Consider the following 56484-nt stretch of genomic DNA (forward strand, 5'->3'; position numbering starts at 1 on the left):
TCGACGCGGTGCCCGGCATCATCAACGGCCTCAAGGCCCGCGGCTTCCACTTCGTGACCGTGGATCAGCTCTTCGCCCCGAACACGCTGCCCTCCGGCAAGGTCACGTACCACAACCGCGCCGCCTACCGGCCGTGAGCCGCGGCCCCCGTCCGGAACGGCCTGCCGTGGTCGTCGAAGCGCAGGGTGCCCCGCGACGACGTGGGACCGACTGCTTCCGGCCTTGAATCGTCCCCGCCCCCGCCGGGGTCCTCCCGGCGGCGGTTCAGGAGGCGGTTCAGGCGGGCTGCCAGAGCTCGATCCGGCGCCCCTCGGGGTCGGTCACCCAGCCGAACCGCCCGACCCCCTCCATGTCCTGCGTCTCCTCGGCCACGTCCGCCCCCTTGGCGCGCAACTGCGCGAGCATCGCGTCCAGGTCGCGGACCCGGAAGTTGAGCATGGTCTGCTGGGCCCGGTCCCCGAAGTAGTCGGTCCCGGCCTCGAACGCCGCGAACACCGTCGGCCCGGCCTGCTGGCTCCACACACCGTTGTCATCGGCGTCCAGCCCCAGGCAGTCGCGGTACCAGGCGCTCAGACCCAGCGGATCCGCGGCCCGTACGAAATACCCACCGATTCCCAGCACACGTTCCATGGCGCCATCCTGCCAGCGCCGTGGCCCCGGGGGGTTCAGGGCGCGCAGCCCCTGACCGCCCAGGCCCGGGCGGTCAGGGGGATGGATCCGTCCGTGGTGCGGGGGAGGGTCGCGACGAGTGCGGCGCGCAGTTCTTCCCGGTGGTCGGGGGGGAAGGGCGGCGACGTAACCCGGGGCGGGGCCCTGGTCCGAGAGGAACGGGTCCCACAGGTCCGGGACGTCGGTGAACACGGTGGGGACCGTGACCGGGAGGACGGAGACGCCGGTGAGGCCGGCGTCCGCCCACACCGCTCGCAGGGGGTCCGGCCGGCAGACGGGGAATCTGCGTCCCTCGTCCAGCGGGGCGGCGGAGGGGTCCAGCGCGACGGCCGTGTCCCAGAAGAGGCGGAGGAGGTCCATGCCCTCGGCGTAGTCCCACACATAGGCCGCGACCGGGCCGCCCGGCCGGACGGCGCGGGCCATCTCGGCCACGGCCCCGGCCGGGTCGGGCAGGAAGTTCAGGGCCAGACCGCTGACGGCCGCGTCACCGCACGCGTCGCGTACGGGCAGGGCCATCGCGTCGCCCACCAGGAAGGCCGCCGGGGACGGGACTCCGGCCGCGGCGGTGTTCACGAACGCCGCCGACCGGTCGACGCCGAGCACCAGGCGGGGCCGGCACAGAGCGCTCACCACCGCCGACAGCACACCGGTGCCGCATCCCACATCGAGCCACCGCAGTCCGTCCGGGCGGTCGAGCCACGCCACGAACTCCTTCGCGACGGCCCGGCTCCAGCGCCCCATGTACCGCTCGTACGCGGCTCCGTACGACCACACCGATTTCCCTACGGAAGATACTTTCGCGAACTTCTATTGTAGACCCCGGGTCGTACCGCTTTCGGGGCACGCGGATACCCGAACAACCGGCATCTCACTCTCCGACGTCCTCGTTAGACGGTTGTGACACACACTGAAATGCCTACAGTCGGAAACCGCCGCTCGATCATCATGTTTCCTGTGACATCCGATGAAGGGGATGTATTTCTCGATGATTGTTCGGACCTGCTCGCCGATTTTCTGAGAAGTATGAGTCACATCGAGAGCGAGTATCTGCGGGCGATGGCCGGACTGTAGGACCTGTGTGATGGATGGCTTTTACAACGAAGAGATGTCCTACGACCCGTCGTTCACCACGCTCGAGATGCAGTGGGATCCGGCCGAGGAGCTGGCCCAGCTGCTGTCCGGGGGGTCCGCGGCCGGGGCGATCCCCGATCCGAGGCCCCCGCTCAGGCCGCCCGGCCGGGCGGGGCACCGGAAGATGCGGCGGCACCTCCAGGCCGAGACCGCGCGGCTGCCGGAGAACCGGCGCAACGCGCATGTCACGATCCTGATCGCGATGATCTCGGTCTGCGCGGTCTGCATGCTGGGCTGGTCGTTCACCTATTCCTATGCCCAGCTCCGCGGCACCGCGTCCTCCGTGCTTCCGGAAAGGCTGGCGCAATGGTGGCCGCTCACAGTGTACGGGCCGTGGTTGGTGGCCGCCCTGTCCGTACTCCGGGCCACGGTCCAGGGGCGGAGCGCACGGGGTTCCTGGTGCGTTCTGCTGGGCGCCTCGGCCATGGCGGTCAGTCTCTGCATCAGCCATGCCTCGCATTCCCTGCTCTCGCTGGTCATCTACGGAATTCCGCCGATCACCGCGCTGGTGTGTTTCTGGGAGATCGTCGGCCAGGTCTCACCCAAGACGGCCAAACCCCGCCACGCCGCCGACGAACGCCCGCGCTGGGCGGCGGGCGGGGCGAACATCGCCTGACGGCATGGATGCAAAGGCTGCTACATTCGCCCTCGTGTCGAGTGAGTCGGCCGGCGGGCGGTCCGCCCCGGCCCGGCAGACGGGGCCGCTCTACGCGGCCGGGTTCACCACCGCCTTCGGTGCGCACGGCATCGCCGCCAGCCTCGGCGGCCACACCGACGACGCGGTCACCTCCCTGCTGGTGCTCGGCGGGCTGCTCGCCCTCTACGACGGTGCCGAGGTCGTCCTCAAGCCGCTGTTCGGCAGTCTCGCCGACCGGGTCGGCGCCCGCCCCGTGCTGCTCGGCGGGCTCGTGGCCTTCGCCGGCGCGTCCGCGCTGTACGTCGTCGCCGACAGCCCCGGCTGGCTGTGGGCCGCCCGCCTCGGCCAGGGAGCCGCGGCCTCCGCCTTCTCGCCGTCCGCCTCCGCCCTGGTCTCCCGGCTGAACCCGGCGGCGAAACAGGGGCGGGCCTTCGGCAGCTACGGCTTCTGCAAGTCCCTCGGCTACACCCTCGGTCCGCTGCTCGGCGGCGTCCTGGTATGGGCCGGCGGGCTGCGCCTGCTGTTCGCCGTCCTCGCGGTGCTGGGCGCGGCGGTCGCCGTCTGGGCCGGGCTCGCCGTTCCCGTCGTGCCGCCGCTGCCCAGGGCCCGGCAGACCGTCCTCGACCTGGCCCGCCGGCTGGCCGACCCCGTCTTCCTCGCCCCGACGGCCGCGCTCGCCGCGGCCACCGCGGCGCTCTCGGTCGGCGTCGGGTTCCTGCCGGTCTCGGGCCGCGCCGCCGGACTCGGCACCGTGGCCACCGGGGCGGCGGTGTCGGTGCTCGCCGGCTGCGCGGCCGTGGTCCAGCCGCGTGCCGGACGTGCTCTGGACGAAGGCCGCCTCACCACCCGGACCGGCCTCGCCGCGGGGCTGTCGCTCACCGCCGCGGGTCTGGCCTGCGCGATGCTGCCGGGGCTGACCGGCATCCTCCTCGCAGCCGTGCTGATCGGCGCCGGCACCGGACTGATCACCCCGCTCGGCTTCGCCGCCCTGGCCGCCGGCACGCCGACGGAGCGACTGGGGCAGACCATGGGTGCGGCCGAACTGGGCCGTGAACTGGGCGACGCGGGCGGTCCCTTGCTCGTCGCCGCCGTCGCCTCGCTCACCACGCTCACCTATGGCTTCGGGGCGCTCGCCGTGCTGACCGGGGCCGCCGCGACGGCCGCGGTCGTCCATCGCCGCCCGCCACCGTCCCCGTCCCGACCGAAGACCGAGGGGTGACACGGAGGGACCGGCCGGCCCCCGGTCCCTACCGGTCCGTCGGGAAGAAGCCGTTCGAGTACATCATGTCGCAGGGGCCGGTGGCGGCCTCCAATTGGCGTAAGGAAATGTTCAGCGCGTGCAGAAGGGCGAGCGTCTGGCGGAAATTCCCCGGCCAGCGGTTCGCGGCCTCGGCCTTCCGGTACACGGCGGCATCCATGTGGATGGTCCGCGTCAGCCGCGGCACGCTGAATTGCCGGACCAGCCGGTGTTCGGCCAGTGTGCGCGGTTCCCCAATGCCCATCAGTTCACTGGTCCGGCACCACAACACGTTCGCCAGGGCGAACAGTTGACTTTCGGTCGGGACATGCGCACCGCTCTCCCAGGCGATGACCAGTTCGGCATCGACGGGGGCGTCGAACACTTTCATCTCCCGCGCCACGTCTTGCGGTGACATACCCAGACGCAGGCGGGCAGAGAGGGAGTTGGCTGCGCGAAACGACGGTCTGTCCATGCCTCGGTGCTTCCGTGAGGTGCGGGCCTGCGCCGAGACTAGGGCCCAACTCCCAAGTAACCAGCGTGACTTGGGGAAGCTCTGCGCGCTCGGCCCCTCGTGGGCTGCCCTTTCGAGCACCCTCCCGGCCCGGCGGCCAGGCGCTCCGCGGGACCGGTGAAAAAGTCCTTCCGGCACACCCAACCGCCGCGGGGAATTCCCCCTCTACAGAGGCGAAGGCGCGCACTGACCTCGCGCGCCGATTCGTATCCGAGGGGAATCCGAGACTTCATGAAGAACAAGCTGACCGCCGTGGCCCTTGCGGCGATCGTCGTCGCCGGTACCGCAGCCGCCGCCATTCCGGCCTCGGCCGCCGCCGCAAAGGCCGCGCCGACCCGCTGCCACACCGCCGACCTGAAGGCCGGTTTCGCGCTGGGGGACGACGCGAAGCCGGAAATGGGGCAGACCAAGAAGCAGACGCAGGCGTACATCTGGTTCACCAACAAGAGCAAGCGCACCTGCACCCTGTCCGGCTTCGCCGGGGTCGACATGGTCGGCGCCCAGAAGACCGACGGCACCTGGTCCCTGGCCCGCTCCTCCAAGGCGTCCGAGAAGATGGTCCTGGAGCAGGGCGACACGGTGGACTTCAGCATCGCGCTGCTCCCGGTGGCCGCCTCCACCCCGAAGGCGCAGAAGTTCGTCCCGGCGAAGTTCCTGGTCACCCCGCCGAACGAGACGGCGCACTTCACCCTGACCTGGCCCTTCGGCGGCCAGATCCTCAAGCAGGACGCCGCCACCCACCCGGGCACCTACGTCAACCCGATCGGCCGGTAACCGCCCGGACGACCCCGGCGTCGTGTGTCTCCCCGATCTCCCCGATCTTCCTGACCTGCCCGATCTGCCATGTCCGTGACATGACTAGGATGGGCCGACTTCGGGGGCTGAGGGGGAAAACGATGAGGGTACGACGGAGATCGCTGGCGTTCGCCGGGGTGGCCGCGCTGGCTCCGCTGCTCGTCTCCGCGGCTTCCGCGCAGGCGGCGGCGGGCTCGCTGACGGTCACCACGCTGGGGCGGCACGGCGGGAAGGTCTCGACGACCGTCACCGTCGTCGCCGTACCGTCCGGGCAGACGTACAGCGTCAAGTCCGGCAAGCGGATCAGCCTGCCGGCGGGGCGCTACATCGCGATGACCGACATCTACGAGAGCGCCGCGGACGGTACGGGCACCGACACCCTCGGCGCGAAGGTCGTCAAGGTGTCGGGCGGCACGTCGGTGACGCTCGACGCGCGCAAGGGCAAGGCCGTGAAGGTGTCGCTCGACACGCCCGCCGACGTGACCGGCCCCGCGCGGATCAGCGCGCAGGTGTGCTCCGCCGCCGGCGACATGCCCTCCGCCTACAGCGTGAGCGGCTGGAACGACGCGGGGTCCCTCTACGCGATCCCGAACTCCTCCAAGCTGCTGCAGTTCGGGTACCTGGCGCAGTGGTCCGGCAACGACAGCTACGCCGTCGTGAAGAACACCACGGGCATCCCGGCGGCGCCCGGTGGGTCGTACAAGCGGTCGGGCCTGGCGACGATGCGCTTCTCGGTGCGCGGCGGTACGCAGATGGCCCGCCAGGTCGGCACCGCGCTCCAGGCCCGGCCGAAGACCGACGACTGCACGACCGACCTGTGGGCCGGGGTCCACGACGACACCGCGCCGTACACCGCCACCGCCCATGTGACCCCCGGGACCTGGCAGCCGCGCGACGACATCTACGCGAGCAACGGCGACAACGTCGGCGGGGGTTTCCCGAAGGCCAGGACGCTGAAGGCGGGACAGACCGCCACCCAGTACTACGGCCGGGCCGTGTGGGGTCCGATCCACCATCTGCCGAAGGTGTGGCAGAAGTCCGTCTACTTCGCTCCGGACGCCCTGATCGGCGACCCCGACGTCGGCGACACCGGGAGCGACCCGACGAAGGAGACGGTGGTCCTCTCCAAGGGGGGCACCACCGTCAAGAAGAAGACGCTGACCAACTGGGCCAACTCGGACTCCACGTTCTCCGCCCGCATCCGCTCGGCCGGCTGGTACCGCCTGACCGTCGACGCCCGCCGTTACCGTCCGGGCATCACCTTCCCCGCCGGGATGCTGTCGTCGCGCGTCACCCTCGACTGGCGCTTCAAGGCCGACCCCGCCAAGGCGGCGGTCGCGTCCGTCTTCCTGACCCGCTTCCTGCCCACCGGGCTGAACAGCGACAACCAGGCCGCGCCGAACAGCACCACGACGGTCGCCGTGAGCGCCCTGCGCAGCTCCCAGGACCCCGACACGAAGTTCACCAAGGTGACCGCCAAGTCCGTCCGGGTCTGGTCCTCCGCCGACGGCGGCAAGACCTGGAAGGCGGCGACGGTCACGCACTCCGGCTCCACCTGGCGGGCGTCCGTCCACAACCCGGCCTCCGGCGCGGTCGCCCTGCGCTCCGAGGTGACCGACTCCGCCGGGGGCCGCTCGGTGGAGACGGTGTACCGGGCGTACGCCATCGGCTGAGCCGCGTGGATCCGGCATGCAGGACGCCGGTGCGGCCCGGCTTCAGCAGCGACGGTCACCCGGCCGTTCAGTAGCCGTAGCGGTCCTTGAGGTGGCGCCAGAAGTCACGCAGCATCCACTTGTCGAAGGGGGTGATCTCGGTGGCGCTGCCTGCGTTCATGATGAAGCTGGAGACACCGGTCGGCGTCCAGTCGTAGAAGTCGTCCAGACCGAAGGTGTGGCCGACCTCGTGCAGGTAGATGTGGATGTCCTCCTGGTCGAGGGCGTTCACGAAGTACTCCTGGCCGACGCGCTGGCCCCAGTCGCCGCCTGCGCCACCCTGCATGCCCTTGGTGAGCCAGAGGGACTCGTCGTAGTGCTCGGTCTCCTTGCCGGGGCACTGGGAGTAGTCGGCGTCCTGGTGGAAGAAGCGGCCGCAGTCGGGTGCGCACTGCGGGGCGCCCTCGCTGTCGAGTACGCCGGTGTACACCTTCACCGCATCATCCGACCACTGGAGCGTGGAGCGGTTCCTGACGGCCCAGCCGACGACGTTGATCTTCACGTCGGTGTAGGGGAAGGCGTTGTAGCCTTCGCCGTTCTCCAGCAGGGCGTGGATCCATTTGTTGTACTGCGTCTGGAGCGCGGCGTGGATCCTGTCACGGGTGGTGGCGGTCACCGGGTTGTCGGAGTCCCAGCGCACGCAGTAGTTGATCGTGCCCTTGTTGGCGACGACCTGGTCCCAGCCGTAGTTCCTGAAGCCGTACAGGTCGGAGTACGTCGACTCCACGTGGTTCCAGACCTCGTCGAGTGGCTTCACCAGGCCGGAGGGCGGGTTCCACTCGTCGGCGGCGGCCTTGGGGGTGGCGGAGACGGTGGGGGTGGCGGCGGCGGAGGGCGAGGCAGTGGTGGCGGTCGGTGTGGGGGACGCCGACTCGCTGAACGTGGGCGTCACGTCGGCGGACGCCGTGGGTGTGGCCGTCGAGCCGACGACGTCGCACGTCCTGCCGTTCAGCTTGAACGACTTGGGCGCGGGGTTGGAGCCCGAGAAGGACGCCAGGAAGCCGGTGGAGATCACACCGCCCGCCGCCAGTCCGCGGTTCGAGGCGGTGCTGGTGACGGTCACCTTCTTCCCCGACTGCTTCCACTTGCCTTCCCAGCCGCGCGAGACCTTCTGCCCCGCGGCGAAGCCGAAGGTCAGCTTCCAACTGCTGAGTGCCGTACTCCTGTTGTTGGTGACGGCGACCACGCCCTGAAAACCGTCACCCCACTGGGAGACGACCTTGTAGGACACGCTGCACGGGGCGGCGGACGCGCCGTTGGCCAGGATGGGCACCGCCGCCACACCCCCTGCCACCAGGACACCGGCGACGGCGGCGGGAACAGGTCTCAGGAAGCGTCTGCGCAGACGGTGACCGGCGAGGGGGCGTGAACTCATGCGGGACTCCAGGGGTGCTGTGCGTGCTGGAACTTCCCCTTGGTCGCCGCCTGCCGCCGCAAGGTTGCCGTCAGCGGTCCGAAAAAACGCGGTGGTCGGCTCGCTGCCACGGTCAGCGGCAGCGAGCCGGCACTCACCTCACCACGAGGGCGTCAGCCGACGGTCCACTTCTGGCTCGCCGCACCCGTGCCCGTGAGCTGGACGACCGCCGCTCCGGTCGTCGTCGCATTGCTCAGCACACCGATGTTCAGCCCGCTGTTGACGTTCACCAGCATGTAGACGCTGCCGGTGTAACTGCCGACCAGGTCGAAGAAGAACTGCTGGTTGGTGCCGCCGTTGCAGGTCCACTGGATGAGCTGGCGGTTCTCGGCGGTCGACTTGCTGGGGACGTCCAGGCACAGCCCGCTGTTGACGTTCTTCAGCGTGTAGATGTTGTCCGAGACCTTGGTGAGGGTCCACCGCTGGTCCGCCCCGCCCGTGCCGGTCGCCTGGATGACGGTGGCGTTGGTGGCGGTGGAGGCGCCGGTGACGTCGAGCAGCATGGAGCTGCCCGAGTTCGTCAGGGTGTGGGCCGCCGCACTCGGCACGCCGCTGTTCGGCGTCCAGGTGCCCGCCTGGACATCCAGTGACCAGGCCGGGTACTGGCCGAGGTTCACCGTCGTGCCCCTGATGGTCAGCGGCAGCCAGATGAGCTGGGACGCGCCGAGGTCGGAGGCGTTCCAGCGGTCACCGGCGTAGATGTACGTCGTACCGGAGGTGCCGGCCACCGTGATGATGTTGGCGGTCTGGCTGCCGTACGTCTTGGTGCCCGGGGCCGCGAAGTTCCTCATCGCCGACCATGTGCCGCCGACCGAGGTGGCGGTGGAGTAGACGTTGTCGTTCAGGCTCCAGCCGGTCAGGTGCGAGGCCAGCAGGTAGTAGATCCCGTTGGCCTTGATCATCGCGGGTGACTCGAAGCTGTTGGCGCCGCCGCCGCTGCCCAGGATGGCGACCGTGCTCAGCGGGGTGAGGTAGTCGCTGGAGAGCAGGTCGATGCGCAGGCCGTTGTTGCGGTCCTCCGACATCAGGTAGGCGGTGCCGTCGGTGTCCTGGAACAGGCCGATGTCACGGCTCAGTTGGCCCAGCGGGCGGGAGCTCCCCCGATAGTCGTAGGCGCCGCAGGGCGTGCTGCTGGTCGCGACACCGACCTTGGCCTCGGAGTAGGTGAGGCTGTCGATGTGCACGTACATCACGTACTTCTGGGTGGTCGCGTTGTAGATCACCTTCGGCCGCTCGACCACCCGGGACGGGCCGAGGTCACCGCTGCTCTGGAGGGACAGCGCGTCGCCCCGGTACGTCCAGTTCGCCAGGTCGGTCGAGCTGTAGCAGGAGATGGCCTGGAAGGACGTGTTGGACGAGGTGGTGCCCGTCTTGTTCTCGCCGAAGCCGTACCAGGTGTCACCGACCTTGATGATGCCCATGCCATGGAGCTGCAGGGTGTTGCCGCTGGTGTCGGTCCGTGCCGCGCCGGTCGTGAAGGTCACGGTGGTGGCGGCCTGGGCTGCCGAGGCGGGCATCAGGAGCGCGGCGACACCTGCCAACAGGGTCAGCAGCAGGGCGGCGGCGGTGCGCCATGGGCTGTGGCCGTGGCGGTGATTCTGGTCGGCGGACGTTCCTTGGGGCATGCTTCTTCACCTCTTCTTCGAGGTCCCGGGCCCGCGTCTGTCCGGAGGCGGGCACAGCGGTGCCGCTTGTGCTTCGGAGACGGGGAGGGCCTGGTACGGAGGAACCTGGTACGGCGGGGCCGTGTGGGGCGGCGCCGGGTCCGTGACCGGCTGACGGGAGGACGTACATATCCGCTGTATGGCGGGTTAATGACAACTGTCGAGACAAGCCCTGTCAAGACATCGGCGTTGGTTTCTGTTTCTTTTTGACTGATCCCGTCGGATGGATGGGTCGAAGAACCACGTCGTCGGTGATCGGCGACGCCCCTTCGTGCCCTCGATGGAGGAATGCTCCTCCTATCCGCCTATTTGTCTCACTCTGGCTCCTTCCTTGCGACGAAACGTTTCCTCACACCTGTTGACCAGTCGGAAGGTCGGCGCGTAGAACAGCCCCTGCGAGTCGACGACGGTTCGGTACTGGTGGATTTTGTTCGAGAAGTGGCGTCTCGCGCAGCAGGCCGTTGTAGCGCCCAGGAGAGGTGTGCACGCCATGGAAACTTCCGCATCCGGGAACCTGCCCGACCGTCCGCCCACGACCGAGCGGCCCGGGGGGCTGTCCCGACGAGGGCTCCTCAAGGGGGCGGCGGTCACCGCAGGGGGTGTGGTCATCGGCCTCGGTTACGTGTCCGTGGCGGAGGCGGCGGACTCGTCGATCACGGCGACCTCGCCGGACGGCACGAACAGGATCACGCTGTCCCTGGTCGGCGGGGTGCTCCAGTGGTCGGTGAAGCGCGGCGGCACGACCGTCCTCAACCCCTCGGCACTGGGCCTGGTGCTGAGCGACGGCACCGAACTGGGCACGCGCACCGTGTCGGTGACCAACTACCAGCACTGGACCAAGGACAGTACCTGGACCCCGGTCTTCGGTCGCAACGCGACGATCCGGGACCACTACCAGGAGATGCGCTGGAACCTGCGGGACGGCACCAGCGGTGTCGGCTTCTCCGTCCAACTGCGTGCCTACGACACGGGTGTCGCGCTGCGCTGTGTCCTGCTCGACAAGGGCAGCTCCACCATCTCCGACGAGCTGACGACCTGGGCCTTCCCCGACAACACGACGGTCTACAGCGCCCGGGACGAGGGCGCCTACACCCCGGTCGCGCCGGACGCCATCCCGTACAGCGGCACCTCCAGCACCGACAACGGCAACCTCAGCGACCTGCCGCTGCTGGTCACCCTGGACAGCGGCCTGTGTGCCACCGTCTGCGAATCCTCCCGGGTGGACTACCCGCGGTCGATGGTCAGCTCCGTCACCGGCGCCGGCAACACGCTCAAGACGTACCTGATGAAGAAGTCCGCCCGTTCCGCGGGCACCACACAGAACACCACGACCGTCACCACGCCGTTCGCCACGCCGTGGCGTGTCCTGGTGCTCGGTGACGAGGCCGGCGACCTGATCGACAACGCCGAGCTCGTGCTCAACCTCGCCCCGGCCTGCGCCCTGCCGGACACCTCCTGGATCAAGCCGGGCAAGGTGTTCCGCTGCGAGCTGACGACCGCTGCCGGGACCCAGGGCGTGGACTTCGCCGCCGCCCGCAACCTGGACTACATCGAGTACGACGCCGGTTGGTACGGCCCGGAGTTCACCACCACCGACGCGACCGCCGCGATATCCGCCATCGACCTGCCCGCAGTGATCGACTACGCCACCTCCAAGGGCATAGGGGTCTTCCTCTACGTCAACCGGATCGCCGCGACGGACCCGGACACCCTGTTCGCCCTGTACAAGAGCTGGGGCGTGGCCGGTATCAAGCTCGGTTTCATCAACGACGGCACCCAGGCCATGACCAACCAGATCATCGCCTGGGCCAAGGCCGCCGCCACGTACGAGCTGCTGATCGACATGCACGACGACGTCCGGTCGTGGGGCTACGAGCGCACCTACCCCAACTGGATCAGCCTGGAGGGCGTCCGGGGCAACGAACAGTTCCCGACCGCCACCAACAACGTTCTCCTGCCCTTCGCCCGCAACGTCGGCGGCCCCATGGACTACACCATCTGCTACGGCCAGTCCCGCGACCAGACCACCAACACCCACCAGATGGCGATGGCCGCCGTCTACTACCAGCCGCTGAACTTCCTCTACTGGTACTCCAAGCCCTCCGCGTACGCCACCGCCGCCAACTGGCCGGGCCTCGCCTGGTTCGATGCCATCCCCACCACCTGGGACGAGAGCACCACGGTCGTGGCCTCCCTCGGCGAGTACGTCGCCGTGGCCCGCCGCAGCGGCAGCACCTGGTTCCTCGGCGTGATGAACAACGAGGAGGCGCGCACCGTGCCGGTCCCGCTGGGCTTCCTCGACAGCGGCACGTCCTACACGGCCACGATCTACGCCGACGGCACGGCCGGCAGCGCTCCGCACGGGACCCCCACGGTCGTCAGCACCCGGACGGTCACCTCCGCCGGCACTCTCGACGTGGCCATGACCAGCGCGGGCGGGCAGGCGATGATCCTCACACCGGCGAGCTGACTCGAAGGAACTGGTCCACTCGGCCAGGTCGGCGCGATTCAGCGGGCGCCGCGTGTCGGAGGTGCCGCGGCCCGGCTCGACCAGCCGCAGCAACAACTGGCGGGCGGCGCGCACCTGCTACGCGGCCGGGGCGAGCACCCGGCCCGTCCGCCGTCATCGGCCGGAGCAGCAGCCCGGTACCGGACAGCGCGTCGGTCAGGGTGAAGATCTCCTCGAACGGGTCGACCACCACCCAGCTCTCCGGCTCGGCCTCGGCGGGTGCCGGCAGGTGTCCGTACGTCTGCGCGGGCCGTGCGCCCGGGGTGAGCACCCGCAGCACCGCGGGGTGGCTCCGGAGGGCGATCTCCTCGCGCGCCGCTTCGGCGGCCTCCGCCTCCGCGGCCTGCGACACCAAGCCGTCCGGCATCGGCTTCAACGCCTGGAGCTGACGCCCCGCACCGCCGCCCCCGGCGGGGACACCCCCCATCCCGCCGGTGGCTGGTGGTGCAGGGACCCCTTACGCCCAGCAGCCGTTGACCGTGGCGGCGAGGCCGTCGAGGGCGTCCTTGATGTCGGACGGGCCCGCCGTGGAGTCGTTCTCGATGAAGGAGAAGACCTTCCAGCGGCCGTCCTGTGCCTTGGTCAGACCGCTGAGGGCGATGGCGCCGGTGAGGGTGCCGGTCTTGGCCTTGACCTTGCCGACGGCGCAGCTGGAGTCGGCGGTGTCGAAGCGCCCCCACTCCGGGCCCAGCGTGGCACCGGCCTCACCGGAGACGGGCAGCCCGTCGATGACGTACTTCAGCGTCTGGGCGTGCCGGGGGTCGGCGGCCAGGTCGAGGATGTCGGCGATGGTCCGCGCCGGGATCCGGGTCGCGCGCGACAGGCCGCTGCCGTCGTACACCGCGAAGTTGTCGAGTGAGATGCCGTACCGGGTGAGAACGTCGCGGACGACGGCGGTGCCGTCCTCGAAGGTGGCGGAGCGGCCGGCGCCGATCGCGGTGAGGCGTAGCAGGGACTCGGCGATGTCGTTGTCGCTGACCTTGAGCATCTGCTTGACGATCGTGGACAGCTTGTCGGAGGTGTGCGTGGCGACGGGTACGTCCCCCTTGCCGACGACCCCGCGCGTGACCTCGCCCTCGACGGTGACACCGTGCTCGGCAAGAAGCCCGGCGAAGACGCCGCCGGCGTCGAGGGAGGTGTCCTCGACGTTGTGGGAGTCGACGACCAGGGCGCGTACGGGGGCGATGGAGTCGGGGTAGTAGCCGGTGTTCCAGCCGGTGGCGAGGGTCGGCTCGGGGAAGAGGCTGTCGTCGATGCGGACCTTCACCGAGGTGAGCCCGGCATTCCCGAGTCCGGCGACGGCGGTCTTGGCGAGCGCGTCGAGGTCGTCGGTCGTCAGGGTGCGGTCGCCGCCGCCGACGAGGGTGAGCGTGCCGTCGCCGTACACGACCCGGGTGGTGAGCCGGTGGCTCGGGCCGAGCACCGTCAACGCGGCGGTGGAGGTGGCGAGTTTCGTGTTGGAGGCGGGCATCAGCGCGGTGTCCGCGTGGTGGCCCCAGACCACCTTGTCGGACTTGGCGTCGATGACGACACCGCTGAGGTTGCTGCCGAGCCGGGTGTCCTGGCTGCGGGTGTTCAGGTTGTCCGCGATCTTCTGCTCGGCGGCGTCGAGTGCGGTGGCACCGGCCTTGGCGGTGGCCTTGTCGGCGGCGAAGGCGGACGGACCGGCCAGGACCGCCCCGGCGACGGGGGCGGTCACCGCGAGCACGGCCGCCCGGCGCAGCACCGGGTTCGGCGTGCGGGCCTTGCGGTGGCGGCCACTGCTGCGGACTGCGGAGGGGAGATGCATGGGGGGCCTCGATATGCGTTTCGTGAGTGGGGTGACGTGGGCGATGAGGGGCGCCAGAAATTTTGAAAGTTAAAGTAACAGGATGATCTTTGCTGCTGATGGATTTCCGGTGAAGAACTGGCGCGGTCGGTCTGCCGTACGGCCGGCGCCAGTTGGCGCCCTTCGGTCTACTTTCGGTAGTACGCGTCGTAGATCGAGATCATCGATGTGTTGCCTTTCTTGTCGGTGACCTTGGCGCGCAGGGAGACGGACTTCCCCTTCGCCGGGTTCCTCACGGTGACCTTGCCGTGGGCGACCGTGACCTTCTTCCAGGTGCGGCCGTGGTCGTACGACGCCCACACCTTCAGCGACCTGAGGCTGCGGCCCGTGGCAGGTCCCTCGACGGTGACCGGGAAGGTGGCGGCCTTGCCCGTCACCCGGCCGTCCAGGCCGGTGGCCGGGCTGAAGCGGACCGAGGAGGCCGGGAGCCGGACGCCGTCCGCGCCGGTCTTCTTCGAGCGGAACGTCCAGGTGGCGTCGGTGCGGGTGGAGACGGCCGACAGCCGGGCGCTGCGTCGGACCGAGGTGGTCAGCCTGTAGGCGGCCTCGCCCGCCGGGACCCTGAACGTGGTACCGGTGACGAGCGGGGCGCGGCGGGTGGCGAGCTTCCTGCCGTCGCGGTAGATCGTCGTCGTCGCGGAGGTGATGTCCGACTCGCCGTCGTGGCCCGCGCTGTCGGTGAACGGGGGCAGCACGCCCGAGATCGTGTTCCCGTCACGGCGGACACCGCCGTCGGTGCCGGACGGCACCCGCGGTCCGAACACCGCGGTGTTGAAGCGGATCGGGTAGGTACGGCCCGCCCTGGGCGTCAGATAGTCGGGGACCGAGGAGCTCACCTCGGCGACCGGGTTGCCGTCCTCGTCCTTCTTCCCGGAGTACTGGTAGAAGTCGGGCCGCCACTGGGCGCCGCCGACGGCCGACACGTGGTACGTGCGGGTGCCGGGCAGCTTCTGCGGGACCTCGGCGGCGAAGCCGGACCGGTAGCCGTAGCCGTCGGGCACGATGGCGGTGAGCGCGACCCCGCCGGACTTCCCCGGCACCGAGGAGCCCATGCCGATCTTCAGCGTGGCGAACTCGGCCGCGGTGTAGTGGTGGACGTACGCGCCCTTGATCTTCTTCACCGGGGCGGCGGCCACGATGTCGTACTCCGTGTTCCCGCCCGTGGTCCACTGCCCGGACCAGTTCTGGGACAGGTTGTCGACCTTCGGGCCGATGTGCGCGAGCCGGATGTCGGAGAAGGAGCGCACGATGACGCCGTTGCCGTTCTGACCGCTCGGCCCCGCGTAGTACTTGTACGACACCCACGCGTTGAGCTGCCTGGCCTTGGGGTCGGGCACCGTGATGTCGGGTGACTTCGCCTTGTTCAGGTCCAGCGTGACGGTCATGTCCTTGGTGACGCTCAGCCGGGGCGCGATCAGCCAGTCCATGCCGCCCTCGTAGGTCTCCAGGTCCTTCGAGCTGACCGACTCCAGCATGTACGAGCCCGGCGCCACCCGGAGGGTGACGGTGTCGCCGGTGTGCTCGGGGGTGAGGGTCGCGCTCTGCTCAGGGCTGTCGATCGACGTCAGGGAGGCGATGTGCTTGGGGCTCTCCCCGGCGCGGTTCACGTACTTGAGGGTCAGGTCGTAGTGCTCGGTCTCCCGGATGACGCCCAGCGGTGTGGTGACGCTCCGGCCGTCGCCCGTGGCCGTCACCCGAGCCGACCAGCCACCGTCGAGCGTGCCGCCCGGCCGGGTGTTCACCGTGACGTCGACCGACGCGCTGCCGCCGGCCGGCACGGTCACCTCGTCCGCGCCGAGGGAGAGGAAGCCCACCGGGGCCGCCTTGCCCTCGGGGTCGCGGGCGGCGCCGGTGAGGCTCAGCGTGATGTCCTTCGCCCCGCTGTTGCGGTACGTCAGCTTCCGGGTGACCGGGGTGTCGTCGGTGTGCGGCCACTGCTGGAGAGGGAGGTCCAGCGCGGCCGGTTCGGCGACCACCGTCTGCGCGGCGGCCCGGTCGACGCGGATCTGGCCCGCGCCGCCCTGGAACGCCGTGTACGAGCCGGCCTGCGCGGAGGAGATGAGCGCGGTCTTCAGCTCGGTGAACGTCCAGTCGGGGTGCTGCTGCTTGAGCAGGGCGGCGGCGCCCGCGACATGCGGGGTCGCCATCGACGTACCCGAGATCGTCACATATCCGGCGGGCTTCTCGCCGACCTCCCTGGCGATGAGGCTGCCCTTGGCCGAGGCGGCGGTGATCTGCACGCCCGGTGCGGTGACGTCCGGCTTGAGCGTGCCGTCGACGGTCGGGCCCCGGCTGGAGAAGGAGGCCAGTCCGCCCTTGCCGTCGACCGCGCCGACGGTCAGCGCGTCGGCCGCGCTGCCCGGGGAGTCCACGGTCCGCGCGCCGCCCTCGCCCTCGTTGCCGGCGGCGACGGCGAAGAGAACGCCCTTTTCCTCGGAGAGCTTGTTCACCTCGGCCTCCAGCGGGTCCACACCGGGGGTGTCCTCGCCGCCCAGGCTGAGGTTGACGATGTCGGCGCCCTGCTCGGCGGCCCACTCCATCCCCGCGATGATCGAGGAGTCGTCGCCCCCGCCCTCGTCGTCCAGCACCTTGACGTTGAGCAGCTTCGCGCCCGGCGCGACCCCCTGGTACCTCCCCTGGGACTTGGCGCCCGTCCCGGCCACGATCGACGCGACATGCGTGCCGTGCCCGACGCGGTCGCCGGTGTCCTTGGACGTGGTGAAGTTCCTGGCCGCGATCACCTGGTCCTTCAGGTCCGGGTGGGTCGTGTCGATGCCCGTGTCGAGCACGGCGACCTTCACCCCCTTGCCGTCCAGGCCCTTCGCGTGCGCGGCCGGGGCGCCGATCTGCGGCACCGACCTGTCGAGGGCGGCCTCGCGGATGCCGTCCAGCCAGACATGGGAAACGCCGGGGGCGAGGGTGTCGCCCCGGGTGACCGCGCCCCCGTTGGTGACGGCGTCCCACAGCTCGGGCGTTTCCTGCCGGGGAGTCCGGACGGCGTCCGCGTTGAGGGTGCGGAAGGCCGAACGCAGCGTTCCGGTGTCCCGGACGTCGGCCCTGGCCGTCCTCGCCGTGCCCTGATAGCCGACGATGACCTTCAGACCGTTCTTCAGGCTCCCGCGGTCGGCCACCTTCCGCAGCTCGCCGACGTCGAACAGCCGCCGGTCCAGCCTGCCGTTCGCCACCAGCCGGGCCGCGTCCATCGGCACGACCAGGGTGTGACCGCCGACGGTACGCACCTGCACGGGCACCCGCTCGCGTCCTTTGGCCCGCTCCACGCCCACGACCTGGTTCCCACTGCCGAGGACCACACGGTCGCCGGTGATGAGGGTGACACGGCGGGAGCCGCCGCCCGCCGGGTTCCCGGCGGTGCCTTCGACGGTCGTACCGGCCGGGTCCGCCTGGGCTGCGGCGGTCGGGCCCGCGACGGTCATACCGGTGGTGAGTGCCGCGGTCGCGGCCACGGCCGCGACCGCGGCACTTCTCACGCGCTTACGCAACGATCCCCCTCTTGGTGTGTGTCGAGCGATCTGCTGGGATGTGCTGGGGCGGCGGTGATCCGTTGGGTTCTCCGGGTCCTCCGGGGCCGCTGGGATCCGCCGTCGACACCGAGGCTGGCAACCGGAACGTTGATGCACAGCCCCCTCCATCAGGCGAAACAATTCGGAACCCGTCGCACCGGACCGGCCTCGGCCCGGGTGAGTGGTCCGCAGGAAGAGGCTGGCCCGTGGGACGTCCCGAGAGACCGCTCGACCCGGAGTCCGGGCCCGTGCAGCAACTCGCGCACGGACTCCGCGAACTGCGCCGCGCCGCGGGCAGCCCGTCGTACCAGGCCATGGCCGGGACGGCCGGCTGCTCCGCGACGACGCTGTCCCGGGCCGCGGGCGGCGGGCGGCTGCCCTCGCTCGACGTCCTGCGCGGGTACGTACGGGCCTGCGGCGGCGACATCGAGGAATGGGAGACGCGCTGGAAGGAGGCCGAGGCCGCCGGCACGGCCGCGGTACCGGAGGCGACCGGGGACGCCACGAGCGCGCCGTACCGGGGGCTCGCCCGATTCGAACCCGCCGACCGGCAGCTGTTCTTCGGCCGCGACCGGGTGACGGAGGAGCTGAGCGGGCTGGTACGCGACCACCGGCTGGCGGTGCTGTTCGGGGCGTCGGGAAGCGGGAAGTCGTCGCTGCTGCGGGCGGGGCTGATCCCCGTACTGCAGGAGAGAGCCGGGCGTCACGACGGCGACGGCGGGCGGCCGACGGCGCTGCGGATCCTCACGCCGGGGGCGCGGCCCGCCGCCACCTACGGTCATCTGCTGGCGCCCGCCGAGGGGGAGCCGGAGAGCTGGGTGGTGGTCGACCAGTTCGAGGAGGCGTTCACGCTCTGCCAGGACCAGGCCGAGCGTGCCCGGTTCATCGACCTGCTGCTGGCGGCGCGGGACCCGGGCAGCCGACTCCGCGTACTGATCGCCGTACGCGCGGACTTCTACCCTCGCTGCCTGGAACACCGGGGCCTCGCGGACGCGCTGCGCGGCGCCGCGCTCGCCCTCGGCCCGATGACGGCCGACGAGCTGCGCGAGGCCGTCGTCAAGCCGGCCGCGACCGCCGGTCTGCTGGTGGAGCGGGAGCTGACCGCCCGCCTCGTCGACGAGATCCTCGACGAACCGGGCGCGCTGCCGATGCTCTCCCACGTCCTGCTGGAGACCTGGCGGCGCCGCCGCGGCCGCATGCTGGGTCTGGCCGCGTACGAGGCGGCCGGCGGGGTGCGCGGCGCGATCGCGGCGACCGCCGAGGAGGTCTACGGCACGCTCGATCCCGAGGAGAGGGCCGCCGCACGCCGGCTGCTGCTGCGGATGGTGGAGCCCGGGGGAGAACCCGCCGGCCCCCATGGCCAGGAGCTCGGCGGAACCACCGCCGACACCCGGCGCCCGCTGAGCGGCACCGAGCTCGACGAGTGGGCCGACCCCGTGGTGCCCGGCGTCGTCGAACAGCTGGCCGGGGCGCGCCTGTTCACCGTCGACGAGGACGGCGTCCAGCTCACCCACGAGGCTCTGATCAGCTGCTGGCCGCGGCTGGCCGGGTGGCTGGAGGAGGACCGGGAGCACCTGCGTCAGCACCGGCGGCTGGCGGAGGCGGCCCGCGCCTGGCTGGAGGCCGACCGGGACCCCGGCACCCTGTGGCGCGGCACCCGGCTCGACCTCGCGCGCGAGGCGTTCGCGCACGACACCGCGCTCACCGCGGCCGAGCGGGACTTCCTCGCCGCCGCCCTGGAGGCACGCGACGCGGAACACCGTACGGCCGCCCGGGCCGCGCGCCGCTCCCGGCTGCTGCTCACCATGCTGTCCGCCGTCGTCGCGGTGGCCTTGGCCGTCGGCATGGTCGCGGTGACGCAGGCCCGCGCGGGCGAACGCCAGCGCACCGAGGCCGCCGCCCGCCGGGCCGCCGCCGTCGCCGACTCCCTCCGTACGACCGAACCGCGCACCGCGATGCAGCTGAGCGCCGCCGCCTGGCGGCTGGCCGGGCTGCCCGAGTCGCGCCGCGCCCTGCTCGGCGCCCTCGCCCAACCCCAACTGGACACCTTCACCGACCCCGAGCCGGGCAGCGCGTCGACGGACTACGTCGTCGACGCGGGCCGGTCCCTGCTCGGCGTCGACGGCCCGACCTGGCGTACCTGGGACGTGGCCACGCACCGCCGCACCGCCTCCGGAACCCTGCCGGCCGGCGCCCAGGTGTTCGCCGCCGGCCCCGACGCCCACACGCTCGTGCTCGCCGTGGACGACGGCATCCGGCTGTGGGACACCACCCGGGACCGCTGGGTGGGGGAGTCCCGTCCGCGGCCCCGCCGAAGCACGTATCTCGCCCTCGGCGGCAGCGGACACAGCTATGTGGTGGGCGACGTCCGGGCCGACGGGGCCGACGGGGTCGACGGGCGGGTGCAGCTTCGTTCCGTCGCCGACGGGCGACTGCTGTTCGGGACGGACGTATCCGTCGGGGCGAAGGTGGTTGCGAGCCCCGACGACCGGTACGTGGCCGTCTGCCCCGCCGGGAAGGCGCCGAGGCTCTGGGACACACGAGGCAGCCGTGAGATCGCCGGAGCCTGGCAGAACGCCGACGCGCTGTGCGCAGACGGCGTACGGCTGGTGTTCGGCGGCGGCGCCCGGGGCGCCGCCCAGCGGTTCGCCGCCGTCGACGCGAACGGCGTGACCGCCTGGGACACCGGGACGCGGCGCGAGGTCGCCACCGTCTCCGACCCGGAGGTCACCTCCGCCGTGTTCAGCGCGGACGGGGCGTTCCTGGCGACGGCCAACGGCACGGAGATCAAGGTCTGGCGGCTGTCGTCCCCCGACGCCCCGGTGTTCCGCCACCCCCTCGATGAACAGCAGGCCTACGGCACCCTCGCCTGGAACCCGGCCCACACCACCCTGCGCTACCTGGACGTCAACACCGTCCACTCCTTCGACACGACGACCGCCACCACCTCGGCGTGGCGCCACGGGGCCCTGGCCGGCACCCTGCTCGCTCCGGACGGCGCCACGGTGGCCACCGCCCGGCTCACCGGCGACGGCTATCGCTTCGAGCTGCGGGGGACCGCCGAGGACCGCGGCAGCGGTGGTGGGGACGACACCGCCGGCATGGGAACACGGGCCCTCCCCGCCGTGCCGCTGCCCGGCCCCGCCGACCCCGAACGGCCCGTCGTGGCGCGGGAGACGGCACCGCTGATGGCGCTCAGCCCGGACGGCGAGATGTTCGCGTACGGCGTCTCGGCCCTCGGGCAGAACCCCGCCGAACAGCGGATCACCGTCTGGGACGTGGCCCACGGCCGGGTCCTGGCCACCCTGCGCACGGCGCCGGAGCAGCCGTCCGCCGACAGCGTGCTCTCGATCGCGCTCGGCCCCGGCGGCCGCACCCTGTACGCGGCCCGCCCGGCCGCCGGGGGTGGTGCGGTGGACGAGGTGTGGGACGTGACCCGGGGCCGCCGGTCGGGTGTGGTGGCGAAGTCGGCGGGCTCCCTGCTCGCGGTCCGCCCCGACGGCCGACTGCTCGCCGGCGAGAACCGTGCCGTCCGCCTCCCCTCCGGCCGTCCCACGGAACTGGGCCCGACCCCGGACGACGGGATCACCGCGCTCGCCTTCACCGCCGACGGCACCCGCCTCGCCGCAGGCGACGTCGCGCGCCGCGTCACCCTCTGGGACGGCGACCTGAGCGACCACGCGGACATCCTGCGCGACGCCTTCCCCGACTCCCCGGCCAACAGCCCGGAGGAGATCAGCTCCGTCGCGCTGAGCCCCGACGGCCGCACCCTCGCCGTCGGCGGCGACGAGGGCACGCTCCAACTCTGGGACACGGACACCCACCAACCCCTGGGCGGCCCCCTGCCCACCCCCGGCGAGGCGATCACCTCCCTCGCCGTCGCCCCCGACGGCCGCACCCTGTACGCGAGCGGCGCCCACGTCCCCGTCCAGCGGTACGACCTCGACCCCGCCCACGCGCTGCGACGCGTCTGCGCCCGCGCGGGAGACCAGGGCCTGACCCGGACCAGTTGGAGGACGTACCTGCCGGACGCGACGTACCGGAAGGTGTGCGACGCGCACTAGCCGGGGCCGGTGCCGGGGCCTGGGCCTCGTCTGGCGTTTGTGGTGCGTGTGTGGTGCGGCGTCCGCGTCCCCGACTGACGCCGCTGGTCCGTCGGCATCGCCGCTCAGTGTTGTGTCCAGCGTTCCCGAGAGGGCGTAGACCGGTGACCAGACAGCTCGGTCGCGCACGATCCCCCCACTGAGGTGGTTCCGGGAGGTGCCGAACAGGGCCGATCACCGGCGTTCATGCGCGGCGGACCCAACGAGGGCACATGACGGAGCTGTGCGGCAGGATGCGTGCACGAGCGTGGGAGGGGATCGGTCGTGGGCATCGGTTACAAGACGTCCTGGCTGGCGGTGCCCGGCGTGGACAGTGGGGAAGTCGCCGACGCGCTCGGGTTGCTCGGGCGAGTGACCATGGACTGGGACGCGGGGACGGAAGCGGCGTACCGGCGGGGTGTGTTCGTGGCCTCGCCCGTGGACGGCTGGACGCTCGCTCACGGCCGGATCCACCTCGGCATCGGCCTCGACAACGGCCTCGACGGCGACGGTCCCGCCCTCCTGTCCTGGCTTGGGTCACTTGGTCTGCGCCTGGGCGACCTCCAGTATTTCTGCACCGATCGCATCGGCGAGTACCACGCGTGGGCGAGGGTGGAGGCCGGCCGGGTTGTCCGGGCCTACTGCTACAACGGCGTAGGCGGTGACGTGCCCCTGCGGCTCGGTGAGCCCACCGAGATCGAGCGCCGGCTCGGTGTCGGGCACAGGTGGCTGGAGGAAGGCTGGGAGAACTGGAGCGAGTCCGACTGGGATGACTGGCATGACGCCATGCCGCGTGAGAGGCACGTCATGGCCATCGCCCGGCACTGGGGAATCTGCCCTCTCGACATCCCGGATGCGTCCCCGGCGGGCGACGGCATCTACGGCTTTCCACCCGGAGCGGAGTGATCGCGGCAGGCGCCGAGATGAGCGGCCCGGGGAGGAGGGCACTCTGCGTTCGGGAAGCTGCGGTCATGTGCGGCCGGATGGGGTGATGACCTGGGCAAACGGTTCGGCTGCAAGTTTCACGGTCGCGTCCGCTTTCACCGTGACTCCCCGCTGGTCCCCGCTCGATCTAATGCGCTTGTGGTGTGGCCCGTCCGGTCTCGTCAGTACATCACCGCAACCATTGCCCTGCCGGTGAACGCTCGTGCCCGTTGTATGTCCTACCCAGATGCGCTGCACGTCGGCTGGTCACAGCAGCGAGGTTAACGCTTGCATTAACATGAGGGTCGTGGCTCAATGGTAAGTGGTCCTTGTCGGGGAGGTCGCGGCGTGGTTCGAGGCCCTGGCCGAAGACGACTGGGACAGCGCTGAACAGGTAGAAGACGCCATCGACATGCTGGCGGCCACAGGGCCGACGCTCGGCCGTCCGCTGGTCGACCGGATCAAGGGTGCCGAGAACCATCACCTGAAGGAGCTGAGGCCTGGATCATCCGGAAGCAGCGAGATCCGGATCCTCTTCGCCTTCGATCCGGTGCGCCGGGCAGTGCTCCTGGTGGCTGGCGACAAGGCCGGAAACTGGCAGCGCTGGTACGACATCAACATCCCGATCGCCGAGCAGAGGTACCAGGCCCATCTGGCTGATCTTGAAACCAGGGAGTACGAATGAGCACTGTCGGCTGGGAGGAGACCAAGCGCAAGGCGCGCGAGCGGCGTGAGGCCGCTGGGCTGCCGGTGCGGTCGGTTCAGGAAAAGCAGGCGGCCATGAACAGGCTGACCGCGGAAGTGCGCGCTCACAAGCTCGCGGAGGTCCGGCGTGAGCAGGCGCTGACTCAGCGCCAAGTGGCCGCATCGATGGGAGTCTCAGCACCTCGGGTCTCCGCGATCGAGCACGGTGAGCTGGATCGTGCGGAAGTCGCGACCCTCCGGGCCTACGTGGAAGCGCTCGGCGGTCGCCTGCGCGTAGTCGCAGACTTCGGGGATGCGGAGTACACCGTCGCCTGAGACGCTTGCCGCCAGCCAGCCGCCAAAGCTCTCGGCAGCCAACAAGGCCCAGGTCTGTGACCTGGGCCTTGTCCATGGAGCGGGTGACGAGAATCGAACTCGCGCTCTCAGCTGGGGAAGCTTGGGTCCTCTACGGGTGCTTGTCGGGCTGACCTGCGGTGCAGCGATGTTGGCGCCTGGTGGGCTGTCGACTGGTTTCCCGGTATTCCCCGTAGTTCTCCGCAGGATCTGGCACGCGAGTGGCACGCGCTCCTCTGGGGCGCGCTTGGACGCGGCAGGGTGCCGTCCGGCGGTTGTGCCGGACGGCACCCTGATCCGTTGTCAGACGGTGTAGATCTGCCAGGCGATCACACCGATCGATCCCTCGGTACCGTCGACATCGATGCGGACTGCCTTGTCCGCGGTGATTCGTTGCTGGACCACCGATCGGTCGCACGGCACGGTGGCCTTCTTGCCCGCGCTCGTTGGTGAGAAGGTCAGTTGTGCGCTGCCGGTGCCGACGCAGACGAGGCTGAGCTTGTAGGCCTTCCCGCTCGTCAGTTCTGGCTCGGTGTGGATGCCGTCGCCCACGCGTTCCGCGCCGGCCTCGACCAGGGTTCCCCCTTGAACAGCGGCTAGGGCGGCCTGGGCCTGCTTCGTGAGCTGCTTCTCGGATGTCTCGGCCGCTGTCTGTGTCGAACTCGGCGTGGTCGACGGCGAGGAATCAGCACCCTTGCCCTCGTCGTTGGCGGAGCCCGAGCATCCGGTGATCATCAAGACCGACAGCAGGATGGTGCCTGCGGCGAATCGCTTCGTCCGTGGGCTCGAGTGCGTCATGTCGCGGTTTCCCAGTACTTCCAGCCGGTCTCGGAGGTGGGCAGCGTCGCGGTGCCGTGGCCGATCTCGACCCCGTCACAACCGTCGCCGGTGGAACGGTATTTCTTCCAGGTCACCTTGTAGCCCCATGCACCGTACTGCAGGTGCCCGTACTTGTTCCGGGAGATGTTGCGTGTGTAGGTGTGCCCTGTCGCGATCGAGACGCTTCCGGAGACCTTGTAGGTGATGGACGACTTGGCCGCCGCGATGACCAGGTTGGCCTCCGCGGTCACCGTGCCGCTGATTTCAGCCGTGATGGTCCCGGTCTTGGTCACGCTGACGGTCATGGACCCGCCCGGACCGTCCTTGTACTTGGTTCCGTTCCACCAGGACGGGATGTGGTAGGCCTTCTTCGACGTGATGCTGATCCACGTCGAGGGGCCGTCACAGCGTGCCGGCAGCTTGGTGCCCGTCGGCTGTTCGGCCTCGTCCTCCCACCCTTGCCGATCGTTGATGTCCGTCGTCTGGTCAGCCGCTACGGCCGTCTCATCGGTCGGCACCTCAGCAGCAGCGGCAGTACCCACAGTCCCGAAGCAGATAAGCAGTGCAGCAGTGGCAGCGCTGGTCGAGGCGCGCCGAGAGCTGATGCCCATGTATCACCTTTCCGGTGGACCGCCCCCGTGGCGATCAAGCACTCGAACAGTATGTTCGAGGCATGTACGCGACAAGCATTCGCCGGATGTTCTGAGTGAAACTTGAGCATGCGGTAGCCGACCCGTGCTTTCTGCCGGCGGGAATTCGGCGCCAGTCCCGTGAGCCGTGTGCAGGGGGCGGGAGGCCATGGGACGGGGACCTCTTCGTCCCGAAGCAACTTAAACAAGGGTGGCGCCTTGGGCTGGGGTGGCTCTCAGCTGCGCTGATGGTCCGCAGACGTTCGTGGTTGTTCGCTGGTGTTTGTGGGCGTTGTCACGCAGTTAAACACTCGCTGCTGCGGCACGTCAGCCGCGTTCTCCGCGACTTGGCCAGGGCTTCCATCGGGAGATTGGCCCGTAGGCCAGCCTAATCAGACAAAGTCGGCATGCTCATCGTGGACCATGCTCTCGTTGACCCGCGCCTGGTGAAGCGCGCACGGGTCGTCCAACGTTCGCAGCAACAAGCATCGGCTTCAGTGACGCCGATGAAGCGCCGGACCGAGACGGATGCATGCTGTGTTGGCGCTCGCTGGCCCTTGCTATGTATTCACCCAAAATCGTTGTTTTGCCGCGCTAGTCAGATATGAATGTCGTCGCAGCTCTACCCTTTCGAAACGTGACTACGACAATGCGGGGTGTCGATCAAGGGGCGCTCACGGCCAGCACATTCACGACCGTCTTCGTGCTGGTCATGGATCCCGGAGAGTATGACCTGCTGAACGGACTCGTAGGCGTTGTCTGCGTGCTCGTCCTGCTGGCCTACTATCGACCGCTTCCCTCAGAGACGAGGTTCGACGCACGGACCAGTGCCTGGGCGTTCGGTGCAGTCGCTGGCCTCCAGGTGGCGAGCGCCTGTTCGTGGGTGATTCAGCTGTTCGTCAACTTGGCCGTTGAGGATCTTGTTGAACTGGATGGGCAGTGCCGGGACAAGAGTCAGTGCCTAGGTGACGCAGCCGATCCATATGTTGTGTTCTCTTGGGCCGTAGCCGCCGTGTTGTTGGGTAAGGCGCACTACAAGCGATTCCCGTACGCCTCGCCTCCTGCATAGCCAAGGCGGGTATGGTCGTGCTGCTGTCTGGGTGGTTCGGTAGGCCGCCGACCATTGATTGAGGGCGGCAGCCGTAACGGAGGCTTTTAGGACTTGCCGCATCCTTATCAGGTCGATCACGGGGCGTTGGCAACGAGGGGCAGTGCCTCGTCGGCCTTGGTCGACTGTCCGCAGCGAACCGTCTGAGATCGCCACTGTTCGTGCGTGTTGGTGTCAGCCGCTGGGCTCAGCGTCGCCCTGCCCACTTGACAGGTCACTCGCTAGCGAACCCGGCTTGTTGCGTTGTCGCGGTAGGACCTTGTGCAGTTGATCCATCGGATCAAGCGCGTACCCCCGCCGACGGCGGATGCAGCGACGTCGAGTCTCGCGCACATCGTCGATGCTTATGAATGAATCCTCCCTCTGCCCCGCCTTCAAGTAGTCGCCCATCCTGACGTACTGGTCTTCCAAGGCTTGAGCCCGAGCGGGAGTGGGCCACGCACCGAAACGCTTCTGTACCGCCGTCCTGCCGACACCGAAGTGTTGCGTGATCCTTCCCCAGGAGAACCGCTGCGTGCGAGCTTCGGCTACGACATCGGCAGCAACCCGCTGAACTCGTCCTCGGCGCCACGCTGTCCGGCAAGTCCATGTATCTGCGACATGTCATCTCCGGCCTCGCGGCACAACCCGTCGCCCTGGTCGGAATCGACTGCAAGCGCGGTGTCGAGCTGGCGCCGTTCGCCTCACGGCTCTCCGCGCTGGCGACCGACCCCGGTGAAGCGGCTGAGCTGCTGCCGGTGCTGGTCAAGGAAATGGAGGACCGATACGACCTGATCAAGGCCCGGCAGGGCATCGCCCCCGGCATCCCGGACGAGGAGATCACCTCAGATGTCTGGGGCCTGCCTGAGGGCGAACGCCCGGCTCCCATCGTGCTGTTCGTCGACGAAGTGGCGGAACTCTTCCTCGTCGCCACCCGCAAGGACGAGGAACGGCGGGACGAGATGGTCACTCACCTCATCCGGCTCGCCCAGCTCGGCCGTGCGGCCGGCATCTACCTGGAGGTGTGCGGGCAGCGCTTCGGCGCCGAACTCGGTAAGGGCGCCACCATGCTCCGGGCTCAGTTGACCGGCCGCGTGTGCCACCGGGTCAACGATGAAGCCTCCGCCAAGATGGCGCTCGGCGACATCGCGCCCGAAGCGGTCTACGCGGCCTGCTCCATCGCCCCTGAGCTGCCCGGCCTCGCCGTCGTCGGCGACACCTCCGGTGGCTGGTCCCGCATCCGCACCCCTTACCTGTCCCTCGCCGATGCTGCGGCCGTCTGCCTCGACTCGGCTCACTTCGCCCCGGACGTTCCGGCGCGGCCCGATGCGCCCCGAGGAGTTGGCCGACCTGCGCCGTCGGGACGTCGACCCCAACAAGATGGTGATCCGCGTCCGCGTCGCCGAACCGGAGCGGACCAACGGCAAACGCGCTCCCGGCGAGACCAAGTCGGGTGCCGGTGTCCGGGCCGTCGTCCTCTCCGCCTTCCTCCACAAAGAGGTGAGGCAGCACCTCGCCTGGTTCGCCGAGAAGGGGGCTGACGGCCTGGTCTTCGTCGGTGAGAAGGGTGTGCCCTTCCGGCGTACCTCCTTCGGCCGCAAGTGGCGGCGCGCCCGGACCGTCGCCGGTCTCCCGGACGGCTTCCGCTTCTACGACCTTCGTCGCACCGGACACACGCTCTCGACCCGTTCGGGTGCGACCCTCAAGGACACGATGGTCCGCGCCGGCCAGTCCTCCGAGAAAGCCGCGCTGATCTATCAGCACTCCGACGAGGAGCGGCAGCGAGAGGTGGCCTCCGGCCTCGACGACCTGGTCCGCGCCGAGAGTGCGAAGCACCAAAGCGGGGAGAAGGGCAGACAGGTCGGCGACGCTGCAGATGGCACGCGAGGATGAGCCCATGGACGACCTTCTGAAGTTCCTTCGTGCGCGCAACGAGGAGGACAACCACGCTTATGCCTATGCGGCTCACACCTTCGGTGGCGAGGCCCTCCTCGACAGTCATCTGCCGATGCTCGACCTGGTCGACATGCTGGCACGGAACTTCAAGGTGATGGATCCCACGGACTCGCGCATTGCGGGTCTTGGGTACGCGCTTCGCGTCCTTGCGCAGTCGTACGCCGAGCATCCCGAGTACCGCGAGGCGTGGCGACCCTAGGGGGCAGCGAGGAGAAGGCAGCGGGCCCTTATGGTGCGAATGTGGTGCGCGCCCTGCCAACTGGTCTAGACAACAAACAACCCCCGGGTCCAAGACCTGGGGGTTCATGTTGGAGCGGGTGACGAGAATCGAACTCGCGCTCTCAGCTTGGGAAGCTGATGTTCTACCATTAAACTACACCCGCGTAAGACGCCGGCCGAGCCGGTGTCCGATTGCCTCGTCACTCTACAACATCCCGGGCCCCCGGCGCTGAAGCCGTGGGGTCCGTGTGTGTTTCGTGGGGTGGGATCCGGCTGCGAGGGGCCGGAGTTGGGGCGTACGGTGGGGGTGCCGAAGAGGGGTCGGGCGGGGTCGGAGTGCCGCCTGGAGGGTCTTCCCGTTCGTCCCGTAATGTGGCTTTCGTTGTCCGGCGAGCAGCAGCCGGACGCGGTTCTTTGGGGAAGGGACTCTAGGACTTGATGGAGCGCACCGTCGTCCGTTGTGCCGATGGGCACGTGTTCAGCACCGCTTCGTTCCCGATGCAGCAGGCCGAGCGGCTCGGCCCCGGACGGCTCGTCCGGTGTCCCCGGTGCGCGCGGCTCCGCAGTGCCGTGCCGGTGACGCTCGAGAGGCGGTAGGGGCCGTACAGCGGTAGCAGTCGCGTCAGCGGGCGGGCGCGCGGAGTCGTCCTGATTACAGGGGCTCCGCGCGTCTTGCGTATCCTCGGGGCGTGCTTCTCTCAGACAAGGACATCCGGGCCGAGATCGACGCCGGGCGGGTGCGGATCGATCCGTATGACGAATCCATGGTGCAGCCGTCGAGCATCGACGTGCGGCTGGACCGCTTTTTCCGGGTGTTCGAGAACCACCGGTACCCCCATATCGATCCGTCGGTCGAGCAGGCGGATCTGACCCGGCTGGTCGAGCCGGAGGGGGACGAGCCGTTCATTCTGCACCCCGGTGAGTTCGTGCTCGCGTCGACGTACGAGGTCATCACCCTGCCCGATGATCTTGCGTCGCGGCTGGAGGGGAAGTCCTCCCTCGGGCGGCTGGGACTGGTCACGCACTCCACCGCCGGTTTCATCGACCCCGGCTTCTCCGGACATGTCACCCTCGAGCTGTCCAACCTCGCCACGCTCCCCATCAAGCTCTGGCCCGGTATGAAGATCGGACAGCTCTGTATGTTCCGGCTCAGCTCGCCGGCCGAGCACCCCTACGGCAGTGAGCAGTACGGCTCCCGGTACCAGGGGCAGCGCGGGCCCACCGCCTCGCGGTCCTTCCTCAACTTCCACCGCACCCAGGTCTGAGGAGGGGGGAGGAAGGGGTGAGTGAGCGGTGAGTGAGCGGTGAGTGACGTGGTGGTTCGGGAGAATCTCAGTTATGAGCAGTTCGGCGTCGCCGTCCGTGAGCTCGCACAGGCCGTCGCCGACGACGGGTACGTGCCCGATGTCGTCCTCAGCATCGCCCGCGGGGGTGTCTTCGTCGCCGGAGGGCTCGCCTATGCCCTCGACTGCAAGAACCTTCACCTGGTGAATGTGGAGCTTTGGGCTGGCTGCTTAGCATGCAGTGTCTGACCTTGGCAAATGGGCAGATGAGAGGCCCCGTAGTTCTAGTTTGATCTTACTGTTCGTTTGCGTTTATTGTCGCTGATCATGGCCTGTGTGCTGAGCTGGTGCTGACTGCTCAGCGCCCGCTCAGCTGGCGCCTGAACGTGGTTGCGGTCGTGTCTGGCCCGCGTCGTTTGGTCACCCGTAAGCGTGCGCTGGCGCTGGGCAGCGGTGGCTGTGTGCGTGCATGGTGCACCGCGGTCGGTCGGTCAGTCGGCCTGGCCGCCTTGCAAGCGGGCCGTTTCCTGGCGGCATGGACTTGCAAACGGTGAGACCAGTGCTGGGAAGGCGACCGTTTGGGTACTGCGGCCTGATATCGCCCTGGTTACCCTTCAGTCACGTTGTGCCGGGAGGGACTATGTTCCTACGTTCGGCGAGTGGATAGGCGAGAGGGTGATTGCTGGCTAGAGTCGTCTCGTTACGACTGGTTGTGGGGACGCCAAAAGCGCTTTCGGCTGCCAACGTCCGGGGGAGGGCCAGCAGTGCAGCACATGAGTCATCGCTTCACTGGTCTTGTTGCTGCCTGGGCTGAGATGCAACGGCAGCAGGCAGCGGAAGCCGGACAACCGAGGCATCAAGCAAGGGCCCGCCAACGGCCAGCTGCCCGAGGTTCTCGGCACACACAGCAGCCGGACTGTCAGTCGCAGGGCCCAGGCTCAGGCGCGAATGCTCTTCGAGCCGGATTGGCCGCCTCCCAGGCCCTTACTCGCTTTCGCCGGCCAATGAGGCGATCTCCTCGGAAGAATCCAAGAAAGCTGTAACCCGCCCCTTTGCTCGCATCCCGCAACGCGTCATTGAGCGAATATAACGTGAAACTTCCTTTGGATCATTCAGAACATAAGTCAGCCTCTCGGGAGTTCAAATGACCCAACTGCAGAGCTTCAGTGTTTTCAACCTTCTCGGGCAGTTCAATCATCACGTCTCCTTTAACGACGATGCGGACTTCGTAATTGTTCACGGCCCTAATGGTGTCGGGAAGACAAGGATGCTTGAACTCCTGTCTGCAGTTCTGAAATTCGACCTTGTTTCCATGTCGACAGCAAACTTCGGCCGCATCTCGCTTGCCTTCACTGCCGGAGAGCGTCTTACGGTAACCAACAATGCACAAAGAGTGGCGCGAGACTCGGAAAGGAGGAGGTTCCTCGACCTCTCGTTCAATCTGACCAGGAAAAAGAACCCAACAAGCATGCACGGCAGAATCTCAATTCCGCGCGAGGATCTGCCATATAGTGTATGGAGAGAGATTCAGGCCGAACTGGCCCAAGCATTTGAAACAGATGCTTCACCTTCAGCGAAACTGCAAGCTCTTGAGCATACTGGGCAAGCGTACTCTCCCACGACAAGGCGATTGCGTGGAGTGGGAGCGGTCGGGTTTGTTGAGCTTCATGATTTCGATCGAGGAATCGCCGAGTTCCTGGACGGATTCAGTGCGCACATGGTTGAAACTCAGCGCCTACTAATTCTAGATACAGGAGGGGAGTCGCGAATGCGTCAACCTGACGCTGCCCCTCAGCGGATGAAGGTCTCCGAGTGCGCCAGGGATCTTAAGCATCGACTTGCTACAGCCCTAACCGAAAATTCAAGAAGATCGCAGGAATTGGACAAGAGCTTTCCTGGGCGAGTCCTTGATGAGATGGCCGATGAACCTGTTCCGGAGGAATTGAGGATCCGGGAGGAGTATGCCGAACAAAGCACGCTGAGAAATAGGTTGGCAGCCATTGCACTGCTCGACGAGTCAATGGATGTACTTCTTCCGGGAGGTGAACTTCTTGACTGGCAACGCAAGGTACTGTGGACTTACCTTCAAGACAGTCAACGGAAACTGGCGACCTTTCAAGACCTTCTGAATAGAGTCGAACTTTTCAAGAGCATCATCAAAAGCAGGTTTCTCTTTAAGCGGATGGTGATTGATCGGCAGACGGGGTTCCGATTCGAGAGCGAGGATGGCCATCATCACATTGCTCCCTCTCAGCTCTCTTCGGGAGAGCAACATGAAATCGTCCTGGCGTACGATCTCTTGTTCAGGGTCCATCCCGGCTCTCTGGTTCTGATTGACGAACCAGAAATTTCGCTCCACGTTGCCTGGCAGCAGGAATTTATGGCGGATATTCAACGAATCGCCAAGCTCTCCAATTTTCGCTTTATTGTGGCCACGCACTCTCCTCAGATCATCAACGAGTGGTGGGCGCAAACGATCGGATTGAAGGCTTCTTCCAACGGAGAGGCCCGCCCGTGAGAGACGTCCTGTCGCCGACTGTAACTAAGAACACCATTGGAATGCTTCGGAATTACGACGAGAAGATTGCGATCCTTGTTGTTGAGGGTGACAGTGACGTAGTAACTCTTTCTCGATGTGTCGACCGCGACGGGTGCAAGATCGTAGTCGCCTCAAATAAGACTGAGGCAATTGAGGCGCTGGAATTCTCGGATGCGCAAGGTTTTGACGGAGTCCTCGCTATCGTTGATGCCGACCTCGTCGATATCGCGGAAGTGAAATCAGGCAGCCCTAACGTTTTCTATACCGATCTCTATGATCTTGATGCGATGGTGTTTGCGGCTCAGGGGGTCGTAGAGCGCTGCATAGAAGCTCTATGTGATTACGCTAAAGTGCATAGCGACGGACCAGGGGGCCCCAGTCTTACGGAAGTCAGGGGTCGAACGGTGGAAATGGCTTCCATTGTGGGCTGGCTGCGAGTTTATTCAATGCAGGGGAATCATCAGATCCCGCTAGGCGGCTTCCCATTTGAGGCTGTTTTTAACTCCAGAACCTTCAGCATTGAGATGGAGGTGCTCCAGAAGATCCTGATCAGGAAGGCCCAGGGGGATCCTGTAGATGAAGACAAAGTTGCCGCGTGGATCGCGAAAATCCCAACCGAAACGCTGCCTGCGCTTCGCGTATCTCAGGGTCATGATCTATTCAGAAGCCTCGCGTTTGTCGTGAAGCACACATGGGACGTCGCGGTTAAGGCAGAGCTGTGGGAAAGGATAGCTAGATCCCACTGGAACCTTGACCACCTAAAAGACGGTGACCTGTATCGTGAAGTTGTTGCATGGGGTGAGCGAAACGGGTTTCATGTATGGATCGCTGCGGGGTCACCGGCTAATTAAAATCCCATGGGTGGGCAAGGGGGGAGGATTGCGTAAAGGGTGGGGGCTAAATCCTTTTCTGACACTTCAGATTCAGAAGGGGAGCTCTGGTTTTTTTGTGCCCCTCTTAATGGACATGACCCGCTCGTGAAAGTCGCGCGTGAGAGGCTCGCGCGGGTATCGGGCGCGCAGTTCCTTGTCCAACTCGTCGGCGACTAAAAGAAGGGACGGGAGCGACTTTCGGTCGGCTTCGAGTGCCGTGGTGCCCATGCCGATGGCTTCTTCGATGTCGCCGGTGCGGGCGGCGGCGACTCCGAGGGTGAGGCGGGCCTCTGCTGCGCGCATGGGGGAGATTTCGGTGCCGTCGGGGCCGGTGCTGATGCGGATGACTGAGCGGGCGTGGGCGGCGGCGCGTTCGTCGTCTCCGAGGAGACGGTAGGCGTCCATCTCGTAGAAGTCCCACTTGTCGGGGTCGATGATGAAGTGGTGTTCCGGGTGGTCCGGGCGGGGGAGGCGGTCCAGGCGGGCGCGGCCGGCGTCGAGGGAGTCCCGGACTAGGCGGCTGTCTCCCATGCGGGCGGCGGCTCGTGCCTTGTGTGCGTAGAGCTGTACGCCCACGGAGTGGGTCTGGTCGGCAACGTGGCCGGCCTCGACTGCTTCGAGCATGTCTTGCCAACGGCTCTGGGTGAGGGCGAACCACGCTTCGATCTCCCACGCCCACGCCATGATTTCGCCGTGTCCGGCCTCCTGGCCGATGCGGAGTGCGGCGGCTTTGCTGAGGTTCGCGGCCTCGCGCTGGCCCCTGTCGTACTGGACGCATGCGTTCAGCAGGAACAGCCATCCGGTGTCGACGAGTAGTTCCCGGTGCTGGCGGAGCGTCATCCGGCCTTCGAGTTGCTTGGTGACGTACTGGAGGCCGTTGCGGGTGCGCTCGTGGAGATAGTCAGCATCGGCGTACGGGTACGCGCGTGCCAACTGGTCAATGCCCTGTTCGATCGACTCCAGGGCGGCGCTGTTGATGTTGGACATCTCCGTGCGCCGAAGCATCTCGGCGATGTCCCAGAGGCCGGCTCCGCCCTGGGCAATCAAGGTGCTCGGGTCGTCGGTCTTGGATGTCGTCGCCGCCTGCCGTTCCAACTCCCACGGGCGGGGCGCGAGTCCAGCGAGATGGCCAGGGATACGCAGGCCGTCGACGACTTCGAGGATCTTGAAGTGCTGAGTGATCCGTGGGCGGACGCCCTTGCCGTCGGTCTCCGGGCGGGCCATCTTGCCGATGTGTTCGCGCTTGTAGCCGACGGCCTCGGAGATCTTGGCGTAGCTGATGTGGCCGTGGAGCTTGGCGAGTCTGAAGACTTCGCCGAAGTCGTGGTTGGCGATTGCTGACCGCACGTCCGCGCGTTCGAGCACGTGCGGTGGCAGAGCTGCCGGTGTGGGTGCTGCCTCGGTCATCTCACTTCCCCATCGTGATTGACCTGACGCTCTTCGTCAGATCGGCTCTCTCGATCTGCACTCACGTCCTGATTCCGAGTGTACCGGTGAGGGGGGTCCCCAAGAGGGGGGAGCGGCGGGTGGGTTGAAGGGTGCACCCTCGTCACCCTGCCGGGAGGTCCTCGGTAGACGTGACCTGAGACGGGGCCCGTTCATGGACGCAAGAAGAGCGCGATCACATGCGCACTTAGCGAATGAACTGGATGCGCACGCCCACTGGTTCGTCGCGCCGGATCCCTCGTCCGGTGGGCACTACATGACGCTGACCCTCTTCGCCGACTGCGGCAATGCGGCACGCGTCGCGCGTGACCAGACGGCCGAGTTCCTCCGGGGCGTGGGTGCCGACGCGGTGGTGGACGACGCGCGGCTGATCGTTTCAGAGCTGGTCGGGAACGTGGTGAACCACGTGGTGCCGGAACGCTCCCTGACACGCCCCAACGGTTCCCGTCGTGTCGACGTGCACTTCAAGGTGTGGCCCAAGTGGCTGTTCATCGGGGTCGCGGATGAAGACTCGTCGCCGCCGCTGCTGCCGCTCGGTGACACGTTCTGGCCCGGCCTGATGGAAGAGCTGTCTGAGGCGGTCCTGCCCGACAGCGGCCGGGGACTGCTCATCGTCCAGCGCTTGGCGGCGGCGGTCTGGTGGACGCCGGAAGACCGGGGCGGCAAGACCGTGTGGTGCCGCCTCGACCTCGACGGCCGAACTCGGGGCCTGCCGTCTTGATGATCTCCGGCTGTCGTTGCGCGGTTCGCTCTCTCTGGAGCGCGCGGCGGCCGGGTGCCGGAAGGTAACTCATCCGGCAACGGGGCGTGGCTCCTGGGACGGTTTGCTGAGATCCCCACTCAGCACCCAGGGGCCACGCTTCACAACCGAAGACCGAGACCGGGCCACCCCATCAGCCCTGGAAAGCGAAGGGTGGCCCGGTTGGGGAACGCGAAGATCCCCGGTGCCTGATGGTACCGGGGTCTTCGTGCTGCGTATCTGCCCTGGGCCAAACAGAGTTGACGATCCGTTATCTAGATCAGGGCAGAGGTGGGACACGTGAGCGGCTCCGGTGAACGCTGGCTGGGTGACGGGCCGGACGACATGACGGGTGTGGGATCCGGTCTGTGGGTGCGTGGCGTCGATTACATGGCGGGCTGGCGTGTAGCGCGCGAGGCCGCCGAGCAACTGAACTTTGCGCTCCTCTTAGCAGAGTTCGAGCCGTCCGAGTTACGAGCCGTCGCTGCGACGAACGACGACGGGCGCGGGGTGGTGCGCCTGGTGGGCCTGCCCGGTGCGGCCATCCGGCTCGCGGGGCTCCTGGAGCGGCTCGCCGATGGTGACGGTGGTGCGCGATGAGGGGTGTTTCCGCGGGTGAGCGGTGCACGTGGGCACGTCGACGGCCGCAGAGACTTTGGGCGGGAGCTGCCATGGGGCGAGTGAACAGGGGGCCTTACGCTCGCCCGGCGAATCGGGCAGGTACTGGACCTGCCCGCTGGTGTGCCCGATTGGCCCCCTGTTCTTCGAGGCTCGCCCCATGGCGGCTGCCTAAAGTCTCGGAGACCGGCGACCCCCAGCCACCCACGCCCCGGCCCTCGGCGGCCCATCGTCGCTTCGCCTCCTCGGGCGTGCTGTCGTGTGGGGCGTCCGGCGCTCGGCCGGGACCGGCGGTCACGCCGCACGCCCGGCCGGGGCGGCCGGGCGTCCCGGCGCGCCGCAGGCGCGCCCTTGAGGAAGTGAAGGCTGTTTCGACCGATCCGGCTCGCAGCTCAGGGGCGGGTGCGTCGCGCGGGCTGTTTGTCGGCGGTGATCCGGTAGGTGAGTTCGGCGCGGTCGGCTCCGATGCGGAGTTCTTCGAGGATCAGGGGCCGGTCGTCGGTGTCGTGGGTGACGCGGGAGAGGTGCAGGATCGGTGTCGCGTCGGGGAGCTGGAGCGTGGTGCGCTCGTCGGGCAGCGGCATGCGGGCGCGTACGGTCTCGGACCAGGTGAGCTTGTGTCCGTCCTCGGTGAGCTGCCGGTAGAACGCTGCCGGGCGTTTGCACGGCTCCTCGGCCAGCATCGGAACCGCTTCGGCCACGGCGAACGGGATGAGCGTGCGGTGCATGGCGCGTGTGCCCGTGCTGGGGTCGAAGAGCAAGCGGTCACAGCCGTACAGGGCCTCTTCCTCGCCGAGTTCAAGGAGTCGGCCGGTGGCCTTGGTGGTGTGAGTCCGGTAGGCGCTGGCCTCCTCGGTCTCCTGCCAGACATCGCCGTTGGGCATGACGAACCTGCCGTCGGCGGTGCGGCTGATGCGACGCTCGATCGTCAACGACGGCTGTCCGTCGGAGCGCACGAAGCTGCCCTTACCGTGGCGGACGTCGATCAGCCCTTCCGCGCGCAGTGCCGCGATGGCGTTGCGGACGGTCGGGCGGGACACGGCGTAGCGGGCCATGAGCTGAGCTTCGGACGGCAACAGGGAGTCGGGGGCGAACTCGCCCGACAGGATCGCTTCGCGGATGGCTGCGGCCACCTGCTGGTAGAGGGCTCCGGGGCGCTGGATCTCCGACATCTGGGCATCTCCGACGGGTCAAGGTCGTAGGAACGTCGCACGCGCGACATCACTCGTCAGCATAAGTACTTGCGTACTCGCCGTACAGCGCTCCACACTCTTCACTCGTAAGGACAAGTGACGTCAGGAGAAGTCTGGCGTCGTGATTGGCCAGGGAGGCCGAAGATCATGCAGTCCATTCCCGTGGACACGGCGCGGCTGGGCGTACTGCGGTGCGCCATCGCTCCGGAAGTGAAGATCAGCAACTCCGAGACACAGGAGGTGAAGAAGGACCGGGACGGCAACCCGGTCTTCACGGTGGCGGTCACCGTGCGGCAGGACCGGCGGCGGATCTCCGTGATCGAGATCGCCGTGAGCGGTGAGCCGACCGGGATCGAGGAAGGGCAGATCGTCAAGGTCACCGGGCTGGTGGCGTTCATGTGGTCGATGGGTGACCGGCACGGCGTCAGCTTCCGGGCCGATGCGATCACGCCCGTACACGGCACCCCGGCTGTGCAGCGCAAGGGTGGTGAGGCGTGATGGAGCCGTACATCATCGCCCTCGCCCTGGCGGTACTCGCTTGGGTGCTCGTGGTCGGGGACCTGGTGCGCCGGCGCCGTCCGGTCTGGCACTGGTACCTCGTCGGCTACCCGCTGACCGCGTGGCGGGTGGTGTCCACCTGGCGGCGAGTCGCTGTGCTCAACGACCTGGCGGTGTCCCGGCTTCCGGCCCGGACCCTCGTCGGTCACCTGCTGGTCAAGGGTGACCCGGTGCGGCCGGTGGCTCCGCGCTGCTCCTTCCCGCACGTCACCCCGATGGGGCTGAGCGTGCTGGTGCGGCTGCACGCGGGGCAGACTCCGGCGACGTACTTGAAGGCGGCGGATGCGTTCGTGCACGCGTGGAAGGTGCACGCGGTGCGGGTCACCTCGCCGGAACGCGGCCTTGTGCTGCTGACCGCGATGGCGAGTGATCCGCTGGAGCGGCCGGGCTTAGCCACGGCTCCGGCTGAACTCCTCTCTGCGCTGATCGGGGCGTTGGAGACGGGCGGGGCGTGGGTGATGAACCTGCGGCTGGTGCCGCACTGGCTGATCGCCGGGGCTACCCGCTCGGGCAAGTCCACCCTGCTGGCCCGGCTCATCACCCAACTCGCCACACAGCGCGTCGCCCTGGTCGGCATCGACTGCAAGGGCGGCATGGAACTCGGCCTGTTCACCGCACGACTCAGCGCCCTGGCCACCTGCCGTCGTGAAGCGGTGGCCGTGCTCTCGGCCCTGGTAGTCGACATGCAGGACCGGATGAGCGCGTGCCGGTCGGCCGGGGTCCGCTCCATCTGGGAGCTCCCGGACAAGCTCCGCCCGGTCCCGGTCGTCGTCCTGGTCGACGAGATCGCGGAGCTCTACCTGTCCGACGGCACTCGCGAGAGCAAGGCGGAGGCCGAACAGTGCTCCACGCTGCTGCTGCGGCTGGCCCAACTCGGCGCCGCACTCGGCATCCACCTGGTCGTGGCCGGCCAACGTGTCGGCTCCGACCTCGGATCCGGTGTGACCGCACTGCGGGCCCAGCTCGGCGGTCGGATCTGCCACCGGGTCAACGACCCCGGCACGGCTGAGATGACCCTCGGTGACCTCAACAAGGACGCCGTGGCGGTCGCTCAAGCCATCACGGCGGAGGAACGCGGTGTGGCCGTGTGTACCGGCCCGGAGGGCGGCTGGAGCCGTGCCCGCTCCCATCTCACCCCGACGGATGAGGCCGTGGCCACGGCCCGGAAGTACGGCGCGATGACCCCGGATCTGCCCCTCGTCACCCGCGCGCTGACGGCGCTGGAAGGAGAGTCCAAGTGATCAGCGAAGGTACGGCGTTCACGTTCGCGGTGATCTTCGGGATCATCACCGTCCTCCTCGTCCGTTCCCGCGACGTCCGGGCCTGGGAAGCGGTCTGTGTCGGGCTCTTCGGCGTTTACCTCGGTCAGACCCCGGTGGTCTTCACCATCCACGGGCTCGTGACCTGGTTCATCAGCGGCTTCTCCCACACCTGAGCAGAGAGGACACCCAGCCATGCCTATGCCTCGCGTGAGGTGCCCGTACTGCAAGGGGGACGGTGCCCGCAGGACCTGGAGCGGACGCTTCCGGCGCTGCCGCGTCTGCCGCGGCACCGGCACCATCCGCTGAACCACCACGACACCGACCACCCAAGGGAGCGATCCCATGACCGACTCCGCGCCACCAACCCTCGCCCCTGCCGCTACGGCGGCCCACCCCGGAAGGTCACCACCATCACCCCGGACTTCACCCCGGCTGACCGGCGCGCCGCCCTCGACCGCGCGGCGCGCCTGCGTCAGCTCCCCGAAACAGACCGCGACGCAATCCGCCTCGCTCAAGACCCCAAGTTCCCCCGCTGGCTGGAGCAGATCACCGCCACCGGCGGATGCGCTCACCCCGTCCACCTCTCCGGCTCCACCACCATCCTGGACGGCACAACTGGCGAGATCCTCCGCCACTACGACACCCGCAACGAACCCGGCGAACGCCTCCTCGTCCGCTGCCGCAACCGCCGCGCAACCATCTGCCCGGCCTGCTCCCGCCTCCACGCAGGAGACACCTATCATCTCGTCCGGGCCGGTCTCCTCGGAGGCAAGAACGTTCCCCCGGCCGTCCGTTACCGGCCTCGGCTGTTCGTCACGCTCACTGCCCCTTCTTTCGGCCCGGTCCACCGGGCTGGGGAACAATGTCGACCCCGCCGAGATCGCCGCACCTGTGAACATGGGCGCCCCCTTGGCTGCGGCAGCGTCCACGCCTCGGATGCCCCGGTCGTCGGCCAACCGCTCTGCCCCGGTTGCTACGACTACACAGCGCACGTCCTTTGGCACGCGCACGCCTCCAAGCTGTGGGACCGCTTCGTGATCGACGTGAGGCGGCGCCTGGCCTCCTCCGTCGGCCTCGTACAGTCCCGCTTTGCCGAGCATGCCCGGCTGTCCTTCGCTCGCGTTGCCGAGTACCAGAAGCGGGCGGCCGTCCATGTCCATGCCGTCGTACGCCTCGACGGGCCGAACGGATCCGACGACGAACCCCCGGCGTGGGGCACTGTGCAGCTCCTCATTGATGCCGTACGCAAGTCGGCCCGGCGGGTCCTGGTCTGCTCTCCCTACAGCCCGGCCGTGGGTGAGCGGGTCTTGCGCTGGGGTGAGCAGATCGACGCTCGGCCACTGCGCACCGACGGTGACGGCCCCGATGACGACGCTGTGGCCGCGTACGTCGCCAAGTACGTGACCAAGGGAGCGAGCGAAACCGGCGCCGGCCTCGACTCCCCACTCACCACCTGGGCCGATATCGAGTCGGCGCCCGTCAGTACCCACGTCCGCGCCCTCATGCGCGCCTGCTGGCGCCTCGGCGGCCTCCCCGAGTACGAACCCCTCCGCCTCCGCCCCTGGACCCACACCCTGGGCTACCGGGGCCACATCCTCACCAAATCCCGCGCCTACTCCACCACCTACGCCGTACTGCGCGCCGAGCGCGCCCACCACATGGGCCACGACGACACCCGCGACGCGAGCACGGAACGCCACTGGCGCTATGTCGGCTCTGGCCACACCCCCGGCGCGGCCCTCATCGCGGCTGGAGTCGCCGAAGACCTGGCCCTCAACCGGGAAGCCGTCCGAGACGAGTGCAAGGGGGCTGAGCGCGCATGAGAGGGGGCTCAAACCGGCTTCTGACACCTGCTCAGACTGCCGAGTTTCTGGCCGTGTCCCTGCACACGCTCTACGGCAACTGGAGGGCGTGGGGGCTGACCGGCTACCGCGTCGGCAAGCATCTCCGCTTCCGAGAAAGGGACTTGGAATCCTGGTTAAGCAGACACGTCGTTAATAAGCACGTATAGAATATTGGTGCTGAGTAGATCGAGCGAAGGGGGACCCTGTCATGGGTTCGATCATCAAGCGGTGTGACTGTCCCGTCACGGCATGGGACCGGTGCCCGCATCCCTGGGTGACCCGCTGGCGCGAGCCTGGTGGCCGTTCGGGGCGGCAGCGAGAGAAATCCTTCGAGTCGGGCGCGACCGGCAAGAAGTTAGCTGCCAAGTGGGAGCGCAAGGTCGAACGCGACAAGGACACCGGGTCGTACATCGACCCTGAACAGTCCAAGCGGACATTCGCCGACGTCTGGGACGAGTGGCTGAACGCGGGGTCGGACGAAGATCAGTTGGCCGTGTCGTCGCGTGCGCAGTACGTGAGCATCTACAAGAACCACTACGCCGAGTTCTTCGGTCCGCGCCCCATCGCCTCCATTACTGCCAGTGATATCACCAAGTGGGAGACGCTCCAGAAAGAGAAGGGGTACAAGCCGTACGGCGTTCACACGCGCAAGGTCGTCCTTGCCTCGCTCTTCAAGTACGCCTGGACGGCTGAGATCATCCCGCGCAATCCGTGCAAGAAGGCGGAAGCGCGCAAGCGCAAGGGATCGGCTTACCGGCCGATCGATCCGGCCGAAGTACCGACGACCGGTGAGGTTGAGGCGATCTTCGACGAGATCAAGCCCTACTACCGCTCGGTGGTCTGGAGCATGGCCGGGTGCGGTCTCCGTGTCGGTGAGGCGCTGGCACTGTGTGAGCAGAAGTGGGAGCAGAACACCGGGTTCGTGAAGATCAATGCCCAGCTCTCCAGCTTCGGCGCGAACGAGGGCGCGGGCCGCGGAACGGCGATTCGGGATGAGGTGAAGTGGTCCCGGACTGGCCGTAAGGTTCCGGTCCCGGAGATCACTGACGAAGCGTGGCGCGCTCACATCGCCACGTATGGCACCTGGGGCGACGAAGGATGGTTCTACGAGTCCGAGACGTACGCCAACCGCTTCCCGTCGCGGACGACCTTCGCCGACCGGTGGAACAAGGCGACTGAGGATGCGGGGCTGAAGCATCGGGGCCTCACTCCCAAGTCTCTCCGGCACTACTTCGCCTCGGTGGCGATCGCGGCCGGCGTCCCGCTTCCGGAGTTGGCCGTGTGGATGGGGCACGCCAGTAGCAAGACAACCGAACAGGTGTACATCCACCTCCTCCCGGGCGCCGAAGAGCGGATCAAGGGTGCTGTGGCGCGGGCCGTCGCCCGTGATCTGTCCGAGTCGCTGAGTCGGATCCGCTCGGCGTAGGGCGTGCTGACTCAGCATGACGTGCTGAGCTGGTGCTGAGTTGAGGCGCAATTGTCGGGCATATTGCCTGGTGATTGCGCCTCTGAACTTTAATGTGGAGTTCTACACAGGCGTGGGCCAGACGCTCGACATGCCCGTCATGCTGGCGCCGGTTCCCAACGCGATCGACTTCACCGACAAGAAGGTGCTGATCGCCGACGACGTCGCCGACACCGGGAAGACGCTGAAGCTCGTCCATGACTTCTGCCTCGACCATGTCGCCGAGGTCCGTTCCGCCGTCATCTACGAGAAGTCGCACTCGCTGGTGAAGTGCGAGTACGTCTGGAAGCGCACCGACGACTGGATCAACTTCCCGTGGAGTGTCCTGCCGGCGGTACGTAAGGCGGGGGAGCCGGTCACCCCGTCCACCGAGGCCCTCTGACCTGCCCCGACTCGCAACAGGCCCCTTCGGCTCTCCTGCCGCCGGGGGTGGGGGCGGGCCGGGCGGGTATCTCGCCCGAGCGGTCCTCAACCCTGCCGTTCTGGTCGAGGAGCTCGACGGGCCTGTCGGTGTGTTCGCCCACGTGTCACCGCTGGAACGCCGCGTCCTGCGCTTGCCCGACGACCAGCCGTGAACACGGTGCCGGAGCGCTCCAGCCGACGGCGACGTCCATCCCCTGCACCAGGACCAGGCCCATCAGGACCAGGCCCACCAGGAACACGTCTACCAGGACCAGGCCATCTGGTCCGCCGGCACCAGCCACTGACCCGGCAGCCGGTCCGCCCGCCACGCGGCGAGCACCGCGGCCCGCGTCTCCTCGACCGACTCGACATCGAGGCCGACGCCGACGCCGACGACACGCTCCTGCTCGGCTTCCTTGTCCTCCGTCACGTCCCGCTCCCTCCCTCTCGACCCGTCCAGACGCGAGGCAGCCGTTCCGGTTCACGCGCCGTGCTCTCGTCCAGCCATGAACACGTGTCCGTGCCGCCGCCACCCCACGCCGGTTCCTGCGGGAACAACTCCCGCATCAGGACCAGCGGACCGAGGCCCCCAACCGTCACCCGCGGCACCGTCAAGTCCCTCCCCCCGGCCCGCCGCCACATACGCCAATGGCCGGCCCTCACGCCCTGAGCGGGTGTGGAAGGACCGGCCACGGGTACCGGAGAGACGGTGGGAGAGTCAGAACGTGCCCAGCTTCACGATCGACAGCAGCGCGATCAGCTGGATCGCCGACGCGCCCAGCGCCTTCGGCCACGGCAGGTCGTGCGACTTGCTCACCATCATGGTCAGCAGCGCGCCCGCCGCGATCCAGGTCACCCACCCCAGGAGCTGTACGAACGCCGCGTCGCCGCCCGCGAACATCGCGACCAGCAGCCGCGGCGCGTCGGTCAGCGACATGATCAGCATCGACAGTCCGACCGTCGGCTGCCACGCGCCGTTCCCGCCGAGCTGACGGGCCAGGGTGTGCGTGACGGCGCCCAGCACGAAGGAGCTGATCACCAGCGCGACGGCCGTCGTCAGGACGATCGGGATCGCGTTGGAGATGGTGGCCTTTATGGCGTCTTCACGGGTGTCGTCGAACCCGAAGACCGCCAGCAGGCCGTAGAGGAAGGTCACGATCAGGGCGGGGCCCCACATCGTGTAGTCGCGCATCCGCAGGAAGGTCTGGTTGGGGGACAGGACGATCCCGCGCAACAGGTCCTTCCAGGGCAGCCGGGGCCCGACCGGCCCGGCGGGCGCGGCCGCGGGCGCACCCGCGTGGTACGTGTCGCCCTGGCTGTACTGCTGGTGGTCGTCGACCGAGAACGCCTGGGTGTGCCCCGGGTTGTTCGCCGCGTACGGGTCGTGCGGGGCGCCGCCGCCGAAGTACTCCGGCTCGTCGCTCCCGCCGCCGTTCCCGCCGCCGTTCCCACCGCTGTTGCCGTGCGGCGGCCACTGACCGCTGCCGCCCCCGCCGTACGGCGGCTGCTGTCCGCCGCGGAACTGCGGCGGGTACGGCTGCTGCGCCGGCGGCGCGTAGCCGTACGACGGCCCCGCGGGGCCCTGTTGGCCCTGCGGCGCCTGCTGCCCGTACGGAGGGTGTTGCGGTCGCGCTTGGGGGGCGCGGTTGTCCCGGCCGCCACGTCCGATCCTGAATCCAGCCACGTCATCGAACGTACCTGGTCCGGCCGACAGACGTGCCGGAGCCGGCCTCCGGGACCCCCCTTTGCGGCCGAGCTGTGACATCCCCTAAGGGATGTCATGGTGCTGTGTCAGTGGTTCGTCAGGGGCGACCGGGCAACCCCGGGTGGGATACGGGAGTCCGGCCGGGGCGCCCCGGCCGGACACGGCGTCAGTCCGCCAGCGCCGCACCGAAGTACGGCAGGCTGCCCAGGCCCAGCCCCGCCGCGGTCAGGGTGGTGGAGCCGGTGCCGGTCGGGCCCGACGAGGTGCCGGGGAGCAGATGGAGGAGGCCCACCTCCGGTGAGGAGGCGACGAGCTCGGCGCGGCCATCACGGTCGTAGTCGCGCAGCAGCACCGACGCGCCGAACCAGGTGTCGCCCTGGTCGAAGGGGCCCTCGACGCCGGGCGTCGTGTAGTCGTACTGGCGGGAGCCCGTGCCCGTGAGGCCCGAGGCGCCGCCGCGCAGCACGGTGACGGCGCCGGAGCTCGACGGGCGGGTGCCGAGGACCTCCAGGGGCACGCCCACGGCCAGGTCCGGGTAGCCGTCGCCGTTGACGTCGCCGGCCGAGACGTCGTAACCGAAGTAGTCGTTCGCCTCGCGGGTGCCGGGGACGCCCGAGGTGTTCTGGCTGAGCGACTTCACGGTCGAGGAGAAGCCCGTGGAGGTGCCCTTCAGGACGTGGACGGCGCCGCCCGTGCCCGAGCGGGAGACACCGACGGCCAGGTCGCCGTAGCCGTTCTTGTCGAAGTCGGCGATCGTGGCGCTCGAACCGACCAGTTCGGTGGAGGCGGGCAGGGAGACCTTCTTCGGCGGGCGGACCGGGCCGCTCGCCGAGCCCTTGTAGAACCAGACGCGGTTGCCGCGGGTGGCGGCGTCGCGGCCGATCACCGCGAAGTCGGCCGTGCCGTCCTTGGTGACCTTGCCGGAGACCACCAGCGAGGCGTCCATGTCCTCGCCGTCGACCGGGTCCAGGTTGGTGGCCGTACCGCGTGCGCCGGACTTGGTGAACGGGCCGCGCTGGTACCAGATCGCGTCGCCGTCCACCGAGACGACGTCCGGTCTGCCGTCGGCGTTGAAGTCGCCCACGGCGAGATCGGCGGCGAAGTTGCAGGTACGGCAGCTCGTGCCCGGGCTCGTGTACTGGCTTCCGCCGCTCATGCCCGCCCGGGAGCCCCACAGGACGGTGAAGCTGCCGGTCCGGGTGCCGACGTGCTCGCCGAGGGCGGTGACCACGATGTCGGCGTAGCCGTCGGTGTTCAGGTCGGCGGTGGTGATCTTCGAGCCGAAACGGTCGTTCGTCTCCGCGCCGCCCGCGACGTTCGGGCTGTTCTGGGTGATCACGGTCCGCCGGGCCGGGTCCAGGCCGTCCGCGGTGCCCCAGACGACCAGGACCGCGCCCGCCTGCCTCTTGCCGGCCACGGTCGCGAGGCTGTCGCCGAGGGCCAGGTCACGGTAGCCGTCGCCGTTGAAGTCGTCCGCGTACTTCGCGGCCGCCGCCCCGGCCGGGGCGGGCAGGGCCAGCGGGGTGAGACCGCCCGCGAGGAGGGCGGCGGCCAGGAGGCTCGTGCGCGTGCGCAAGGACATGGGGCGCAAGGACATGGGACGCAGGGACATGGGGCGCAGGGACATGGGGTGGGTCCGTTCGGGAGAGGAACAGAGACGGTGGCGCCGGGTCAGTCGACGAGGTTCGAGCCGAAGTCCGGCAGCACGGTCGCGCCGGTCGCCGTCGGGCCCGTGTTCGTGCCGGGCAGGAGTACGCCGCCCTCGTACGAGCCGATCGCCAGGTCCGCCCTGCCGTCCCGGTTCAGGTCGCGCAGCCGGACGGCGTAGCCGAAGGAGGCGAGGGCGGTGGCGGGGCCCTGGACGGTCTGCGGGATCCAGGAGGAGCGGGCGCCCGAGAGGCCGCCGGGGCCGCCGCGGAAGAAGGTCACCCCGCCCTGGTCGTTCCGTCCGCCGGCGCCGTTCTCGCCGGGGACGCCGACCGCGAGGTCGGCGTAGCCGTCGCCGTTGGCGTCGGCCGCCGACAGGCTCTGGCCGAAGACGTCGCCGGTCGCGGCGGTGCCGGGGACGCCGGTGGTGTTCTGGGTGTACGTCGCCGAGCCGCTCGGTCCGGCGGAGGTGCCGCGCCACACCGTGACCGCGCCCTTGTCGCCGTTCAGACCCGGCAGGCCGATGGCGATGTCGCCGTAGCCGTTCTTGTCGAAGTCGCCGATGACGGCTTCCGGGTCGAGGCCCTTGTTCGCGTCGCCGAGGGTCTTGGCGGGGCCCGAGGAGAGACCGGAGGCGGTGCCCTTGAGGAACCAGGCACGCTCCTTGATCCTGCTGCCGTAGAACTGCACGCCGAGGACCACCAGGTCGGTCCTGCCGTCGCCGTTGACCTTGCCCGCGGCGAGCGCGGCCGAGTTCCAGTCGGGCTTGTCGATCTTGCTGAAGGCGCCGGTGCGGCCGGCCTTGGTGAACGGGCCGCGGTACAGCCAGGCCTCGCTGCCGCCGATGACGGCCAGGTCGGGCGAGCCGTCGCCGGTGAAGTCACCGACGGCCAGGTCGGAGCCGAAGTACGAGCCGGCGCCGCTCCTCGGCGCGAGGTCGGTGCCGCCGGACAGGCCGGTGCGCGAGCCCCAGACGACGGTGACCGTGCCGCGGTAGGAGCTGCTGCTGCCCACCTGCTCGAAGGGGTTGCCGACGACGAGATCGGCGTACCCGTCCTTGTTGAGGTCACCGCTCGCCAGCGAGGCGCCCCACTGGTCGTCGTCCTCGCCCGTGCCCGGCACCCCGGCGCTGTCCTGGTGGACCAGTCGGCTGTGGGAGGTGTCCAGGCCGTGTGCGGTGCCGTACACGACCCTGACGGCGCCGCCCCAGTAGTCCTCCTCGCCCTCCCCGCGGGAGCCCGAGAACGCGTTGGCATACGCCAGATCCCGGTATCCGTCGCCGTTGAAGTCGTCGTAGTGCTTGGCGACGGCCGCCGAGGCGGGCGCGCTCAGCGCCAGCGGGGCGAGGCCGGCCGCGAGCAGGGCGGTGGTGAGGGCGGCCGGGGTGCTTCTGCGCAACGGGTTCTCCTGGGGGAGGCGGCTGTCGACGGCGGTCGACGAACAGGAGACCCGCTCCAACAGGTAAGGGTTGTACGGGAGTTCGGTAAATCTCCGTGGAGGCAACGGCGGTGGGAACGGCGGTGGGAACGGCGGTGCCCCCAGGTCCGGGAAGGACCTGGGGGCACCGGACGCGTCGGCCGCCGTGGCCGCCGTGGTTACTTCACCGGCTCCGGCTCCGGCTCGCTCTCCGTCTCCGCCGGGTCCTCCGGGTCGACCGGCGTCTTCACCGACTCCAGGAGGAGCTGGGCGACGTCCACGACCGTGATGGACTCCTTGGCCTTGCCTTCGTTCTTCTTGCCGTTCACGGAGTCCGTGAGCATGACGAGGCAGAAGGGGCAGGCGGTGGAGACGATGTCGGGGTTCAGCGACAGGGCTTCGTCGACGCGCTCGTTGTTGATGCGCTTGCCGATCCGCTCCTCCATCCACATCCGGGCGCCGCCGGCGCCGCAGCAGAAGCCGCGCTCCTTGTGGCGGTGCATCTCCTGCTGGCGCAGGCCGGGGACGGCGGTCATGATCTCGCGCGGGGGCGTGTAGATCTTGTTGTGGCGGCCCAGGTAGCAGGGGTCGTGGTAGGTGATGATGCCCTCGACCGGGGTCACCGGGATCAGCCTGCCCTCGTCGACGAGGTGCTGGAGCAGCTGGGTGTGGTGGATGACCTCGTAGTCGCCGCCGAGCTGCGGGTACTCGTTGCCGATGGTGTTGAGGCAGTGCGGGCAGGTGGCGACGATCTTCTTGGCCGACTTCGGCTTGGCGGACTCGGCGGTCACCTTGCCGTCGTCGTCCGTCTCCTCGCCGAACGCCATGTTCAGCGCCATGACGTTCTCCATGCCGAGCTCCTGGAAGAGGGGCTCGTTGCCGAGGCGGCGGGCGGAGTCGCCGGTGCACTTCTCGTCGCCGCCCATGATCGCGAACTTGACGCCCGCGATGTGCAGCAGCTCGGCGAAGGCCTTGGTGGTCTTCTTGGCGCGGTCCTCCAGGGCGCCGGCGCAGCCGACCCAGTAGAGGTACTCGACCTCGGAGAGGTCCTCGATGTCCTGGCCGACGACCGGCACCTCGAAGTCGACTTCCTTCGTCCACTCCAGGCGCTGCTTCTTGGCCAGGCCCCAGGGGTTGCCCTTCTTCTCCAGGTTCTTGAGCATCGTGCCCGCCTCGGAGGGGAAGCTGGACTCGATCATGACCTGGTAGCGGCGCATGTCGACGATGTGGTCGACGTGCTCGATGTCCACGGGGCACTGCTCGACGCACGCGCCGCAGGTGGTGCAGGACCACAGGACGTCGGGGTCGATGACGCCGTTCTCCTCGGCGGTGCCGATCAGCGGCCGCTCGGCCTCGGCGAGGGCCGCCGCGGGGACGTCCTTCAGCTGCTCCTCGGACCCCTTCTCCTCGCCCTCCATGGTCTTGCCGCCGCCCGCGAGCAGGTAGGGCGCCTTGGCGTGGGCGTGGTCCCGCAGGGACATGATCAGCAGCTTGGGGGAGAGCGGCTTGCCGGTGTTCCACGCGGGGCACTGCGACTGGCAGCGGCCGCACTCGGTGCAGGTGGAGAAGTCGAGCAGGCCCTTCCAGGAGAACTGCTCGACCTGGGAGACGCCGAAGACGTCGTCGTCACCGGGGTCGGTGAAGTCGATCGGCTTGCCGCCGGAGGTCATCGGCTGCAGGCCGCCGAGGGCCGTCCGGCCGGTCGCCTCGCGCTTGAACCAGATGTTCGGGAAGGCCAGGAAGCGGTGCCAGGCCACGCCCATGTTGGTGTTGAGGGAGACCACGATCATCCACACGAAGGACGTGCCGATCTTGATCGTCGCGACCAGGTAGACCAGGTTCTGGAGGGCGGTGACGCTCAGCCCCTTGAAGGCCAGGACCAGCGGGTACGAGGCGAAGTACGCGGCCTCGTAGTGCTCCACGTGGTGGATCGCGCCCTCGAGACCGCGCAGGGTGTAGATCGCGAGGCCGATGGTGAGGATGACGTACTCGACGAAGTACGCCTGGCCGGACTTGGAGCCCGCGAAGCGGGACTTGCGGCCCGGGCGCGAGGGCAGGTTCAGCAGCCGGATCACGATCAGGACGGCGATGCCGAGGATCGTCATCACGCCGATGAACTCGATGTAGAGCTCGAACGGCAGGAAGCCGCCGATGACCGGCAGCGTCCAGTCGGCCTGGAAGAGCTGGCCGAAGGCCTGCGCCAGGGTCGGCGGCAGCGTCAGGAAGCCGATGGCCACGAACCAGTGGGCGAAGCCCACGATGCCCCAGCGGTTCATCCGCGTGTGGCCGAGGAACTCCTTCACGAGCGTCACACTGCGCGCGTAGGGGTTGTCGGTACGGGAGCCGGCCGGAACCGGCTGGCCCAGTTTGAAGTACCGGACGAACTGACCGATGGCGCGTGCGAGCAGCGCGACGCCGACCACGGTCAGGACCAGCGACACGATGATCGCGGCGAGTTGCATGAGGGGGCTCCCCGGGCCTGCGAGGGTTGAAGAATTGCTAGGCGGTTACTAAGCGGTAACTTATGCAGTCCGTCTGAGACTACCCCCATACTGCGCTGCACTGTAGCGGGCGGTGAGGTGATCTGGATCGCTGAGGGTCGCCTCAGAGTCCGACCGTGTTATTCGTACCAAATTGGTACATTAGTTACTAACTTATATGCGTGCTCTACGGGATCGCCGCCGCCGCCACCGCCCTTCTGCTCTCCGCCGTCCTCGCCGGACTGCTGCGCGTGCCCGCCCTGCGTCTCGGGCTGGTCGAGCGGCGGCAGCGACAGCGGCGGGTTCCGCTGTCCGGCGGCCTCGCCGTCGTCCTCACCACCTGCCTCGTCGCGCTCGCCGGGGACCGCTGGGGGTACGCCCCGCTCGGCGACGGCGTCGGGGCGCTGCTCCCGGCCGCGGCCGCCCTGGCCGGACTGGGGCTGATCGCGGACGTGTGGCGGCTCAAGGCCCGTCTCCTCGTGCTCGGTACGGCGGTGGCGGCCGCCTTCGTCGTGCCCTACGGCGACACCGGCCCCTGGGCGGGGGCGCTCGCCGTCGCCTGGATCACCTTCGTGGCGCTCGCCTTCCGGTCCCTCGACCACGCGGACGGGGTGGCGGGCACGGTCGGGGTCGTCACCGCCTTCGGCGCGGCCGCGTGCGCCGCGCTGGAGGTGCTGGACGGGGTGGCCGTCCTGCTGAGCGTCCTCGCCGCCGCGCTCACCGGCTTCCTGATGCACAACTGGCCCCCCGCGCGCGTGGCGCTCGGCGCCTGCGGCTCGCTGTTCGCCGGCTTCCTGCTCGCCGCGGGTGCGGTCACCGTGCGCGCGGGCGGCGGCGCGGCCGAGGGGGCGGGGGTGCTGTTCGCCCTCACGGCGGTCGCCGCGGCCGACGCCGTCCTGGTCGCGGTGGCCCGGCGGCTGGCCGGGCGGCCCCTGCTGCGCGGCGGCCCCGACCATCTCGCGCACCGGCTGCGCCGGCTCGGGCTCACCCCGCAGGGGGCGGTCGTGCTGCTCGGCGCGGCGGCCTTCGCGGGGGTGCTCGTCGGGACGCTCGTGCACACCGGCTGGGCGGGGCCGCGGGCGGTGTGGTGGGTGGCGGGCGGCGCCCTGGCCGTCGTCCTCGGGCTGCTGCGGGTCCCGGTGTACGGGCCGCCCCGCGCGCGGGGGAGCGCCTACGACGCCTCACGCGCGCGTGGCGCACGGCGTGACCCCCGGATGTCCCGGATGTACGGCCCCCGGCGTCAATCCGAGTCCCTTCCCGTACGCCCTGGATCGAGTGAACGCCAGGTCGGCCGGGATGCGTCCGCGCAGGTCAACGGCTTCTTGCGTGTAAGGAACGGATAAGAGTTGAGCGGGTGTGGCTCAGGTCTGTTGACCGAGCGGTGAGGGTCGTGCACACTTGAGTCCGTTCCACTCAAGTCAGCTGGAGGAAGATCACCATGGCACGTGCGGTCGGCATCGACCTGGGCACGACTAACTCCGTCGTCAGCGTTCTTGAAGGCGGCGAGCCCACCGTCATCACCAACGCCGAGGGTGCCCGGACCACGCCGTCCGTCGTCGCCTTCGCCAAGAACGGCGAGGTCCTCGTCGGCGAGGTCGCCAAGCGCCAGGCGGTCACGAACGTGGACCGCACCATCCGCTCGGTCAAGCGCCACATGGGCACCGACTGGAAGATCGAGCTGGACGGCAAGCCGTTCAACCCGCAGCAGATCTCCGCGTTCATCCTGCAGAAGCTGAAGCGCGACGCCGAGGCCTACCTGGGCGAGAAGGTGACCGACGCGGTCATCACCGTCCCGGCGTACTTCAACGACTCCGAGCGCCAGGCCACCAAGGAGGCCGGTGAGATCGCGGGCCTCAACGTCCTGCGCATCGTCAACGAGCCCACCGCGGCCGCGCTCGCCTACGGCCTCGACAAGGACGAGCAGATCATCCTCGTCTTCGACCTCGGTGGCGGCACCTTCGACGTGTCCCTCCTGGAGATCGGCGACGGCGTCGTCGAGGTGAAGGCCACCAACGGCGACAACCACCTCGGTGGTGACGACTGGGACCAGCGCGTCGTCGACTACCTGGTCAAGCAGTTCGCGGCCGGCCACGGCGTGGACCTCGGCAAGGACAAGATGGCGCTCCAGCGTCTGCGTGAGGCCGCCGAGAAGGCGAAGATCGAGCTGTCCTCCTCCACCGAGACCTCGATCAACCTGCCGTACATCACGGCGTCCGCCGAGGGCCCGCTGCACCTGGACGAGAAGCTCACCCGCGCCCAGTTCCAGCAGCTCACCGCGGACCTGCTCGAGCGCTGCAAGACCCCGTTCCACAACGTCATCAAGGACGCCGGCATCTCGCTGTCCGAGATCGACCACGTCGTCCTCGTCGGCGGCTCGACCCGTATGCCCGCCGTCGCCGAGCTCGTCAAGGAGCTGACCGGCGGTCAGGACGCCAACAAGGGCGTGAACCCGGACGAGGTCGTCGCCATCGGTGCCGCGCTCCAGGCCGGTGTCCTCAAGGGCGAGGTCAAGGACGTCCTGCTGCTCGACGTGACCCCGCTGTCCCTCGGCATCGAGACCAAGGGAGGGATCATGACCAAGCTCATCGAGCGCAACACCACGATCCCGACCAAGCGGTCCGAGATCTTCACCACGGCCGAGGACAACCAGCCGTCCGTGCAGATCCAGGTCTACCAGGGCGAGCGCGAGATCGCGGCCTACAACAAGAAGCTCGGCATGTTCGAGCTGACCGGTCTGCCGCCGGCCCCGCGTGGCGTCCCGCAGATCGAGGTCGCCTTCGACATCGACGCCAACGGCATCATGCACGTGACCGCCAAGGACCTGGGCACGGGCAAGGAGCAGAAGATGACCGTCACCGGCGGCTCCTCGCTGCCGAAGGACGAGGTCGACCGCATGCGCCAGGAGGCCGAGCAGTACGCGGACGAGGACCACCGCCGCCGCGAGGCCGCCGAGGCCCGCAACCAGGGCGAGCAGCTCGTCTACCAGACCGAGAAGTTCCTCAAGGACAACGAGGACAAGGTCCCCGGCGAGATCAAGACCGAGGTCGAGGCGTCCCTCGCCGAGCTGAAGGAGAAGCTCAAGGGCGAGGACACCGCCGAGATCCGTACCGCCACCGAGAAGGTCGCGGCCGTCTCGCAGAAGCTCGGCCAGGCCATGTACGCCGACGCCCAGGACGCCCAGGCCACCGCCACCGCCGGTGGCGCCGGCGAGGCCAAGGCCGACGACGACGTCGTGGACGCCGAGATCGTGGACGACGAGCGCAAGGACGGTGCCGCGTGACGGAGGAGACCCCGGGCTTCGAGGAGAAGCCCGACGTCCCCTCCGGCGCCACCTCCGACGACGCCGAGCCGAAGGCCGCCGCCTCCGAGGAGGGGGCGGCCCCGGCCGGGGACGCGAACCAGACTGCCGGGCTGGTGGCCCAGCTGGACCAGGTGCGCACCGCGCTCGGCGAGCGCACCGCGGACCTCCAGCGGCTCCAGGCCGAGTACCAGAACTACCGCCGCCGGGTCGAGCGCGACCGGATCGCGGTCAAGGAGATCGCCATCGCGAACCTCCTGACCGAGCTCCTGCCCGTGCTCGACGACATCGGCCGCGCGCGGGAACACGGCGAGTTCGTCGGCGGCTTCAAGTCGGTCGGCGAGTCGCTGGAGACCGTCGCGGCGAAGATGGGCCTGCAGCAGTTCGGCAAGGAGGGCGAGCCCTTCGACCCGACGATCCACGAGGCCCTGATGCACTCGTACGCGCCGGATGTCACCGAGACGACGTGCGTGGCGATTCTGCAGCCCGGGTATCGGATCGGCGAGCGCACCATCCGCCCCGCGCGGGTGGCCGTCGCCGAGCCCCAGCCCGGCGCCCAGGCGGTCAAGGCCGAGTCCTCGGACGCGGCCACCGCCGAGGCGGCGGACGAGAAGGACAACGGCCCTGAGGAGGGCTGACGTAGACAGCCAGCGGATCACCGGAGAGGGGGCGCGTCGAGGATGAGCACCAAGGACTTCATCGAGAAGGACTTCTACAAGGTCCTCGGCGTCCCCAAGGACGCCACCGAGGCCGAGATCAAGAAGGCGTACCGGAAGCTCGCCCGCGAGTTCCACCCGGACGCCAACAAGGGCAACGCCAAGGCGGAGGAGCGCTTCAAGGAGATCTCCGAGGCGAACGACGTCCTCGGCGACCCCAAGAAGCGCAAGGAGTACGACGAGGCGCGCGCCCTGTTCGGCAACGGCGGCTTCCGCCCCGGGCCGGGCGCCGGCGGCAACTTCAACTTCGACCTGGGCGACCTCTTCGGAGGCGGCGCCCAGGGCGGGGGCTCCGGCGGCTTCGGCGGCGGCATCGGGGACGTCTTCGGGGGCCTGTTCAACCGGGGCGGGGGCGGTACGACCCGCACCCAGCCCCGGCGCGGGCAGGACATCGACACCGAGGTCACCCTGACCTTCACGGAGGCCATCGAGGGCGCGACGGTTCCGCTGCGCATGTCCTCGCAGTCCCCGTGCAAGGCCTGCTCCGGCACCGGCGACAAGAACGGCACACCGCGCGTGTGCCCGACCTGCGTCGGCACCGGCCAGGTGGCGCGGGGCTCCGGCGGCGGGTTCTCCCTCACCGACCCCTGCCCGGACTGCAAGGGGCGCGGCCTGATCGCCGAGCACCCCTGTCTGGAGTGCAAGGGCAGCGGCCGCGCCAAGTCGTCCAGGACCATGCAGGTCCGCATCCCGGCCGGGGTCACGGACAACCAGCGCATCCGGCTGCGCGGCAAGGGCGCGCCGGGCGAGCGGGGCGGTCCGGCCGGCGACCTCTACGTCGTCGTCCATGTCGGTACCCACCCCGTGTTCGGCCGCAAGGACGACAACCTGACGGTGACGGTGCCGGTGACGTTCGCCGAGGCGGCCCTGGGCGGGGAGATCAAGGTCCCCACCCTCGGCGGCCCGTCCCTGACCCTGAAGCTGCCGCCCGGCACCCCCAACGGCCGCACCATGCGGGCGCGGGGCAAGGGCGCGGTCCGCAAGGACGGCACCCGCGGTGATCTGCTGGTCACCGTCGAGGTGAGTGTGCCCAAGGACCTGCCGGGGAAGGCTCGTGAGGCGCTGGAGGCGTATCGCGAGGCGACCGCGGAAGAGGATCCGCGGGCGGAGCTGTTCGAGGCCGCGAAGGGAGCCTGACAGAGATGGACGGCCGTCGACGAAACCCGTATGAACTGACCGAGGAGACCCCGGTCTACGTCATCTCGGTGGCGGCCCAGCTCTCCGGCCTGCACCCGCAGACACTGCGCCAGTACGACCGGCTGGGCCTGGTCTCCCCCGACCGCACCGCCGGCCGGGGCCGCCGCTACTCGGCCCGCGACATCGAACTGCTGCGCACCGTCCAGCAGTTGTCGCAGGACGAGGGCATCAACCTGGCCGGCATCAAGCGGATCATCGAGCTGGAGAACCAGGTCGCCGCCCTCCAGTCCCGGGTCGCGGAACTCCAGGACGCCCTGGAGGGCGCGGCGGCGGCGATGCAGCAGCGCGAGGCAGCGGTCCACGCCTCCTACCGCCGGGACCTGGTCCCGTACCAGGAGGTCCAGCAGACCAGCGCGCTGGTGGTCTGGCGCCCGAAGAAGCCGAAGGACTGACCGGCGTCCCACGCGTGAGGGGCCCGGAGGATCACCTGATCCTCCGGGCCCTTCGGCGTGCCGTGGGCCCTACGGCGCGGTGACCGTCCAGTCGGACGCCGGGGCCGACTCCGTGCCGTCCGCGGAGAGCGCGGTGACCCAGTAGAAGGACGCGGTTCCGCGCGGGGCGCCGGTGTCGACGTACTCCGAGGCGCCGCCGGGGAGTTCGGCGATCAGCTCGTAGCCGGAGGTCTGCGGGTTCCAGCGCAGGACGTGGTAGCCGCCCGCCTGGTCCGGGTCGGACGCGTCGAGGCCGTGCCAGGTCAGCCGGTTGCCCTCGTCGCCCTCGCCGGCCTCCGCGCCGAGGGTCAGCGGCGACCCCTCGGGGGTGGCCACGGTCGGTGTCATGTCGAACTCGGTGGCCGTCACGATCTGCGCCTCGCCGGTCCAGGCGAACGACGAGTTCCCGGCGTCGTCGAGGGCGTCGACGATGAAGCAGGACTCCTCGCCGTCGGGGAGGGTGGTGTACGCGTACGAGGTGGTGTCGGCGGACACGGAGTAGCCGGGGTAGAGGGAGCACACCTGCTCGTCCTCGTCGCCCCAGAGCTCGCCCCGGCGGACCGTGTAACTCTCCAGGTCCGGCGTCGGGTTGGCGTCCCAGTGCACCTCGAAGCCGTACGTGGTCGGAGTGACCGTCACTCCGGTGACGGCGGACGGCGGGGTGACGTCCCGGAGCGTGCCGACCACGCCGGTGGACTGCGCGGACTCGTTGCCCGCCGTGTCCAGCGCGGTGACCCGGTAGTAGTGGCTGGTGCCCTCCACGGCGGTGGAGTCCAGGTAGGAGGTCTGGCCGCCGGTACCGATGAGGGTGTAGGTGCCGCTCATGCTCGACGCCCGGTACACGCGGTACGACGCCGCCCCCGCGACCTCGCCCCAGGAGACCCGGAGCCCCTCCGGTTCGCTGGAGGTGGGGCGCAGGACGGGTGCGGCGGGAGCGGTCCGGTCGGCCGTGGTGACGGTCTTCGGGGCCGTGCCCGCCGACTCGTTG

The 56484-nt window shown here is 68.8% G+C and carries 46 protein-coding genes, 1 tRNA gene and 6 pseudogenes (2 of these 53 cut by a window edge); 32 read left to right on the plus strand and 21 right to left on the minus strand.

The annotated features are described in order from the left end of the window. Window positions 1-137, plus strand: partial view of a polysaccharide deacetylase family protein gene (locus ACYQ8Q_RS24660; protein WP_460067910.1) — the final stretch only. It extends 580 nt beyond the left edge of the window; only the last 137 of its 717 coding nucleotides appear in the window; its start codon lies off the left edge, out of view; its stop codon occupies window positions 135-137. 139 nt (window positions 138-276) lie between these two features. On the opposite strand, the gene ACYQ8Q_RS24665 is transcribed toward ACYQ8Q_RS24660, so the two are convergent. Together ACYQ8Q_RS24665 and ACYQ8Q_RS24670 are read right to left on the minus strand one after the other, a co-directional pair. Continuing rightward, a complete protein-coding gene (locus tag ACYQ8Q_RS24665) occupies window positions 277-630 on the minus strand; it encodes a VOC family protein (protein ID WP_460073471.1) in 354 nt (117 codons plus the stop codon). Window positions 631-945: 315 nt separating this feature from the next. Continuing rightward, a pseudogene (locus ACYQ8Q_RS24670) lies at window positions 946-1410 on the minus strand (class I SAM-dependent methyltransferase); the annotation flags it as partial. Window positions 1411-1774: 364 nt separating this feature from the next. Here ACYQ8Q_RS24670 and ACYQ8Q_RS24675 point away from each other — a divergent pair. Then, window positions 1775-2416 carry a DUF2637 domain-containing protein gene (locus tag ACYQ8Q_RS24675; protein ID WP_460067911.1) on the plus strand — a complete coding sequence of 214 codons (642 nt, stop codon included), beginning with the start codon at window positions 1775-1777 and terminating at the stop codon, window positions 2414-2416. Window positions 2417-2450: 34 nt separating this feature from the next. Next, window positions 2451-3656 carry an MFS transporter gene (locus ACYQ8Q_RS24680; protein WP_460067912.1) on the plus strand — a complete coding sequence of 402 codons (1206 nt, stop codon included), beginning with the start codon at window positions 2451-2453 and terminating at the stop codon, window positions 3654-3656. 28 nt (window positions 3657-3684) lie between these two features. Here the strand turns inward: ACYQ8Q_RS24680 and ACYQ8Q_RS24685 are convergent, their stop codons facing one another. Next, complete coding sequence (locus ACYQ8Q_RS24685) at window positions 3685-4149, minus strand: helix-turn-helix domain-containing protein (RefSeq protein ID WP_460067913.1); 465 nt, start codon at window positions 4147-4149, stop codon at window positions 3685-3687. 270 nt (window positions 4150-4419) lie between these two features. On the opposite strand from ACYQ8Q_RS24685, the gene ACYQ8Q_RS24690 reads away from it, so the two are divergent. Then, entirely contained in the window at window positions 4420-4962 is a 543-nt protein-coding gene (locus ACYQ8Q_RS24690; RefSeq protein WP_460067915.1) for a DUF4232 domain-containing protein, read from the plus strand. A gap of 122 nt (window positions 4963-5084) precedes the next feature. Further along, entirely contained in the window at window positions 5085-6656 is a 1572-nt protein-coding gene (locus ACYQ8Q_RS24695) for a hypothetical protein (RefSeq protein ID WP_460067917.1), read from the plus strand. 67 nt (window positions 6657-6723) lie between these two features. Here the strand turns inward: ACYQ8Q_RS24695 and ACYQ8Q_RS24700 are convergent, their stop codons facing one another. The 3 genes and pseudogenes from ACYQ8Q_RS24700 to ACYQ8Q_RS24710 form a co-directional block, all read right to left on the minus strand. After that, window positions 6724-7587 (minus strand): hypothetical protein, encoded by an 864-nt coding sequence (locus ACYQ8Q_RS24700; protein ID WP_460073472.1) that lies wholly within the window; start codon window positions 7585-7587, stop codon window positions 6724-6726. Window positions 7588-7641: 54 nt separating this feature from the next. Next, window positions 7642-8070: pseudogene (locus tag ACYQ8Q_RS24705) on the minus strand (cellulose binding domain-containing protein); the annotation flags it as partial. 152 nt (window positions 8071-8222) lie between these two features. Next, complete coding sequence (locus tag ACYQ8Q_RS24710; protein WP_460067919.1) at window positions 8223-9734, minus strand: RICIN domain-containing protein; 1512 nt, start codon at window positions 9732-9734, stop codon at window positions 8223-8225. A gap of 529 nt (window positions 9735-10263) precedes the next feature. On the opposite strand from ACYQ8Q_RS24710, the gene ACYQ8Q_RS24715 reads away from it, so the two are divergent. After that, window positions 10264-12243, plus strand: a complete 1980-nt coding sequence (locus ACYQ8Q_RS24715; protein ID WP_460067920.1) for a glycoside hydrolase family 97 protein — start codon at window positions 10264-10266, stop codon at window positions 12241-12243. Here ACYQ8Q_RS24715 and ACYQ8Q_RS24720 read toward each other — a convergent pair. From ACYQ8Q_RS24720 to ACYQ8Q_RS24730, 3 genes are all read right to left on the minus strand, one after another. Then, window positions 12227-12658, minus strand: a complete 432-nt coding sequence (locus ACYQ8Q_RS24720; RefSeq protein ID WP_460067922.1) for a hypothetical protein — start codon at window positions 12656-12658, stop codon at window positions 12227-12229. The two genes, ACYQ8Q_RS24715 and ACYQ8Q_RS24720, sit on opposite strands and share 17 nt — an antisense overlap. Before the next feature lie 81 nt (window positions 12659-12739). Beyond that, window positions 12740-14071, minus strand: coding sequence for a D-alanyl-D-alanine carboxypeptidase/D-alanyl-D-alanine endopeptidase (gene dacB / locus ACYQ8Q_RS24725; protein WP_460067924.1), 1332 nt, complete (start codon window positions 14069-14071; stop codon window positions 12740-12742). Between the two features lie 167 nt (window positions 14072-14238). Further along, complete coding sequence (locus tag ACYQ8Q_RS24730) at window positions 14239-17598, minus strand: S8 family peptidase (protein WP_460067926.1); 3360 nt, start codon at window positions 17596-17598, stop codon at window positions 14239-14241. A gap of 239 nt (window positions 17599-17837) precedes the next feature. On the opposite strand from ACYQ8Q_RS24730, the gene ACYQ8Q_RS24735 reads away from it, so the two are divergent. The 4 genes from ACYQ8Q_RS24735 (at window position 17838) to ACYQ8Q_RS24750 (ending at window position 23657) form a co-directional block, all read left to right on the plus strand. Next, complete coding sequence (locus ACYQ8Q_RS24735) at window positions 17838-21695, plus strand: nSTAND1 domain-containing NTPase (RefSeq protein ID WP_460067927.1); 3858 nt, start codon at window positions 17838-17840, stop codon at window positions 21693-21695. Between the two features lie 303 nt (window positions 21696-21998). Then, on the plus strand, window positions 21999-22619 hold the full coding sequence (locus ACYQ8Q_RS24740) for a hypothetical protein (protein WP_460067929.1): 621 nt from the start codon (window positions 21999-22001) through the stop codon (window positions 22617-22619). Window positions 22620-22959: 340 nt separating this feature from the next. Next, a complete protein-coding gene (locus tag ACYQ8Q_RS24745) occupies window positions 22960-23322 on the plus strand; it encodes a type II toxin-antitoxin system RelE/ParE family toxin (protein ID WP_460067930.1) in 363 nt (120 codons plus the stop codon). Beyond that, a complete protein-coding gene (locus ACYQ8Q_RS24750; RefSeq protein ID WP_460067931.1) occupies window positions 23319-23657 on the plus strand; it encodes an XRE family transcriptional regulator in 339 nt (112 codons plus the stop codon). Before ACYQ8Q_RS24745 ends, ACYQ8Q_RS24750 begins: the two co-directional genes overlap by 4 nt. A gap of 321 nt (window positions 23658-23978) precedes the next feature. Here the strand turns inward: ACYQ8Q_RS24750 and ACYQ8Q_RS24755 are convergent, their stop codons facing one another. Continuing rightward, on the minus strand, window positions 23979-24473 hold the full coding sequence (locus ACYQ8Q_RS24755) for a hypothetical protein (protein ID WP_460067932.1): 495 nt from the start codon (window positions 24471-24473) through the stop codon (window positions 23979-23981). Next, window positions 24470-25105 (minus strand): hypothetical protein, encoded by a 636-nt coding sequence (locus ACYQ8Q_RS24760; protein WP_460067934.1) that lies wholly within the window; start codon window positions 25103-25105, stop codon window positions 24470-24472. Before ACYQ8Q_RS24760 ends, ACYQ8Q_RS24755 begins: the two co-directional genes overlap by 4 nt. 655 nt (window positions 25106-25760) lie before the next feature. Here ACYQ8Q_RS24760 and ACYQ8Q_RS24765 point away from each other — a divergent pair. From ACYQ8Q_RS24765 to ACYQ8Q_RS24780, 4 genes and pseudogenes are all read left to right on the plus strand, one after another. Next, on the plus strand, window positions 25761-26192 hold the full coding sequence (locus ACYQ8Q_RS24765; protein WP_460067936.1) for a hypothetical protein: 432 nt from the start codon (window positions 25761-25763) through the stop codon (window positions 26190-26192). A gap of 590 nt (window positions 26193-26782) precedes the next feature. Further along, a pseudogene (locus tag ACYQ8Q_RS24770) lies at window positions 26783-27571 on the plus strand (FtsK/SpoIIIE domain-containing protein); the annotation flags it as partial. Then, a pseudogene (locus ACYQ8Q_RS24775) lies at window positions 27531-28103 on the plus strand (tyrosine-type recombinase/integrase); the annotation flags it as partial. The pseudogenes ACYQ8Q_RS24770 and ACYQ8Q_RS24775, both read left to right, overlap by 41 nt. Window positions 28104-28107: 4 nt before the next feature. Continuing rightward, the gene (locus ACYQ8Q_RS24780) at window positions 28108-28365 is read left to right on the plus strand and encodes a DUF6221 family protein (protein ID WP_460067937.1); all 258 of its coding nucleotides are present in this window, start codon (window positions 28108-28110) and stop codon (window positions 28363-28365) included. Between the two features lie 110 nt (window positions 28366-28475). Here ACYQ8Q_RS24780 and ACYQ8Q_RS24785 read toward each other — a convergent pair. Further along, window positions 28476-28549 (minus strand) — tRNA-Gly (locus tag ACYQ8Q_RS24785). 525 nt (window positions 28550-29074) lie between these two features. On the opposite strand from ACYQ8Q_RS24785, the gene dcd reads away from it, so the two are divergent. The 4 genes and pseudogenes from dcd to ACYQ8Q_RS24805 all read left to right on the plus strand — a co-directional run bounded on the left by dcd (window position 29075) and on the right by ACYQ8Q_RS24805 (window position 33058). After that, entirely contained in the window at window positions 29075-29650 is a 576-nt protein-coding gene (gene dcd, locus ACYQ8Q_RS24790) for a dCTP deaminase (RefSeq protein ID WP_055638896.1), read from the plus strand. Between the two features lie 39 nt (window positions 29651-29689). Continuing rightward, a pseudogene (locus ACYQ8Q_RS24795) lies at window positions 29690-29896 on the plus strand (phosphoribosyltransferase); the annotation flags it as partial. Window positions 29897-30812: 916 nt separating this feature from the next. Continuing rightward, entirely contained in the window at window positions 30813-32186 is a 1374-nt protein-coding gene (locus ACYQ8Q_RS24800; protein ID WP_460067938.1) for an AAA family ATPase, read from the plus strand. Continuing rightward, entirely contained in the window at window positions 32183-33058 is an 876-nt protein-coding gene (locus tag ACYQ8Q_RS24805) for a hypothetical protein (protein WP_460067939.1), read from the plus strand. The genes ACYQ8Q_RS24800 and ACYQ8Q_RS24805 overlap by 4 nt, the downstream gene beginning before the upstream one ends. Window positions 33059-33130: 72 nt before the next feature. On the opposite strand, the gene ACYQ8Q_RS24810 is transcribed toward ACYQ8Q_RS24805, so the two are convergent. Beyond that, entirely contained in the window at window positions 33131-34486 is a 1356-nt protein-coding gene (locus tag ACYQ8Q_RS24810; RefSeq protein ID WP_460067940.1) for a tetratricopeptide repeat protein, read from the minus strand. Window positions 34487-34679: 193 nt separating this feature from the next. Between ACYQ8Q_RS24810 and ACYQ8Q_RS24815 the strand changes: the two genes are divergently transcribed. Together ACYQ8Q_RS24815 and ACYQ8Q_RS24820 are read left to right on the plus strand one after the other, a co-directional pair. Continuing rightward, entirely contained in the window at window positions 34680-35246 is a 567-nt protein-coding gene (locus ACYQ8Q_RS24815; RefSeq protein WP_460067941.1) for an ATP-binding protein, read from the plus strand. A 318-nt stretch (window positions 35247-35564) separates the two neighbouring features. Beyond that, window positions 35565-35864 carry a hypothetical protein gene (locus ACYQ8Q_RS24820; protein ID WP_460067942.1) on the plus strand — a complete coding sequence of 100 codons (300 nt, stop codon included), beginning with the start codon at window positions 35565-35567 and terminating at the stop codon, window positions 35862-35864. A gap of 410 nt (window positions 35865-36274) precedes the next feature. Here the strand turns inward: ACYQ8Q_RS24820 and ACYQ8Q_RS24825 are convergent, their stop codons facing one another. Then, complete coding sequence (locus tag ACYQ8Q_RS24825) at window positions 36275-37054, minus strand: GntR family transcriptional regulator (protein ID WP_460067943.1); 780 nt, start codon at window positions 37052-37054, stop codon at window positions 36275-36277. 168 nt (window positions 37055-37222) lie between these two features. Between ACYQ8Q_RS24825 and ACYQ8Q_RS24830 the strand changes: the two genes are divergently transcribed. From ACYQ8Q_RS24830 to ACYQ8Q_RS24860, 7 genes and pseudogenes are all read left to right on the plus strand, one after another. Continuing rightward, window positions 37223-37573 carry an SCO3933 family regulatory protein gene (locus tag ACYQ8Q_RS24830; RefSeq protein WP_460067944.1) on the plus strand — a complete coding sequence of 117 codons (351 nt, stop codon included), beginning with the start codon at window positions 37223-37225 and terminating at the stop codon, window positions 37571-37573. After that, window positions 37573-38874 (plus strand): FtsK/SpoIIIE domain-containing protein, encoded by a 1302-nt coding sequence (locus ACYQ8Q_RS24835; RefSeq protein ID WP_460073473.1) that lies wholly within the window; start codon window positions 37573-37575, stop codon window positions 38872-38874. Before ACYQ8Q_RS24830 ends, ACYQ8Q_RS24835 begins: the two co-directional genes overlap by 1 nt. Further along, the gene (locus ACYQ8Q_RS24840) at window positions 38871-39068 is read left to right on the plus strand and encodes a hypothetical protein (protein ID WP_020130201.1); all 198 of its coding nucleotides are present in this window, start codon (window positions 38871-38873) and stop codon (window positions 39066-39068) included. Before ACYQ8Q_RS24835 ends, ACYQ8Q_RS24840 begins: the two co-directional genes overlap by 4 nt. Window positions 39069-39362: 294 nt before the next feature. Continuing rightward, a complete protein-coding gene (locus ACYQ8Q_RS24845; RefSeq protein ID WP_460073475.1) occupies window positions 39363-40718 on the plus strand; it encodes a replication initiator in 1356 nt (451 codons plus the stop codon). Next, window positions 40715-40906: a helix-turn-helix domain-containing protein gene (locus ACYQ8Q_RS24850; protein ID WP_460067945.1), complete on the plus strand. Its 192-nt coding sequence runs from the start codon at window positions 40715-40717 to the stop codon at window positions 40904-40906. The genes ACYQ8Q_RS24845 and ACYQ8Q_RS24850 overlap by 4 nt, the downstream gene beginning before the upstream one ends. A gap of 41 nt (window positions 40907-40947) precedes the next feature. Continuing rightward, window positions 40948-42165, plus strand: a complete 1218-nt coding sequence (locus ACYQ8Q_RS24855; protein WP_460067947.1) for a tyrosine-type recombinase/integrase — start codon at window positions 40948-40950, stop codon at window positions 42163-42165. Between the two features lie 91 nt (window positions 42166-42256). Then, window positions 42257-42586: pseudogene (locus tag ACYQ8Q_RS24860) on the plus strand (phosphoribosyltransferase); the annotation flags it as partial. A gap of 145 nt (window positions 42587-42731) precedes the next feature. Here ACYQ8Q_RS24860 and ACYQ8Q_RS24865 read toward each other — a convergent pair. The 6 genes from ACYQ8Q_RS24865 to ACYQ8Q_RS24890 all read right to left on the minus strand — a co-directional run bounded on the left by ACYQ8Q_RS24865 (window position 42732) and on the right by ACYQ8Q_RS24890 (window position 49836). After that, complete coding sequence (locus ACYQ8Q_RS24865; protein ID WP_460067948.1) at window positions 42732-42866, minus strand: hypothetical protein; 135 nt, start codon at window positions 42864-42866, stop codon at window positions 42732-42734. Between the two features lie 2 nt (window positions 42867-42868). Next, window positions 42869-43036, minus strand: coding sequence for a hypothetical protein (locus ACYQ8Q_RS24870; protein WP_460067949.1), 168 nt, complete (start codon window positions 43034-43036; stop codon window positions 42869-42871). Window positions 43037-43324: 288 nt separating this feature from the next. Further along, window positions 43325-44371: a Yip1 family protein gene (locus tag ACYQ8Q_RS24875; RefSeq protein ID WP_460067950.1), complete on the minus strand. Its 1047-nt coding sequence runs from the start codon at window positions 44369-44371 to the stop codon at window positions 43325-43327. Window positions 44372-44477: 106 nt separating this feature from the next. After that, window positions 44478-45893: an FG-GAP-like repeat-containing protein gene (locus tag ACYQ8Q_RS24880; RefSeq protein ID WP_460067952.1), complete on the minus strand. Its 1416-nt coding sequence runs from the start codon at window positions 45891-45893 to the stop codon at window positions 44478-44480. Window positions 45894-45982: 89 nt separating this feature from the next. After that, the gene (locus ACYQ8Q_RS24885) at window positions 45983-47416 is read right to left on the minus strand and encodes an FG-GAP and VCBS repeat-containing protein (protein WP_460067953.1); all 1434 of its coding nucleotides are present in this window, start codon (window positions 47414-47416) and stop codon (window positions 45983-45985) included. Window positions 47417-47553: 137 nt separating this feature from the next. Beyond that, complete coding sequence (locus ACYQ8Q_RS24890; RefSeq protein ID WP_460067954.1) at window positions 47554-49836, minus strand: heterodisulfide reductase-related iron-sulfur binding cluster; 2283 nt, start codon at window positions 49834-49836, stop codon at window positions 47554-47556. Window positions 49837-50036: 200 nt separating this feature from the next. On the opposite strand from ACYQ8Q_RS24890, the gene ACYQ8Q_RS24895 reads away from it, so the two are divergent. The 5 genes from ACYQ8Q_RS24895 to ACYQ8Q_RS24915 all read left to right on the plus strand — a co-directional run bounded on the left by ACYQ8Q_RS24895 (window position 50037) and on the right by ACYQ8Q_RS24915 (window position 55457). Continuing rightward, window positions 50037-51197 (plus strand): MraY family glycosyltransferase, encoded by a 1161-nt coding sequence (locus ACYQ8Q_RS24895; RefSeq protein ID WP_460067955.1) that lies wholly within the window; start codon window positions 50037-50039, stop codon window positions 51195-51197. Between the two features lie 95 nt (window positions 51198-51292). Then, the gene (dnaK, locus tag ACYQ8Q_RS24900; protein ID WP_460067956.1) at window positions 51293-53134 is read left to right on the plus strand and encodes a molecular chaperone DnaK; all 1842 of its coding nucleotides are present in this window, start codon (window positions 51293-51295) and stop codon (window positions 53132-53134) included. Next, on the plus strand, window positions 53131-53790 hold the full coding sequence (gene grpE, locus ACYQ8Q_RS24905; protein ID WP_460067958.1) for a nucleotide exchange factor GrpE: 660 nt from the start codon (window positions 53131-53133) through the stop codon (window positions 53788-53790). The genes dnaK and grpE overlap by 4 nt, the downstream gene beginning before the upstream one ends. A gap of 42 nt (window positions 53791-53832) precedes the next feature. Continuing rightward, on the plus strand, window positions 53833-55005 hold the full coding sequence (gene dnaJ, locus ACYQ8Q_RS24910) for a molecular chaperone DnaJ (protein WP_460067959.1): 1173 nt from the start codon (window positions 53833-53835) through the stop codon (window positions 55003-55005). A 5-nt stretch (window positions 55006-55010) separates the two neighbouring features. Then, window positions 55011-55457: a heat shock protein transcriptional repressor HspR gene (locus tag ACYQ8Q_RS24915; protein WP_390659233.1), complete on the plus strand. Its 447-nt coding sequence runs from the start codon at window positions 55011-55013 to the stop codon at window positions 55455-55457. Window positions 55458-55526: 69 nt separating this feature from the next. Here ACYQ8Q_RS24915 and ACYQ8Q_RS24920 read toward each other — a convergent pair whose 3' ends face one another. Next, on the minus strand, window positions 55527-56484 hold the 3' portion of the coding sequence (locus ACYQ8Q_RS24920) for a fibronectin type III domain-containing protein (protein WP_460067960.1). Its footprint extends 743 nt past the window's final position; 958 of the gene's 1701 nt are visible here — the last part of the coding sequence; its start codon lies beyond the right edge, outside the window; it ends in the stop codon at window positions 55527-55529.

Source organism: Streptomyces sp. YKOK-I1, assembly GCF_054660435.1.

What these genes read in the sequence shown, in the direction of transcription:
- ACYQ8Q_RS24810 (WP_460067940.1), bottom strand. Translation starts at nt 34,486, where the DNA reads ATGACCGAGGCAGCACCCACACCGGCAGCTCTGCCACCGCACGTGCTC.
- ACYQ8Q_RS24665 (WP_460073471.1), bottom strand. Translation starts at nt 630, where the DNA reads ATGGAACGTGTGCTGGGAATCGGTGGGTATTTCGTACGGGCCGCGGAT.
- ACYQ8Q_RS24835 (WP_460073473.1), top strand. Translation starts at nt 37,573, where the DNA reads ATGGAGCCGTACATCATCGCCCTCGCCCTGGCGGTACTCGCTTGGGTG.
- ACYQ8Q_RS24890 (WP_460067954.1), bottom strand. Translation starts at nt 49,836, where the DNA reads ATGCAACTCGCCGCGATCATCGTGTCGCTGGTCCTGACCGTGGTCGGC.
- ACYQ8Q_RS24915 (WP_390659233.1), top strand. Translation starts at nt 55,011, where the DNA reads ATGGACGGCCGTCGACGAAACCCGTATGAACTGACCGAGGAGACCCCG.
- ACYQ8Q_RS24855 (WP_460067947.1), top strand. Translation starts at nt 40,948, where the DNA reads ATGGGTTCGATCATCAAGCGGTGTGACTGTCCCGTCACGGCATGGGAC.
- ACYQ8Q_RS24875 (WP_460067950.1), bottom strand. Translation starts at nt 44,371, where the DNA reads ATGTCACAGCTCGGCCGCAAAGGGGGGTCCCGGAGGCCGGCTCCGGCA.
- ACYQ8Q_RS24780 (WP_460067937.1), top strand. Translation starts at nt 28,108, where the DNA reads ATGGACGACCTTCTGAAGTTCCTTCGTGCGCGCAACGAGGAGGACAAC.
- ACYQ8Q_RS24715 (WP_460067920.1), top strand. Translation starts at nt 10,264, where the DNA reads ATGGAAACTTCCGCATCCGGGAACCTGCCCGACCGTCCGCCCACGACC.
- ACYQ8Q_RS24815 (WP_460067941.1), top strand. Translation starts at nt 34,680, where the DNA reads ATGGACGCAAGAAGAGCGCGATCACATGCGCACTTAGCGAATGAACTG.
- ACYQ8Q_RS24685 (WP_460067913.1), bottom strand. Translation starts at nt 4,149, where the DNA reads ATGGACAGACCGTCGTTTCGCGCAGCCAACTCCCTCTCTGCCCGCCTG.
- ACYQ8Q_RS24830 (WP_460067944.1), top strand. Translation starts at nt 37,223, where the DNA reads ATGCAGTCCATTCCCGTGGACACGGCGCGGCTGGGCGTACTGCGGTGC.
- dnaJ (WP_460067959.1), top strand. Translation starts at nt 53,833, where the DNA reads ATGAGCACCAAGGACTTCATCGAGAAGGACTTCTACAAGGTCCTCGGC.
- ACYQ8Q_RS24800 (WP_460067938.1), top strand. Translation starts at nt 30,813, where the DNA reads ATGACCCAACTGCAGAGCTTCAGTGTTTTCAACCTTCTCGGGCAGTTC.
- ACYQ8Q_RS24850 (WP_460067945.1), top strand. Translation starts at nt 40,715, where the DNA reads ATGAGAGGGGGCTCAAACCGGCTTCTGACACCTGCTCAGACTGCCGAG.
- dnaK (WP_460067956.1), top strand. Translation starts at nt 51,293, where the DNA reads ATGGCACGTGCGGTCGGCATCGACCTGGGCACGACTAACTCCGTCGTC.
- ACYQ8Q_RS24755 (WP_460067932.1), bottom strand. Translation starts at nt 24,473, where the DNA reads ATGACGCACTCGAGCCCACGGACGAAGCGATTCGCCGCAGGCACCATC.
- dacB (WP_460067924.1), bottom strand. Translation starts at nt 14,071, where the DNA reads ATGCATCTCCCCTCCGCAGTCCGCAGCAGTGGCCGCCACCGCAAGGCC.
- ACYQ8Q_RS24880 (WP_460067952.1), bottom strand. Translation starts at nt 45,893, where the DNA reads ATGTCCTTGCGCACGCGCACGAGCCTCCTGGCCGCCGCCCTCCTCGCG.
- ACYQ8Q_RS24760 (WP_460067934.1), bottom strand. Translation starts at nt 25,105, where the DNA reads ATGGGCATCAGCTCTCGGCGCGCCTCGACCAGCGCTGCCACTGCTGCA.
- ACYQ8Q_RS24695 (WP_460067917.1), top strand. Translation starts at nt 5,085, where the DNA reads ATGAGGGTACGACGGAGATCGCTGGCGTTCGCCGGGGTGGCCGCGCTG.
- ACYQ8Q_RS24750 (WP_460067931.1), top strand. Translation starts at nt 23,319, where the DNA reads ATGAGCACTGTCGGCTGGGAGGAGACCAAGCGCAAGGCGCGCGAGCGG.
- ACYQ8Q_RS24690 (WP_460067915.1), top strand. Translation starts at nt 4,420, where the DNA reads ATGAAGAACAAGCTGACCGCCGTGGCCCTTGCGGCGATCGTCGTCGCC.
- ACYQ8Q_RS24825 (WP_460067943.1), bottom strand. Translation starts at nt 37,054, where the DNA reads ATGTCGGAGATCCAGCGCCCCGGAGCCCTCTACCAGCAGGTGGCCGCA.
- ACYQ8Q_RS24710 (WP_460067919.1), bottom strand. Translation starts at nt 9,734, where the DNA reads ATGCCCCAAGGAACGTCCGCCGACCAGAATCACCGCCACGGCCACAGC.
- ACYQ8Q_RS24675 (WP_460067911.1), top strand. Translation starts at nt 1,775, where the DNA reads ATGTCCTACGACCCGTCGTTCACCACGCTCGAGATGCAGTGGGATCCG.